The sequence below is a fragment of the Arthrobacter sp. SDTb3-6 genome (assembly GCF_013376095.1).
Lineage (GTDB): Bacteria > Actinomycetota > Actinomycetes > Actinomycetales > Micrococcaceae > Specibacter.
The window spans coordinates 57,672-105,743 of record NZ_JAAMFN010000010.1; the positions used below are offsets into that span (position 1 = coordinate 57,672).

Genomic DNA, 48,072 nt, shown 5'->3' on the forward strand with positions numbered 1-48,072 from the left:
ATTAGAACGCCGATGCTCAAGTCATCTAACTTCAGACGGCTACGCGTCATTGCGGTAATTGGGCCTAGAAAGTCGTTGCCAAAGTCGATTTCGTACTTGGTTGCATCATATTTGCCATGAACTATCGCGATGGTCCAATTGATCAATTCTGCATGATTTATGGCCATTCTTTGAATATAGTCGGCAATGGTTTGTGCGTCGAATGACGAAGCGTCTTGTGCAGAATTTAGATTTTGGAGATATCCCACGACCGTTTCCCAAGGGATTCCTTGCCAAACGGGTTGTTGACTGGTTCCGTGTCTGTAATGCGGCTCCGAAAGCGACTGGACCAAGATGCTTGTGTTATCCACATTCTGCTTTAGCCATGAATCATCTTCAAGTAGGAAGCGAACAGTCTGAAGCTGACGACCCGAGTATGTCTGTTCAACTAGTTCAGCACTGCCCATACGGTTTTTTGCCGTTGCCAACATGGCGGGATGGGTTCGAACTTTGGGAGCTACTTCTCTGGGAGTCAAATTGTTTTGTTCATACATTTTTATTTCGTCCCGAAGCTCTTCCTCTACAAGGGACAAATGCCGAAATTTGAAAACCAGTTCTTTGGTGGTCCAGAGCCTCGTGAGGTCAGCATATTTACTTCTATATCCGAACCAACGGCCCATTTGGAGCAAGGTGTCGTAATTATTAGCATCGCGACAGAAGTATGATATCGTAAGGTCCTCAATAGTCAGGCCACGGCTTAAGCGGTTGCCGCCCAAAAGGAGTACTTTTAGATTCGCATCTTTTTCGTAGTCCAAGATATCTTTGCTCGTACTGTTGAGTGCAATGAGTTCGAATGAACTTGAGTGCTCGAAGAATTTATCGATCCAAGGTTCAATTTGATCAAATGTACGAATATTAGCTATGTCATAGCTCGATACTACTGGTAGATAGTCATTGTTCCATCTGTCATTAAGTACTTCCCGAAGTGCCGAACGATCATAGAGCCATTCTTGCCGGATTTTTTTGACATGAGCGGTGAGTGCTTCAAAGAGGCTGTTCTGGAGCTGGGTCTTGTGTGATGTGTGGACCAGCATGCTGCTCATTCCACCATTCAAACGTTCGGATTTGGCCGCGGATGACAATATCCAATCTAGGAACGCTTGATGAAGTGTCGGCGTTACTACGGGCATCCAATCAGCTTCGTCTTTTTTCTTGGGAGCCAGGAGTGGTATTTCGTTGGTTGGTATATGGCGAATGACATCTAGGCCCGGAATTGGATCGTCTTGACCGTCAACAGCCAACCTGCCGAAAATCTTTTCTGCGCCCACATATGCACCTGGGCGTGGCAAGCTAATAATGAAGTTTCCGGGATAAAGATCTTGACCATGAATTTCGCTAGATGCTTCTGGGTCAATAAATATGTTTGCGAATGGTGTGGCAGTGTAGGCTACATATGTCACACGCCTAAATTTTCCAACTAGTTGTCTGATTAACCCATTAATTGTGGAAGGATCTAGTTCCTTCTCCGCAGAGAAGTCTCCCTGGTCGGCGTTGTTAAGGTCGGAGTAATCTTGACTGTCGTAGTTCGTATCGATGGACGCTTGGTCTGACTCGTCATCGATTATGAGCACCGGAAGATCTGTTAGATCGCTTTCGAGCCATTCATTCACGCGATTCAAAACTGTTGCGTTCTTCTTCACGACCATCAGCCCAGGCATTCCTCGGCGCAATGGGGTGGCATCTGTTCCAGGCTTGAAGTCTCCGGTAGGAGTGGACTGGGTAATGTTCCACATTGCGTGTTGCCTGGGCGCTTTGCCAACCCCTTTAGGGTCGTCGACCAATCCAAGCTCTAGGTCTAGGCGCCGTTGGGTTTGGTATCGCAGGGAGTTGTGGATTCCCGATAGTACGATGACCAGTTTGTATCCACGGTCAACTGCCTTCGCAATGAGAGCTGTAAAGTTAGCTGTTTTCCCGGATTGCACATACCCCAGAACAAGTCCTGCGACACGAAATTCTTCCTTGGCGTAGGGAGCGCCGTCCTTGGGGTCTTCTATGTAGGACAGGATCTTGGTGGACCAATGGTCGAGGTCGTCAATGGCCTCTGGCGTCCAGTGTTTGCGCGTACTGAGATACCTGTTTAGAGTGCTCCAAAGATACCCATTGCTGGGTTCGTAATCTTTGATCCACGGGAGAGGGCCGCCTGGAACGACGACTGCGCCTGGTTTCGCGAATGTGGTCACCTTCTGTTCTGCATCAAAATATGCCTGGATCCCGTCCTTTGATTCGGGATGAAGCAAGTCGATGCAATAGTCAATGGATTTTCCACTTGTCGTCGAATAGGCGCGAACGACGAAAGCTTTCTCACGGAATTGTTCGGAATTACCAACCAAGCTCATGTGCGACTCCTGGGTTGTCGAGGATCAGAGCCTCAATGGTCCGACGCAGAGCATCTGACTCGTTGATGCTGTCGGCAGCCTTCTCCAAGGCTTTTCTCCTGTTTTGAAGAAGGCGCTGGGGTGGTTGCACCGGTGCTGGAGGCCAAGCCACCGCTCCCGTTGATGTATTTCCAGACGGCATGGAATCCTGCTGACTAGGCATGACGTTTGACTTGGGTTGTGTGGGTGCAGGAACATCAAGTTTTTCACGTCGAGCGTCTTGCTCTGTTTGGATATCAGGAGTAATACTTGCCGCCTTTTTAGCGGCAGCTTGTCCATAGGAGTATTTGGCTTGGCCCCGTAGGGCGGCGATCTTGGGCTTTAGTAGATCCCGAAGCATGCTTGGTAGCGTGACTGTCATTTTAGATATGTTGATCCCAAAGGCGGCATCCAGCTGAGGGAAGAATTCGAGGGCAACACGGGCCTGTTTTGTATGTTCGTCAGCAGCTCCGAGACGGGACCAACCACCGGATTGGATCAGTCTGTCAGAGCGGTAGATGTAGAAACCTTGCTGTTGGTTCCACTTCGAGGGACCAGAGAGCCTGTCGAATTCCTGGGGGGAAGAAAATTCGTCCTTTCTGGGAAGGATCCAAGCGACTGCCCTGACGCTCCCTGCCACACCGTGACCCGTTATTTCGAACTGGTCATCGCTGAATTGCTTAGTGGCGGCCTCGCCGGGAGCAAAGGGGTTCCACGGCTGGATGGTGCGTCCATTGATTTTGAGGCTAATTGTATGCCCCAAGCGGCTTGTTGCCGTTCCCTCCAGAAATTTGTGGAACACCATGCCTAAGTGTTGTTCGAGGTCTTCGGCGTGATCGAAGAATCGGCCCTTCGCACGCTCGGTGTCCTGAAAATGATCGCCAAGAATTCGGTCGAGTTTGTACCAAACGACCGATGTACCAGTCTCACCACTGAGGGGTTCGGTCGCTTCATCCGGAAGCTCGGCCTCAGGAACTGACTCGATTACCCATTCATTGCGTCGGGCGATGAGCTCCTGGTCGAACCGACGAGCGTAGACTTGACCGTTTCCTTCCAAGGCGCGAGAAGAGACCAAGAATTCGGTGCATTGTGACAAGCTGGCGGTCTTGAGGCCGAACCCGAACTTCCCGAGGTCGTCGCTCTTGTAGTCTCGTTCGGAACCGAAACGTAGAGCCTCTGTGATCCGGTGGGGAGTCATGCCGTCTCCGTCGTCTGCGATGCGGATGAATGAATCTGCCCCGGCCCAGGCCATGGTTATTGACACTTCATTTGCATTGGCTGCAATGCTGTTGTCTACAAGGTCCGCGATGGCGCCCCGGAACGAATAGCCAACGTCTCTGAGACTGCTTATCATGCGTGCCGCAGAAGGCAAAACCTCGATTGACTCTCGTGTCTCCAACTAAAACTTCCCCTTGTTTGCCGTGTCCAACAGTTGGTATCAAGCCCAAAATTGAGCCCGGGTGCGACGATTACACCCATAGCAGCCCGACTGGTCCTCTTTGAAGTCTAGCTAAGGTGTGCCCTGGTGTCGGTCTCCTCTGTGCTGAGCGCAATGGCAGACGGGAATGTGACCACCGCGATGCCCTCGAAAGGAGCGCCTCGCTGATTGGTGTGATGACTGGTGGCGGGAGGTATGACTGTGGAGAGTGTTTGAGATCCACTGTCCTGGGTATCTCACGTTGGTGTGTCCACAGCCGCGACGTTTACAGAGGAGCAACATTGGGCAGGCAGGCAGGCAGGCAGACCGGACGGTTCGGTTCGGTTCTTCCATCACGTAATTGACGCCATTCGTGTGATGTGGTCAACGGTTATCAGCGGGTGAGCACCGGTGCCCAGCCATGGGAACTGGTCCGATCTGCACCCGATTTTGCCGACAATACGAGAACTCTCCGGTGTAGTCAGTCGATGATTCAACTCAACAGCGACTGGAGAATCAGGCATCACTCGATTGCAGCCGTCGTCGACGACTTGGATTGATGAGCGAACGCTGTTTACGATCGGGAAATCAGGGCGCCAGGAGTGCGAGCACTACTTTGCTGCGACGGACATTATTTGAATCAAGTGTGCCCGCACTGATTGTGCGGTTGGGCTTCACGCACTGAAAAACGGGAGCAGAAATTGAGCCTATTTCGACTCCAGCGAAGGCCAAAAACGTGACCAAGTTTTCGTTCAAAAACGTGAGTAAAACGTGACTTGGGCCGTTTTTGGCCTTAAACGCCTCTGACCTGCGGAACATAACCGCAGGTCAGAGGCGCTTTTTGGTGCCCCGGGCGGGAATTGAACCCACGACCAAGAGATTAGAAGGCTCCTGCTCTATCCGCTGAGCTACCGAGGCGTGGCCGCCACAAGCGGCCCCCACTAAATTATCAGGTTTGCGGGCGTATCTCTCCCTCCACAGGCCCACGCCGCCTTGTAGTTGTCCACAAATCAGCCAAGCCCCCTTTTGGAGCCCGTGGCGGGGGAGTTGGCTTGATCCAAGCGAACAACGCCCAAGCAAGGCATAACCGAAAGGAAATCTCATGTCGAACTACTTGACGATCCGGGGCTTTGCCTCGTCACCCGTCGAACTGCATACCAAGGACTCCGGGCTGGTCATTGGCAAGTTCAGGATGGGTTCCAATGACAGGGTCCTGGATCCCTCCACGAACGAATGGGGCGACGGTCCCACCAACTGGTACCGCGTCAACACCTTCCGGACCCTGGCCGGCAACGTCGCCGCCAGCATCAAAAAAGGTGACCGTATCATCGTGACCGGCAAGTTGAAGATCAACACCTACACCAAGCTTGACGGGACCCAGGGCATGTCAGTCGAGATCGACGCCGATTCCGTCGGCGCCGACCTGAAGTTCGGAAGCTGCGCCTACCACCGCAATTCCACCCAGCGCCCCGGCTCCCAGCCACAGCATGGTCAGCAGTCCCCGGACGACTCCGGAGCCACCTCCGAGGCGGGCTTCAACACTGCGGAGGATGGACGGACATCCACCGCGCCCGACCTGGACGCTGAAGGCGGTGAGGTGGATGAGGATGATGACGAGGCCGCAGCCGCCGCACAAAATGCTGACGGCAGCGCCGTGCCGGATGAGGACGGCCGGTATGAGGGGGCGGGAGACAATACTGACGAAGAGGCATATGTGGACAAGGAAACCGGGGAACTCGTCAAGAGCGGCCCACCGTTCTGAGCCACGCCTGCGATGGCGCCCACCCGTCAAGGCGCGTGACACAATGGCGGGGTGACTGCGATGAACCTGACACCCCGCCGGCCGTTCCTTCCTGCCAGGAACCGGCTGCGTGCCACGGCAGCGGCACTGGCGCTTGCTGCCACGCTGGCCGCCACCGGGTGTTCAACGCTCCCGGCCGGTACAAGCGCCGCGCAAAGCCCCTCGCAGGCAGCCAGCCAAGAAGCCAAGGCGAGCAGCACAGCGGGTCCTAAGGAATCAGCTAAAGCCAAGCAACCGGCGTCGGACGCGGCGGCCTTGGCGGCAAGGGTCAAGACCTCCCTGACCGCGCTGGGCAACACCACAAAGTCGCCAAATCGGGGCCAGATGATGCAGGCCATGTTGTCGGCGGGTGCGGTCAAGAACACCGTGGAGGTTTCCATCGACAAGACCCCCACGGGCCTGGCCGTGGACGCCATCCAGTCTGCAGCACGGGTGGCCAAGGAGTGTGTCATTGGCCAGGTGCGCGACGGCAAGGCTGCCGTCACAGTCCTGCCGGTGCTCGCCACCGACCTCTGCTTTGTTGGCGACCAACACTGACCTCAGCCCTGCCTTGAATGTGAGTTAACCCCCTGCACCCACTAACCTATTGGGTATGGCGGAATTTATTTACACGATGTCCAACGCCCGCAAGGCCGTTGGCGACAAACTCATTCTTGACAACGTAAGCATGTCCTTTTTCCCGGGTGCCAAGATTGGCGTCGTGGGACCCAACGGTGCCGGCAAGTCCACCATCCTGAAGATCATGGCCGGATTGGACACACCCTCCAACGGCGAGGCCCGCCTCAGCGCCGGCTACTCCGTGGGCATCCTGCTCCAGGAACCCCCGCTCAACGAGGAAAAGACCGTCCTGGGCAACGTCCAGGAAGGCGTGGGTGAAATCTACGGCAAGATCCAGCGCTACAACGAGATCTCCGAGGAAATGGCCAGCCCGGACGCGGACTTCGACTCCCTTCTTGAGGAAATGGGCAAGCTGCAGGAAGCAATCGACGCCGCCGACGCCTGGGACATTGACTCCCAGCTGGAGCAGGCCATGGACGCTCTGCAGTGCCCCCCGGGCGACGCCGACGTCACCGTCCTCTCCGGAGGTGAGCGCCGCCGAGTGGCACTGTGCAAGCTGCTCCTGCAGAAGCCGGACCTGCTGCTCCTCGACGAACCCACGAACCACCTGGATGCCGAATCCGTGCTGTGGCTCGAGCAGCACCTGAAGAGCTATGCGGGCGCCGTCCTGGCCGTCACACACGACAGGTACTTCCTGGACCACGTGGCCGAATGGATCGCCGAAGTGGACCGCGGCCACCTGTACCCCTACGAGGGCAACTACTCCACCTACCTGGAGAAGAAGCGCGCCCGACTGGAAGTCCAAGGCAAGAAGGACGCCAAACTTGCCAAGCGCCTCGCCGAGGAACTCGACTGGGTCCGCTCCAACGCCAAGGGCCGCCAGACCAAGTCCAAGGCCCGTCTGGCCCGCTACGAGGAAATGGCCGCCGAGGCCGACCGCACGCGCAAGCTCGACTTCGAGGAAATCCAGATCCCGCCGGGACCGCGCCTGGGCAGCGTGGTGCTGGAAGCTACAAACCTGCAAAAGGGCTTCGGCGACCGCATCCTCATCGACGGGCTCTCCTTCACCCTCCCGCGCAACGGCATCGTCGGCGTCATCGGACCGAACGGCGTTGGCAAGTCCACCCTGTTCAAGACCATCGTGGGCCTGGAACCGCTCGACGGCGGCACCCTCAAGGTGGGCGAGACCGTCAAGATCTCCTACGCCGACCAGAGCCGCGGCGGCATCGACCCGGACAAGACCCTGTGGGAGGTTGTCTCCGACGGCCTCGACTACATCCAGGTCGGCAACGTGGAAATGCCCTCACGCGCCTACGTTGCCGCTTTCGGCTTCAAGGGCCCGGACCAGCAAAAGAAGGCCGGAGTGCTCTCCGGTGGTGAGCGCAACCGCCTGAATCTGGCACTGACGCTCAAGCAGGGCGGCAACTTGCTCCTCCTCGATGAGCCCACCAACGACCTCGACGTGGAAACCCTCAGCAGCCTGGAAAACGCGCTGCTGGAATTCCCCGGCTGCGCCGTTGTGGTTTCCCACGACCGCTGGTTCCTGGACCGGGTGGCCACGCACATCCTGGCCTACGAAGGCACCGACGAAAATCCGGCCAACTGGCACTGGTTCGAAGGCAACTTCGACTCCTACGAGGCCGACAAGGTGGTGCGTCTCGGCGTGGACGCAGCACGTCCACACCGCGTCACGCACCGCCGCCTGACGCGCGACTGATGCGAAACTGATTGAGTGGTGGCCGGTCCTGTGGGGCCGGCCACCAGTCATTTAAGCGGTTGGTTCGGGATACGGGGTCTCGACGGGCTCGACCGCCGGGGTCTCGACGGGCTCGACCGACGGCCTGGCCACGCGGACAGGATGACTTTCAGTCCGCCACCGGTGTGCCCTCGGGCAGCCGGAGCATGCCCTCCTGCGCCACCGAGGCCACCAGTTCGCCTTCGCGGTTGTAGAAGCGGCCGCGGCTCAGGCCGCGCGCGCCGGATGCGCTGGGGGAGTCGGACACATACAGCAGCCAGTCGTCCACGCGGAGCGGACGGTGCCACCACATGGCGTGGTCCAGGCTGGCCACGCTCATGCCGGGCGTGGCCCAGCTGAGGCCGTGCCGGCGCAGCACCGGTTCAAGCAGCGTGTAGTCGCTCGCGTACGCCAGTGCGGCGCGATGCACGCTCTGCTCCTCCGGCATGGGACCCATCGACTTCATCCAGACGGACTGGTGCGCCACATGCCCGCCGGGTGCCTGGAAGTAGATGTTGGGGTCCACATGTCGGATGTCGAAGGGGCGGTCGTACGCCCAGGCCTGGGCGACCGGGTGGTCGATCGCACCCAACAGCTCGGCCGCCGTCGGCAGCGTTTCGGGGTCCGGGATCCCGGCGGGCATGGGTTCCTGGTGCTCGAGGCCGCCGTCGGGCAGCTGGAACGAGGCAATCATGGACAGGATGGGCCTGCCGCCCTGGTAGGCATGGGCGCGACGGGCGGAAAACGAGCGGCCGTCGCGCAGCCGCTCAACGCCGAAGGTGATGGGATCCGCGGCATCGCCCGGGCGCAGGAAATATCCATGCATCGAGTGCACCAGCCGGTTTCCCTCCACGGTCCGCGACGCGGCAATGAGCGACTGTGCCAGCACCTGTCCGCCAAAAAGGCGCGGGCGGACAGAGTCGGGCACGCCCGGGCCCACGAAGATGTCCTCGCCGGTCCGCGCCCCGCCGGCGTCGGAAAGGTCTAGGATGTGCAGCAGCTGGTCCATGGGGGCGGCGCGTGGCGGCAGGGCGTTCATACCGAGACTCTATGCGTCATCCGCGTACCCGCACAAATGGCCGCGCCAGCGTAAAAGCCCGCCGGACGCTGCCCGGACGCCGTGATCCATGCCACCTCCGCTTGGTGGCGCCCGGCAGCTTTGACATGATGTGAATATGGCCCAGGCAATCCAAATCCCCCTGCAGGTTCGCTTCGGCGACATCGACGCGTACAACCACGTGAACAATGTTGTCTACCTTCAGTACCTCGAGGACGCCCGGGTGAGGCTGATCCGCACCCCGTTCGCCGAAGACGTGCCGCCGGGCTCGGCCGCAAGCTTCAACGACCTCATCACCGATGACCTGTTCACGCTCGTGGGGCGCAACGAGATCGAATACCTGGCGCCCATCGCCTTCCGCACCGACCCCGTGTTAGTCAACATCTGGGTCACGAACGTCGGCGGCTCCAGCTTCGACTTCGGTTACACCATCACCGACGCCGACACCTCCGTCGTCTTCGCCCAGGCCGCCACCTCCATGGTGCTGGTCTCGCGCGCCACCGGCCGTCCCGTGCGCCTGACCGGGGCCCAGCGCGCCGCCCTCGAAACGTGGCGGGGCGGCCCCGTGCACTTCCGGCGCCGGCCCGCGGAGCTTCCCGCCGGCGTCGAACTTCCCGCAACACCTGCCACCCAAGGAGCGCGCTAAATGCCCACCGCAACCCATGTTGACCAATTCCTCCTGGCCGACGGCGGCACGGTCGCGGACCTGCGCACCTTCGTGACCCGTGCCCGCACCGCGGACGACGGCGCCATCCGCCTTCAGGGGGCCGGTTCCGTCCTCGCGGCGTACGTGTGCGTCATGCGTGCCAGGCTGCTGGGCGAGGGCACCCCGACGATCCTGGGGCTGCGCACCATGGCGCTGGACACGCCGTCGAGCCTGGACGTCACGGTGAGCCTGGCCTCGGTAGCCGACCGCCTGGCGCGCATGGACGCCGACGAGACCGCCCTGCCCGTGCCGCCCATGGCCGTCAACGAGTCGTGGGCCGCGGTCAGTGCACCGCGCGGCGCGTGGGAGGAGGTGGCCGCCGTTGACGCGGAGACGCTGATCAAGGTGGCGAAGGACGGGGTGCAGGAGATCGGGCAGATCATTCCCGTCAATCCCGGTGCGCTCATTGTGAACAACGCACGTGCCGCCGTGTGGGGCCGCCCCATTGCCGGGTTCGACGGCGAATTGCCCGGCGGTGCCGCGTTTGCCGCCTACGCCCTGGGCTTCGTGGCGCCGGGGGAGACCGGTGCCGTGTTCCGGTCCAACCGCTGGCTGCGCCTGAGCACCAGCCGCGGCCACATCCTGGTCCGGCCGAAGGCGGTCCTGTAGCCTTCGGCGGTGCAGCCCAGGCGGGTTGTCGCGTGGGTGCGGATTCGGCGGTGCAGCTCAGGCGGGCTGGCGGGTGGCTGGGTCGCTTTTGCTGCACCGCCGATCGGGCCGGCGCCGGCATTCTGCCAATAAGGTCCGCCAGGTCGCCACAGCTGTACTTTCGGCCGCCCTGGCCGGCCGCAACGACCTCCGGGCCGGCGTAGCCAGCAGTGGCGCTATGCGCGGTCGTCCGGGTTGGACGCGGCATTGACCAGCGACGCCGCGGCCCGTTCGAGATAGTCCCAGAGCGTGGCCTCGTGCAGCGGGGAGAGCTCGACGGCGTCCACGCCCTTGCGCATGGCCGCGAGCCACCGGTCGCGGGCCTCGGGCGTGACCGCGAACGGCACGTGGCGCATGCGCAGGCGCGGGTGGCCGCGTTCCTCCAGGTACGTGCGCGGGCCGCCCCAGTACTGTTCCATGAACATCAGCATGCGGCGCTCGGCCGGTGCCAGGTCCTCCTCGTGGTACATGGCCCGCAGCAGCGGATCCGCGGCAATGCCCTGGTAAAAGACGTGGATCATCTTTTCAAAGGTGGCGTGCCCGCCGATCTGGCCGTAGAACGTGTCGGCATAGGCGGATTCGTCGGCGTACGGGTCCGTGGCTGCTGCCGTCCCCTCGTTGCCTGACGCATCTGCCGGGGGCACGGCCGCGGCTGTTTCCGACGGTGATACGCCGGGTGCAGCTGCCGTAGTCGGGGCGGGCCAGGCGCTGGGTGCGTTGACGGAGGGCAGCGGCCGGCCGACTCCCGTGGGAATGGGCAGGAGGGTGGACAACGACTCGCCAAAGCGCGACGGCACGGGGATCCCGGCTCCCAGCTTCGGGCCAGCGGCAACTCCGGGCTTCGCTGCAAGCCCGGGCTTCGCCGGAACTCCGGGCATGGCCGCTCCGCCGGACGTGGGCGCAGCATGGCGGGCAGCTGAATCGGCACCGCCCTCGGCGGCGTCGTTGGCCCGCGGGCCGTCGGCGAAGGGGGACAGCTGGTTGTGTTCGGCGGTCATGGCTGTGTCTTGCTCTCTACTCTGCGGATTCGTGTGGCTCGGTGGTGCGGGGCGTGGCAGGTCCGGACGATGCCGGCGTCCGCGGGCGCTGGCCGGCCTGCGGGTCCGTGTTCACGGAGGCTGGGCCCGCGGCAGGTGCGGCGTGCGAAGTGGCAGGCGGAGTGTCCGCTGGACCACCCGGTGCACCGGCGGCCGCCGGAGGGCCACCCGGCGCGCCGGCAGCCGCACCACCCGAAGTGGCGGCCGGAACTGCGGGCGCCGTGCCCTGCGCCGTGTCCGGGTCCTCGGACGGGACGTAGCTGCCCTTGGTGCGGTTGCCCAGCCGGAGGATTTCGCCGTTGCGCAGGTACCAGAGCGTGCCGTCCTCGCCCAGCACCCTGGTGATGCGCAGGCCCACGTACTGGACTTCGCCGATGACCTCGCTGGTCTGGATGACGTCGCCGATCCCGTACTGGTCCTCAAGGGTGATGAAGATGCCGGCGAGGAAGTCGCGGATCAGCTGCTGGCTGCCAAAGCCGATGGCGATGCCCACCACGCCGACGCTGGCCAGCAGCGGCCCGATGTCCACATGGAAGGCCAGCAGCACGTAGAACACGGCAATGACCACCACAATGACCGTCAGGAGCGAGTTAAGCAGCGTGCCGATGGTGCTGGCACGCTGGATGCGCCGTTCGTTGTCCAGGGCGCGGAGCACGGGGTCCAGGTTGCGGAAGACGGGCTTCACCCAGCCGAAGCTGCGTTGGTGGAGCGTGCCCTTCCTGACGTGAGTGACGACGGACTTGATCAAGTAGTGCAGCACCAGCCACGCGACCAGTGCTATGGCAACGGCGATGCCTGCGTGGATCAGGTTTTCCAGGAAGGAGTTGCCGGCAGCTTCAAGGGTGTTCAGGGGCAAGGGGTAATCACCTGGCATCTTCGGGGGTGGGAATCGGGCTCGCTTCCAGTCTAGCGCCGAAGGCTGGCAGTTTCCTCCCCGCAGGGTCAGTCCTGCGTGGGTGCGGCCAGGGCGGGCTCGTGGTGGACGGGGAAGTTCACGCTGCGGGCAATGAAGCACTTCCGGTTTGCCTCGGCATGCAGGGAAAGCGCCAGTTCCGCCGTGGCCGGGTCGGCCACGGCAATCCTTGGATGCAGCGTCACGGAGGAGAACTGGCCGCTGCCGTCCGGGTTCAGCACCATGGTGCCGGTGGCGGTGTCCTCGTACTTGGTGATGACCACCCCGTTCAGGACGGCCACGTGCAGGTAGGAGAGCATGTGGCACTGGGACAGGGCGGTGACCAGCAGCAGCTCCGGGTTCCATCGTTCCCGGTCACCGTGGAAGGTCCTGTCCGCGGAGCCGAGAAGGGTGGGCAGGCCTACGGCCGTGACACTGTGGTCACGGCCGTAGCTCCTGTAGCCGGACGTCCCGGCTCCCCGGTTGCCCGTCCAAAAAACATTGATTTCGTAGTGATGCTCGTTTAGCGCCATACCTCAGCATAGAGCGGCGGGTTCAGTTGCACGCCCTGCAGCGCTGCTGCGTAGCCGGATGCGTAGCCTTCCGCGGTGGGGTGGAACGCCAGGGGCAGCGACACAAACGGCGAAACCAGCCAGCTGTCCGGGCTGGGGAAGCCGTGGCCGTCAAAAAGCCCGGCCACCGGCACGAAGCCTGCCCCGCTGCGCTGGACCGACTGTGCCAGCACGGCGTTGAGCTGGTCCACGGCCGCATTGACGGCAACCGCAGCGGCAACCTCCGCAGGCGGGTAGCCCAGTGCAGCCATGTTGGCCGGCTCCAGCAGGTGCGGATAGCCCATGAAAAGCACCTGGGCCTGCGGCACCTGCGCACGGATGGTCTGCGTCAGTGCCGACACCTGCCCCGGCAGCAGGGCGAGTTTGGCCTGCGCCCCGGCGATGGCCCCCTGGCATGTCTCGGGGGTTCCGAGCAGGCAGGCCGCGGCGACCTGGCCGGCCCCTACGTCATTGGCACCGACGGTCAGCGTGACCAGCCGGGTGGTCGGCGGGACCAGCGGCACCTGCAGGGCGGACACCTGGCTGATCGTGGCGCCGTAGCAGGCCAGGTTTGTCATGGACAGGCCGTTGGCGGCGGCAAAGTCGCTGCCATAGCCGTTGGGGCTTTGCAGGCAGGGACCGGCTTCCATGCCGCCGCCCGAGCCGGCCGAGTAGGAATCGCCGAGCACCGTGTACGTGCCGCCGGGCGGCGTTGCCGCCAACGCAGGAATGCCGGCGAACCCCAGGATGAGTCCGCCGGCAACCATTGCCGCTGCGGCTGTGCGCGCGGCCATTCTCTTCAGTGGGTGAGCTCTCATGACCCGACGCTATCCCCACAGCGCGCCGGGGCATAGAGTGGCGGGTACTTGTCTTTGCGGCGCCGGGCACCCTGCCGGCGCCGCAAGGACGACGACGGGCTACTGGTCCGCGGCCTGCGCCTTCAGCGCCCGCACCACGCCGTCGCGGCTTTCCACCACAAGGCGCCGCAGGGCCGGTGCCTCGGAGCCCAGTTCGGCCAGGAAGGCGTCCGTGGCGTCCACCGTGGACTGTGCCACGAGCTGCGAGGGATACAGCCCCGTGATGATCGTCGAGGCGGTCTCATACGACTTCTCCGCCCACACGCCCCGGATCGCGGCAAAGTACTTCGCCACGTACGGCTCCAGAAGTGCGGTGTCCCACACGCGCCCGAAGCCCGTGATGGCCGCGCGCTGCACGGCGTTGGCCCCTTCCCCACGCACGACGACGGCCTCCCACGTCCCGGCCTTGCCTTCCGGCGTCGGGATGGCCGCATGGGCCGTGGCCGCAGCTAGCTGGCCGTTTTGGGTGTTGTCGCGTTCCAGCTCGGCATCGATGTTGCCCTGCGCGGCCCGCGCGCCAGCCACCAGGGACGTCAGCAGCTCCCAGCGCAGGTCCGTGTCAATCGCCAGCCCGTCCAGCGTTTCGGTCCCCTCAAGCAGTTCCTGCACGTTGTCCAGCTGCACGTCGCTTTGTGCGTGCAGCGCGAACGCCTTCACGAACTGCAGCTGGGCGTCGGAACCGGCCGCGGCGCCGCGGGCCAGCTCCCACAGCGCGTCGGCGGCATCAAGGGCCGTTTCCCGCTGGTGGTCCGGCGCCACGTAAAAGTGCAGGGCGGTGGCCAGCTGGCGCAGCAGCACCGTGATGACGGTGGAGTCGGTCTCGTGGCCGATGTTGGCCAGCACCAGCTGGACATACTCGCGGGCGGGGGTTTCGCCGTCGCGGGCGGCATCCCAGGCGGAGGCGGAGACCAGGGTGCGCGGCAGCGAGGCCTTGAAGTCCTTTAGGTGCGCCTTGGCCGTGGCCAGCGAAACGTCGTCGAGGCGGATCTTGGCGTAGGCGAGGTCGTCGTCGTTGAGCAGCACCAGGTCGGGGCGCTGCAGCCCCACCACCTGCGGAACGGCGGTGGACGCGCCGTCCACATCCAGCTCCACGCGCTGCGTGCGCACCAGCTTGCCGGCGTCCTCCCCGGCGGTGGCCAGGTTGTAAAAGCCCACGGCCGCGCGGTGGGGGCGCAGCACGGGGTGCCCGGCCACGGCGGACTGGAGGATCGCGAACGAGGTGATGGCGCCGTCGTCGTCCACCTCAATCGCGGGCTTGAAGGTGTTCACGCCGGCCGTTTCCAGCCATTTTTCCGTCCAGGCCGAGAGGTCGCGGCCGCTGGCGGCCTCCAGTTCAACCATGAGGTCCGGCAGCTCCGTGTTGGACCAGGCGTGCTTGCCGAAGTAGGCGCGCACGCCGGCCATGAACTGCTCCTGGCCCACCCAGGCCACGAGCTGGCGCAGCACCGACGCGCCCTTGGCGTAGGTGATGCCGTCAAAGTTGACCAGCACGTCCTCAAGGTCCTTGATCTCGGCCTTGATGGGGTGCGTGGACGGCAGTTGGTCCTGGCGGTAGGCCCAGCTCTTTTCCAGCGAGGAGAACGTGGTCCAGGAATCCACGTACCGGGTGTTTTCCGCCGCGGCCAGGGTGGACATGAACTCGGCAAAGGACTCGTTGAGCCACAGGTCGTTCCACCAGCGCATGGTCACGAGGTCGCCGAACCACATGTGCGCGAGCTCGTGCAGGATGGTGATGGCGCGGCGCTCCACCATGGCGTCGGTGACCTTGGAGCGGAACACGTAGCTTTCCAGGAACGTCACGGCGCCGGCGTTTTCCATGGCGCCGGCGTTGAATTCGGGGACGAACAGCTGGTCGTACTTGGGGAACGGGTACGGGGTGCCGAACTGCTTTTCAAAGAACTCAAAGCCCTGGCGGGTCAGTTCAAACACGGCGTCCGCGTCAAGGAACTCCATGAGGGACTTCCGCGCAAACACGCCCAGCGGGATCACGCGGCCGTCGGAGCTGGTCAGCTCGCTGCGCACGGATTTATACGGGCCGGCGATCAGCGCCGTGATGTAGCTGGACATCCTCAGCGTGGGCGCAAAGTGCCACACGGCCTTGCCCTCGCCCGCGGATTCCGGCACCGGGGTGGGGGAGTTGGAGATGACGTCCCAGTGGGCCGGGGCGGTGATGTGGAAGGTGAACTGCGCCTTCTGGTCGGGCTGTTCAAACACGGCAAACATGCGCCGGCTGTCCGGGACCTCGAACTGCGTGTACAGGTACACCTCGTTGTCCACCGGGTCCACAAAGCGGTGCAGCCCTTCGCCGGTGTTCATGAACAGCGCGTCCGCCTCGACGGTGAGCACGTTCTCCGCAGCGAGGCGGGGCAGCTGGATGCGCACGCCGTCGGACACATCCGCCGGGTCCAGGTCGACGCCGTTCAGGGTCACCTTGTGCACCGTCTCAGTCACCGCGTCAATGAACGACGACGAACCCTCCTTCGCGCTGAACCTCACCGTGGTGGTGGACGGGAAGGTGGTGGCGGACTGTGTCAGGTCAAGGGTGACGTCATAGTCCTTGACCGTCAGTGTTGCGGTGCGCTCGATCGCTTCGGCGCGGGTCAGGTTCAAGCCAGGCAAGGTAATGCCTTTCGTTCGGTGTCGGGTGGACGGTGGTGCACGCCCGCCGCTGGTCTCCAGCGGGGGCGTGCGGGTCATGCGGCGGGGCCGGCCGGCTCAATGCCCCGGCGGGTTCAGCCCAGTCTTTCACTTAAGTCCGCCGGGTGTGAGCGGCGGCACGCCCCAGCCCCTCCAAATTGCCCCCGCCCCGGCCTGCTCCGTGACGGTGCCGCGGCGGTACGCTGAAAATAATTGATTCACGTCAGACACAAGGAAGTGTTGACCATGGCCATCGCGCATGAAGAAGAGCGTGGAACATTCGAATCGGCGGACGGCGGCCTCAAGCGGAGCCTGTCCCTGACACAGTTGCTGTTGCTGGGCGTGAGCGCCCAAATCGGATCCGGCTGGCTGTTCGGCGTGCTGGCGGCGGCCGGGGTGGCGGGCCCCGCGGCCATCCTGTCCTGGATCATCGCCTCAGTCCTGGTCTTCCTGATCGCCCTGACGTACCTGGAGCTGGGGGCCATGCTGCCGAGGTCCGGGGCCATTGTCCGTTACACCTTCCTCAGCCATGGCGCCTTTTCCGGGTGAATCATCGGCTGGGCCTACTGGCTCTCGGTGGTGTCCATCCCGCCCATCGAGGCCGAGGCCACCCTGACGTATCTGGGCGGGCGCTTTCCCGAAACGCACTTTTTGACCACCGTCGGCGGTGTGAAGCTGCTGAGCTGGCCCACGGGGATTGTCAGCGGCTTCATCCTGATGCTCCTCTTTTTTATCCTGAATTTTTTTGGCGCCCGCTTCCTGGCCGAATCCAACCGCTGGGTCACCCTGTGGAAGATCGCGCTGCCGACCCTGACGTTCATCTTCCTGTTCTTCATCCTCAACGGCAGCAATTTCACCTCCTACGGCGGATTCGCACCCCAGGGCGTGCCGCCGATCTTCCATGCCATTGCCACAACCGGCATCATCTTCTCCCTCCTGGGTTTCCGGCAGGCATTGGACTACGGCGGGGAATCGCGCAACCCGCAACGGGACGTGCCGCTGGCCACCATCGGGTCCATTGTGATCCCGGCCGTCATCTACACCTTGTTGCAGGTGGCCTTCATTGGCGCCATCAACTGGCAGGACATGGGCCTGAAGGGCGGCCAGTGGGACAAGCTCGTCAGCGGCGGCTGGGCCGACGGCCCGTTGTTCCACGCACTGGACTCCGCCAACATTGCCGCCCTGGCGGCGCTGGGCACCTTCCTGCTCATTGACGCAGCGATCTCGCCCCTCGCCACCGGGTGGGTTTACCTGGGCACGGGGGCCCGCACCGGCTACGGACTGGGCGTGCACCGGAACGTGCCGCGCACCTTCACCGCCAGCAACCGCTACGGCATACCGTGGCTGGCCCTGGTGGTCTCGGCCGTGGTGGGCTGCGTGTTCTTCGTCCCCGCCCCGAGCTGGTACCAACTGGTCGGATTCATCAGCAGCGCCGCCGTGCTGACCTACATCATGGGCGGCGTGGGCCTGCCCGTGCTGCGCAAAACGGCCGGTGCCCTGGAGCGGCCGTTCCGGCTTCGGGGATTCAGGTTTTGGTCCCCGGTCTCCTTCCTGGCTGCCGTGTTGATCCTGTACTGGAGCGGGTTTGCGACGCTGACGAATGTCTTCACCGCCACCTTCATCGGCCTGCCCTTCTTCACGGCCTACTACGCCTGGAAGGCCGGCTGGATGCACGCGGTGGCCAGCACCGTTGTCAGCGTCGTGTTCTTTGTCCTGTGGATCTGGACGGCAGCCGCCAGCGGCTGGGTCCTGACGGGGAGCGGCGGGGCCCGCCCCGGCGCCTGGCCCTTCGTCACCTACTACGTGGTGTTCTGCGTCCTGGTGGTCGCCTTTTGCACCGCCGTATGGGTCTTCAGCAATGCGGAGGGCCGCCAGCACGTCAACGCCACGTGGTGGCTGGTCTGGCTGCTGCTGGCCTCCCTGCTGGTCGGCTACCTTGGCGTGTACGGACCCCTGCCCACCCCGGTGCTCCAGTTCCCCTGGGGCATGGCCACCGAACTTCTTGTCGGCATCGTGACCTACCTCTGGGCCGTCCGCTCAGGAATTGAAACGGCTGAAATCAAGGACATCGTGGCCGGCGCCGCGGGCCGTGGCCCGCGGTCCGGCACCGCCGCCGGAGCGGGGGCCTGAAACCGCCGGGCCGGCGCGGGGGCCTGAAACCGCCGGGCCGGCCGGCCCGCCACCGACGTAAAGACCAACGTGTGAATAAAGTAGGGACCATGGACGCCCCCGCATCGGAGAACAGCAACGACCGGCACATTGACGCCCGGGCGCTGCGCTTCGCCATGATCTTCCCGGTGCTGCTGTGCCTGGGCCTGGTGGGCGGCGGCCTGCTGGTGGCCGGCAGGCTTCCCGCAGGGGCGGTGCTGCCCACCGGCGGCGGTGTCCTGCCGCTGCCCGCATTCCTGGCCGTGGCCGTGGCCGTGACGCTGGGCCTGGGCGCAGGCATCGGCTTTTTCGGTGCGCGGACCACGCTGCCGCGCAACCTGCGCCGGATCCTATTGGGCACCGCCATGGCACTGCAGCTGGCCTCCACCACCGTTTTTTCCGCCGCGCTCCTGGGCCAGTCCGGGCTGGGCGGTGCGGCCCCCGTGCGGTTGGACGGCTATGTGGTCATGATGGGCTGCGGGCTCGCCGCCGCCATGGGGGTGGTCCTGGCCCTGACGTTCAAGCCCGACGAACAGTGGACCGGGGCCGACGACGAGGCGCTCGCGGAACTGCTGGAAATCGAGGCGGACCCCACGGTGGCCAACGACCGCCTGGTCTACGCCATCCACCCGCGCAGCTCCGTGGTCATCATGATCCTGCTGGCCGGGATCCTGCCCGGGGGCGTCCTGACGGTGGTCAGTCCCTGGCTCCTGCTGGCCCTGGCCCTGGCCGCAGGGCTGGTCGTGGCCCTGCTCAGCGCCACCGTCCATGTGGACAGGCAGCGGCTCGTGGTCAAGCTCGCCGGGGTGGTGCCGGTCATCGCCATGGCCTGCACCGACGTCGAAGCGGCCGTGTCCCTGGACATCAAGGCGCGGGACTACGGCGGCTGGGGCCTGCGCAAGCACAGCGGCAGTGAAAGCTTCCTGGCGTTCTCGGGGGCCGCCGTCGTCCTGCGCGACGTCAGGGGCAGGGTGGTCCTCGGCGCCCCCAACCTGGACACGGCCGACGACCTTGCCGCGATCCTCAACCGGCGTGCGGGCAAGCGGCCCGGTCAACACTGAGGCGGCGGTTTCGGTAGGCTGGAGGCAACTGCACCCCTCAAGCCTGAAGGACCACCCATGCGCGTTCACATCGCAACCGACCACGCCGGCATGGAGCTCAGCTCCCACCTCATCACCGCACTGGCCGCCAAGGGCTACGAGATGGTGGACCACGGCCCCGCAGCCTACGACCCCGAGGACGACTACCCTTCGTTCTGCATCAACGCCGCGCTCGCGGTCGTGGCCGACCAGGCGGCCGGCGTGGACGCGCTGGGGATTGTGCTCGGCGGCTCCGGCAACGGCGAGCAGATCGCCGCGAACAAGGTCAAGGGCGTGCGCGCAGCACTCGTCTGGAACCTGGACACCGCCAAGCTGGCCCGCGAACACAACGACGCCAACGTGGTGGCCGTGGGCGGGCGCCAGCACAGCGTTGAGGAGGCCACCGGGCTGATCGAGGCGTTCCTGGCCGAACCGTTCAGCAACGCCGAACGCCACGTGCGCCGCATCGGCAAAATCGCCGCGTACGAGGCCACCGGCGAAGTTTCCGCCTGACCCTGCCCGTACTGTTACGCCTGATTTGAAGGGAGCCCGGTGTGGGCAGGCCGCTGAAGCCGGGGAACCGGCAGCCGGTGTTTGACCGCCGCACACCGGTCCCGGGCGGGGCGCCGGAGCACGGAGGCCCCCGTGCCTGAGGGGCATTCTGTCCACCGGCTGGCCCGGCAGTTCAACGACGTCTTTGGCGGCGCCCTGCTGGCCGTCTCCAGCCCGCAGGGGAAGTTCACCGCGGGCGCCGCGCGCGTGGACGGGCAGGTGTTGGAACTGGCCGAGGCCCATGGCAAGCAGTTGTTCATGTTCTTCCGGCACGAGCTCGTCATGCGCGTCCACCTGGGCCTCTACGGCGCCTGGGACTTTGGCGGCGATGCAACGTTTGCCGGTGCGTCCAGCATTGGCGCACCGCGGCGGATTGGCGAGCAGGAGCTTGCCCCGGACGACGGCGGCACGCCCTACAGCGGGCCGCCGGAACCCAAGGGCGCCGTCCGGGCGCGGCTGGTGTCGGCCCACGGCTGGGCGGATCTCCGCGGCCCGGCAGCCTGCGAGGTGCTGACTGTGGCCGGTGCCGCCACGGTGCGCGCCAAGCTGGGGCCGGACCCGCTGCTCAACCGGCCCGGCGACCGTGCGGAGTTCGTGCGGCGCCTGTGCAAGAGTGCCACCCCCATTGCCCTGCAGCTGATGAAGCAGGAGGTGCTGGCCGGCGTGGGAAACGTCTACCGGGCCGAGGTCCTGTTCCGGCGCGGCCTGGACCCCCGGCTGCCAGGCACCTCGCTGGGTGCCGGTGAGGCCGGGGAGCTGTGGGACGACATTGCGCTGGTGATGGCCGACGGCGTCAGCGACGGCCGCATCATCACCACAGAACTGGCCGACCGGCCCTCGGGACGTGGCGCCGGGGCGGGCCACGCACTGGGTGGGGGAGACGGGCAGGGTGACGTCCCGGCGTCGACCATCAACAAGGACGTGCCGGTGGCCGACGCCCACTACGTCTACAAGCGCAACGGGCTGCCGTGCCGGCACTGCGGCACCGCGGTGGCCATGGCGGAGCTGGGCGGGCGCAAGCTGTACTGGTGCCCGGGGTGCCAAGGGGGTTAAAAGCGTAAACCCCGGATCTCGACTGGCTCGATCAGCGGGGCGTCTGGATCAGGGGTTTGGCGGAGGGGGCGACGGGAATCGAACCCGCGTAATCAGTTTGGAAGACTGAGGCTTTACCATTAAGCTACGCCCCCGAAAAGTTCGCCTTTCGGCTGAACAACTCCTCGATACTAGCAATGCACCCGGCGGGCCGCAAATCCGTCACGGCCAGCCGGGCGTGGCGGCGGGGCCGGGCAGATTGTGCATCCGTCAAGGTTTGCCCGTAGACTGTTGCGGGCACTACGGGGCGTAGCGTAGTGGCTAGCGCGCCTGCTTTGGGAGCAGGAGACCGCAGGTTCGAGTCCTGTCGCCCCGACTCAGCATTATCCGGTTCACGTTTGGTCAGTGACTGCCCATGTGCTGGTGCCTAACATCCACCAACAGACCATCAGGAGTACCACGCTGTGAAGAGCGCTGTCGAAAACCTCACGCCCACCAGGGTAAAGCTCAATGTCGAGGTTTCCTTTGAGGAATTGAAGCCGAACATTGCCGAGGCTTATAAGACGATTGCCACACAGGTCCAGGTGCCTGGCTTCCGCAAGGGCAAGGTCCCCAACAAGCTGATCGACCAGCGCGTGGGCCGCGGCTACGTCCTGGAAACCGCCATCAACGAGGGCCTCAACGGCTGGTACCAGAACGCGGTCATCGAAACCGGCATCAGCCCGCTCAGCCGCCCCGAGGTTGAGATCACCGAGGTCCCGGACCCCACCGCCACCGACGGTGAACTGAAGTTCCACGTCGAGATCGACATCCGTCCCGAGATCGAGCTGCCCGACTACGAGGGCATCGAGGTTGAGGTTGAGGCGCTCGAGGCCACCGACGAGGACACCGATAAGGCCTTGGACGACCTCCGCGGCCGCTTCGGCACGCTCAAGGCTGCCGACCGCCCCGCCGCCGACGGCGACTTCGTCACCATCAACATCGCCGCCAAGATCGACGGCAAGGAGGTCGACTCCGCAGCCGACCTGTCCTACCAGATCGGTGCCGGCAACATGCTTGAGGGCCTGGACGAGGCCGCGACCGGCCTCTCCGCCGGCGAGGAAGCCATCTTCGAGACCAAGCTGGCCGGCGGCGAGCACGCCGGCGAAGACGCCCAGGTCACCGTGAAGGTCACAGCCGTCAAGGTCCGCGAACTGCCCGAAGCCAATGACGACTTTGCCCAGCTGGCCTCCGAGTTCGACACCATTGCCGAACTGCGCGAGGACCTGGCCAAGCAGGCCGCCGACGCCAAGACGGTTGAGCAGGGCGTCGAGGCCCGCGACAAGGTCCTGGACAAGCTCGTCGAGCTCATCGAGGTCCCCGTCCCCGAGTCCGTCGTGGCAGAGCAGCTCGAGCAGCACTTCAAGCCGGAGAACTCACACGGTGAAGACCACGACTCCGAGGAACACCGCGCCGAGGTCAAGGAAAACACCGAGCGTGCGTTCCGCAACGAGATCATCCTCGACGCTGTCGCGGAGAAGGAAGAAATCGGTGTCAGCCAGGCCGAGCTGATCGACTACATCGTCTCCTCCGCCAGCCAGTACGGCATGGACCCGAACCAGTTCGCGCAGATGCTCGACTCCTCCGGCCAGGTCAACATGATCGTCGGCGAAGTCCGCCGCCGCAAGGCCCTCGCCGCGGTGCTGGCCAAGGCCTCCGTGAAGGACACCAAGGGCGACGCCGTGGACCTCACCGACTTTGTCTCCGTCTCCTCCGACGAGGACGAGACCGCCGGGGACGCCTCCGACGAGGTCATCGAGCCGACCGCCGTGACCGACCCGGGCGAAGTCCGCATCTAATTGCCCTACGCCTTGGGCGTGGAGCCCTACGCCTTAGGCGTGGCCAGGCCGTTGCCGGTTCCCTTCACGGGAACCGGCAACGGTTTTTTCATGCCCCGCGCCGGGGGTGCGCCGCGATTTTCGCCGGCAGCCCGCAAACCGTGCGCCGTCAGCGAACAGCACGCTTTTGCGAAACAAAACACGGCCGAAAAAGGCTACTGTCCAAGTAGTGAAGATTAGTGATGGCCCGCGTTGGGCCGGTCGTGGCGGTACCTGCCGGCACGGTCACGGACCAGCGGACCGCACGAAGGAGAGGTAAGTCCACGATGGCACAGCAAACCACACCGACCATGGCCGGCCCGGATTCGTCAGGCCCGGACCAGTACATCTACAACCGCCTGCTCAAGGAACGCATCATCTGGCTCGGCTCGGAAGTGCGCGACGACAACGCCAACCTGATCTGCTCACAGCTCCTGCTGCTCTCCGCCGAGGACCCGGAAAAGGACATCTTCCTGTACATCAACTCGCCCGGCGGCTCCGTCACGGCAGGCATGGCCATCTACGACACCATGGAGTTCATCCCGAACGACGTCGTGACCGTCGCCACCGGGCTGGCCGCCTCGATGGGCCAGTTCCTCCTCTCTTCCGGCACCAAGGGCAAGCGCTATGCAACGCCCAACGCACGCATCCTCATGCACCAGCCCTCCGGCGGCATCGGGGGAACGGCGTCGGACATCAAGATCCAGGCCGAACTGATCCTGCACATGAAAAAGGTCATGGCTGAACTGACCGCCGAACAGACCGGGCAGACCGTGGAGAAGATCCTTACGGACAACGACCGCGACAAGTGGTTCACGGCCGAGGAAGCGCTTGAATACGGCTTCTTTGACAAGATCAGCCGGCACGCGGGCACGGTGTCCGGCGGCGGCGGAACCAGCGCGAACTAACCGGCCAAAGAACAATTTCCAGGAGCACAGCAGACATGACTTACAACTTTGGCGGTTCGGCCTTTGGCAGCACTGCCGGCAATCTTCCCACCAGCCGCTACGTCCTCCCGCAGTTCGAGGAGCGGACGCCCTACGGCTTCAAGCGCCAGGACCCGTACACCAAGCTGTTTGAGGACCGCATCATCTTCCTGGGCGTCCAGGTCGACGACGCCTCCGCCGACGACGTCATGGCGCAGCTGCTGGTGCTCGAGGCCGACGACACCGACCGCGACATCACGCTGTACATCAACTCGCCCGGCGGATCGTTCACGGCCATGACGGCCATCTACGACACCATGCAGTTCATCCGCCCCGAAATCCAGACCGTCTGCCTGGGCCAGGCCGCCTCCGCAGCGGCCGTGCTGCTGGCAGCAGGCACCCCCGGAAAGCGCCTGGCACTGCCCAACGCGCGCGTGCTGATCCACCAGCCGGCCCTGTCCGGCGGCCAGGGCGGCCAGGCCTCGGACCTGGAAATCCAGGCCAACGAGGTCATGCGCATGCGCGAATGGCTGGAAAACACGCTGTCGGCACACTCAGGCCGCACGCCCGCTCAGGTCAGCAACGACATTGAGCGCGACAACATCCTCACCGCCGCCGAGGCCAAGGACTACGGCCTGATCGACGAAGTGCTTGAACCCCGCAAGATCAAGCCGGCGGCCATCGCCCGCTGATCCGCCACGCGCGGGCGGGGCAAAAACCGCCCCGTCCCGCGCGTACCTTCCACCCTTTGTCGGAGCCTTGCCCTAGAGTGGAACCATACGCAAGGCAGGGCGGCCCAGGCTGCCGGAATCGCAACAACCAATGGCAGCGGCGCACGCCGGCTGCCATTCGCGGAAGGACGCACACATGGCCAGGATGGGCGAAAGCACTGATCTGCTGAAGTGTTCCTTCTGCGGCAAAAGCCAAAAGCAGGTCCGCAAGCTCATTGCGGGCCCGGGCGTGTACATTTGTGACGAATGCATCGAGCTGTGCAACGAGATCATTGACGAGGAACTGGCCGAGGTGGCCGAACTCGACGCGTTCGAGCTGCCCAAGCCGCGGGAGATCTTTGACTTCCTGCAGGAGTACGTCATTGGCCAGGAACCGGCCAAGCGCTCCCTGTCCGTGGCCGTGTACAACCACTACAAGCGCATCCAGTCCGGCCATGCGGTCAAGTCCAACACGCTGGCCGGCACCGTCCACGACGAAGTGGAAATTGCCAAGTCCAACATCCTGTTGGTGGGACCCACCGGCTGCGGCAAGACCTACCTGGCCCAGACCCTGGCCCGCCGTCTCAACGTCCCCTTCGCCGTGGCGGATGCCACGGCCCTGACCGAGGCAGGCTACGTCGGTGAGGATGTGGAAAACATCCTCCTCAAGCTCATCCAGGCCGCCGACTTCGACGTCAAGAAGGCCGAACAGGGCATCATCTACATTGACGAGATCGACAAGATCTCGCGCAAGTCCGAGAACCCCTCCATCACCCGTGACGTCTCCGGCGAGGGTGTGCAGCAGGCGCTGCTGAAAATCCTGGAGGGCACCGTGGCCTCCGTGCCGCCGCAGGGCGGACGCAAGCACCCGCACCAGGAATTCATCCAGATCGACACCACCAACGTGCTGTTCATTGTCGCCGGCGCCTTTGCCGGGCTCGAGGACATCATCGGTGCGCGCGCCGGCAAGAAGGGCATCGGCTTTGGCGCCCCGCTCAGCGCCCTCAAGCAGTCCGAGGCCAGCTACGCCGACGTCATGCCCGAGGACCTGCTCAAGTTCGGGCTCATCCCCGAATTCATCGGCCGGCTGCCCGTCATCACCACCGTGACCCAGCTGGACCGCAGCGCGCTGATCCAGATCCTCACCGAGCCCAAGAACGCCCTCATCAAGCAGTACCAAAAGATGTTCACGCTCGACGGCGTTGACCTCGAGTTTGAGGACGACGCCCTCGCCGCCATTGCCGACCAGGCCCTGGCCCGGGGGACCGGTGCCCGCGGGCTGCGCGCCATCCTCGAGGAAGTGCTGCAGCCGGTCATGTTCGACCTCCCCAGCCGCGAGGACATCTCCACCGCCGTCATTACCGCCGACGTGGTCAACAAACTGGCGGAGCCGAACCTGATCCCGCACGATGTTGTTGCCAAGCGCAGGAACAAGTCCGCCTGATCGGCTGTTATGCCTTACAGGCGTGTAAGCCGCCCACCTTTGTGAGCCGATCTGAGGAGACCACCTTGTCTGAAACTGCCGCTGCCGAAAAGGCCGATTTTTGGTTTGACCCCGCCTGCCCCTATGCCTGGGCCACGTCCAGGTGGATCGGCGAGGTGGAGAAGGTCCGCAATATCACCGTTGACTGGCATGTCATGAGCCTGGCGGTCCTCAACGAAGGCCGCGACGAACTGCCCGCCGACTACCGGGCGTTCCTGGCGACGGCCTGGGGCCCCGTCCGGGTCATCATCGCCGCCGCACAGCAGCACGGCAGCGAAGTCATCAAGCCGCTCTATGACGCCATGGGAACCCACATCCACCACAACGGCGACAAGGACATTGACAATGTCATCGCCAAGTCCCTCGCCGAGGTCGGGCTGCCGGCGGGGCTGGCCGCCGCCGCCACCTCCACCGAATACGACGACGCCCTGCGCGCCAGCCACGAGGAAGGCATCAGCCAGGTGGGACAGGAGGTGGGCACGCCCATCGTCGCATTCAACGGGACGGCGTTCTTTGGCCCGGTCATCACCCGCATTCCGCGCGGCGAAGAGGCCGGGAAGCTGTGGGATGCCACCACCACCCTGGCCGGCTTCCCGTACTTCTTCGAGATCAAGCGCACCCGCACGGAAAGCCCGCAGTTCGGGTAGTTTCCCGGGGCACGGGGCGGGGCGGCAGCAATTAAAATTGCTGCCGCCCCGCCCTTGTTTTTGCCAGCGGAGGGGCGCATACTTTTCTTACCCAATCCTTCGGGAGAGGGGATGGACGCCAGAAATTCAACGACAGAACCGAAAAGAAAATTGAGCACCACCTCACGGCGGAGGCTCGTTAATTGAAGGAACTGGAAGCCGGTGACGCGGCTAAAGGCGTTGAATGTCAACGGAGTCCAACAGACCGCCGAACGTCACACGGTGGCCGAAAGCCGAAGCCCCACCGACGGCAAAATGCCGATGGGGCTTCCCCTTTGCCCACCGTCCGCAACTGGGTCGCAGTTGTTGCGGAAAATACGCGATTTCCGGCCAATTTCCTGCAACAACTGCGACCCACCTGCCCCGGCGGCAGAGGGTGGGCCGGACCGGCGTTAACCCACTCTTCACCGGGACGTTCCCCGAGTTCCGGACACCGGCCATGTCTGCCCGACACGCTGGGGGCGTGAAGGTTGCCATAGTTGCTGAATCGTTCCTGCCGGACATGAACGGGGTCACCCATTCCCTGTTGAAAATCCTCCAACACCTTAAGCAGCGCGGCGACGAGGTCCTGGTCATTGCCCCGTCCACCACCGCCGACGCGCCACGCCGGGTGGAGGGCGCCACCGTATGGCGCCTGCCTGCCATGCCTGTGGCAGGCTACCGCAACGTGCGGGTGGCCGTGGGCGGGGTGGCCCGTGTCCGGGCGATGCTCGCCGCCTTCAACCCGGACATTGTCCACCTCGCGTCCCCGTTCGTACTGGGCTGGCGCGGGGTGCGCGCCGCCCAACAGCTGGGCCTGCCCACCGTGGCCGTGTACCAGACCGACGTCCCCGGCTATGCCGCAAAGTACGGCATGCCGTTTCTGGAGAACTGGGCGTGGGCACGGGTGGAGCGGATCCACATGGCCGCCACGCGGACGCTTGCCCCGTCCACGGATGCCATCAACCAGCTGCGCGGGCACGGGGTCCCGCGCGTCGAGCTGTGGCGCCGCGGCGTGGACACCGGCCGGTTCCACCCGTCCAAGCGAAGCGAGGCATTCCGGCGCCTCGTGGCGCCCCGGGGCGAAACGGTCATTGGCTATGTGGGCCGGCTCGCCCTGGAAAAGCAGGTGGCAGACCTTGCCGTCCTGGCCGGCATCCCCGGCACGCGACTGGTGGTGGTGGGTGACGGCCCCCAGCGCCAGGCACTCCAGGAGGCCCTGCCCCATGCCCACTTCACGGGCTTCCTGGCGGGGGAGAAGCTGGCCGCCGCCATGGCCTCACTGGACCTTTTTGTCCACCCGGGCGAGCTGGAAACGTTCTGCCAGACCATCCAGGAAGCCATGGCGTCCGGCGTGCCGGTGGTGGCCACGGGCCGCGGCGGCCCCCTTGACCTGGTGGACTCCTCGCGCACCGGCTGGCTCTACCAGCCCGGCGAGCTGGGCGAACTGCGCGGCTATGTGGAGGACCTGGTGGGCGACGGTGCCAAGCGTGCCGCGTTCGGATCGGCGGCCCGCGCCGCGGTCGAGGGCCGCACCTGGGCCGTGGTGTGCGGGCAGCTCATGGAGCTGTACAGCGAGACCATCGACCGGCACGCCCGCCAGGGCGCCGGACTGGGAGGAATCAAATGAAAGTTTCCGTCATTGGCTGCGGCTACCTGGGTGCTGTCCATGCCGCAGCCCTCGCCTCCCTGGGGCACCACGTCACGGGCCTGGACACCGACTCCGCCAAGGTCTCCCAGCTGGCGCGGGCTGGGGCACCCTTCCACGAACCAGGACTGGCCGCCCTGCTGCAGGACGGAAGCGCGTCCGGCAGGCTCACGTTCACCACCGACCCCGTCCGGCTCGCCGGAGCCCGCGTCCACTTCATCTGCGTCGGCACGCCCCAGGCGAAAACCGGCAACGGGGCAGACCTGGGACAGCTGCGTGGGGCCGTCGAAGCGCTCCGCCCGTGCCTGGCCCCGGGGGACCTCGTGGTGGGCAAGTCCACGGTCCCTGTCGGCACGTCCGCGGGCGTGGCAGCCCTTCTCGCCGGAACCGGTGCCATGCTGGCCTGGAATCCGGAGTTCCTGCGCCAGGGGACGGCCGTGACGGATTCCCTGATGCCGGACCGCATGGTCTACGGGCTGCCCGAAGGGGAAGACCGCCGGGCGGCCCGTGACATGCTCGACGCCGTTTACGCGCCCTTCCTGGAGCGCGGCACCCCGTGCGTTGCCACCGATTATGCAACGGCAGAACTTATCAAGGTGGCCGCCAACGCGTTCCTGGCCCTCAAGCTTTCCTATATCAACGCCGTCGGCGAGCTGTGCGGGCAGGTGGGGGCCGACGTCGTCGACCTGGCCGGGGCCCTGGGGCACGACGCCCGCATCGGCGCCGGCTACCTCCGGGCCGGCGTCGGGTTTGGCGGCGGCTGCCTGCCCAAGGACCTGCGCTCGTTCCGGGTACAGGCGCAGGAGCACGGCGTGGAATCGCTCGACGAACTGCTCTCCCTTGTGGACGGCATCAATGCCGACGCCCGCTACCGTGCCGCCGAGGCCGCGGTGGCCATGTGCGACGGGCAGGTGGCCGGGCGCCGGATCACCGTCCTGGGCGCGGCGTTCAAGCCCCACACCGACGACACCCGGGACTCGCCCGCCCTGGACATCGCCCTGCAGCTGGCCGCCCAGGGTGCCCAAGTCACCGTCAGCGACCCGCAGGCCGCAGGCCACGCCTGGCTGGCGCACCCGCAGCTGGAGTTCGAGCCGGAGGCGCTGGAGGCCCTGCGCGGCGCCGAGCTGACGATGCTGCTCACCGAGTGGGCGGAGTTCACCGCCCTGGACCCGGCGGAGGTGGCCGCCGTCGTGGACCGGCCTGCCATGGTCGATGGCCGCAACGCCTTGGACGCCGGTGCCTGGCGCGCCGCGGGCTGGGAATACCGCGGGATCGGGAAGGGGACCGGGCCGCACGTGGGGGCTGCCCGGACGGCCGTCTGAGACGTGGGGCAAGGGTGAGGTACGTTGCGTTGGGGGACTCGTTCACCGAGGGGGTGGGCGACCCCAACAAGCACCTGCCCAACGGCGTGCGCGGCTGGGCCGACCGCGTTGCCGAGGGACTGGCCCGGCACGAACCCGGTTGGGAGTACGCCAACCTGGCCATCCGCAGCAAGCGCCTGCGCCACATCCTGGCCGAACAGCTCGGACCCGCCGTCGCCATGGAGCCGAGCCTCGTCACGCTGTACGCGGGCGGCAACGACGTGATGGACATCGGCACGCGCGTCGCGGACATCCTGGCCCAGTATGAGGCGCTCGTCGCCGGACTGGCAGCCACGGGAGCGCAGCTGCTGCTGTTCACGGGCTACGACATCGAAGTTTCCGCAGTGCTTGCCCCGCTGCGGCGCAAGAACCACCTGTACAACGACGGCGTCCGGCGCATCGCCGGGCGCCACGGCGCCGTGGTGGTCGACTTTGCCACCTTCGAGGCCTACCGGAACCCCCACTTTTGGTGTCCGGACCGCCTGCACATGTCCAAGGCAGGCCACAAGTACATGGCCGGACAGGTCATGGACCTGCTCGGCGTGCCCCACGGCATTGGTCCCAAACACAAAAAGCAAGGTCCCGCCCCCACCTGGAGACAGTGGGGACGGGACCAGTACCGGTGGACCACAGAGTGGGTGCTGCCCATGTTCGCCCGCAAGCTGCGCGGGGTGACTCTCGGTGACACGCTCACACCGCGCTGGCCCGAGCCGGTGCGCGTGCCACGGCGGAAAGGCCTGCGGAAGCTGGCGCCGGGCCCACGCGCCCGAGGGGCCCCGGCCGAGGAACGAAACCGGGGAGGGCGTGGAGATTAGGCCTGGACGGGTTCCTCAGCCGGCGCCAGCACGACGTCGGACACCGTGAGTCCGCCGGTGTCCTCGGCCACCGTGAGGTCCAGGGCGTTCGCGGCGGCCTTGAGGTCGCCGAGCCCGGCGCGCAGCTGCGCGGCCTGGGCCGCATCCGCGGTGACGGTGGCCGAAAGCACCTGGGTGCGCTGCTTGACCTTGGCCTCGGACTTGGCCTTGCGGATGCCGCCCAGCGCGGCGCCGACGGTGGCCAGCATGGTGGTGTCGCCGTCGTTCACCTCCACTGCCGCGGGCCAGGACGCGCGGTGGACGGAGCCGGTGCGCCACCAGCTCCAGACCTCCTCCGTGGCGAACGGCAGGAACGGTGCGAACAGGCGCAGCAGTGAATCCAGCGTGGTGGCCAGTGCCGCCAGCACGGACGCCTGCTCGGCATCGCCGGCCGCACCATAGGCACGGTCCTTGATCAGCTCCACATAGTCATCCGTGAAGTGCCAGAAGAAGCTCTCGGTGATCTGCAGGGCCTTGGCGTAGTCATACTTTTCAAACGCCGAGGTTGACTGGCGAACGACGTCGGCCAGCTGGGCCAGCACGGCGCGGTCCAACGGGTTGGTGGCCACGTCCGTGGCGCCTGTGATGACGTCGGCATCCGTGGCGCCCAGGTTCAGCACGAACTTGGAGGCGTTGAGCAGCTTGATGGCCAGGCGGCGGCCGATCTTCATCTGCGCAATCTCATAGGCGGTGTCGGCACCAAGCTTGGCCGAGGCGGCCCAGTAGCGGACGGCGTCGGCACCGTAGGCGTCGAGCACGTCGTTGGGGACCACCACGTTGCCCTTGGACTTGGACATCTTCTTGCGGTCCGGGTCCAGGATCCAGCCCGAAATGGCGGCGTGCTTCCACGGCGCGCTCTCCTGGAGCGCATCGGCACGCACGGCCGAGGAGAACAGCCAGGTGCGGATGATGTCGTGGCCCTGCGGGCGCAGGTCGAACGGGTAGACCTTGGCGAACAGGTCCTCGTCCTGGCCCCAGCCGCCCACAATCTGCGGGGTCAGCGACGACGTGGCCCAGGTGTCCAGGACATCCGCGTCGCCAATGAAGCCGCCGGGCGCATTGCGCCGGTCCTCGGGGAAGCCGGGGGCCGCGTCCGCCGCCGGGTCCACCGGGAGCATGTCCGCCGTGGGCAGGATGGGGTGGTCGTAGTCCGGGTTCGCGTCCGCATCCAGCGGGTACCAGACCGGGACCGGCACGCCAAAGAAACGCTGGCGGGAAACGAGCCAGTCGCCGTTCAGCCCGGAAATCCAGTTGTCGTAGCGAGAGCGCATGAAGGCGGGGTGGAATTCGATCTCCTTGCCGCGGCTGATGAGGCGTTCGCGGCGGTCCTCATCGCGGCCGCCGTTGCGGATGTACCACTGGCGGGAGGTGACAACTTCCAGGGGTTTGTCCCCCTTTTCAAAGAAGTTCACGGGGTGCATGATCTTCTTCGGCTCGCCGTCGAGCAGCCCGATTTCGGCGAGCATCGCCACCACGCCTTCCTTGGCGCTGAAGACGGTCTTCCCGGCAATTTTGGTGTAGCTTTCGCGGCCCTCCTCCGTGGTGATCCATTCGGGGGTGTCGCCGAGGATCCGGCCGTCGCGGCCCACGATGGCCCGCGTGGGCAGCTGCAGTTCGCGCCACCAGGTGACGTCGGTCAGGTCGCCGAAGGTGCAGACCATGGCGATGCCGGAGCCCTTGTCCGCCTTGGCCAGCGGATGGGCGCGGACCTCAACCTCGACGCCGAACAGCGGCGAGGTGACCTTCTTGCCGAACAGCGGCTGGTAGCGTTCGTCGTCCGGGTTGGCAACGAGCGCCGCGCAGGCGGCCAGCAGTTCGGGGCGAGTGGTCTCGATGAAGACCTTCGTGCCGTCCTCGGCGAAGAAGGGGTAGCGGTAGTAGGCGCCGGCCACGTCGCGGTCCTCGAGCTCGGCCTGGGCCACGGCGGTGCGGAACGTGACGTCCCAAAGCGTGGGGGCCTCGGCCATGTAGGCATCGCCGGCGGCCAGGTTGTCCAGGAAGGCGCGTTGGGACACCGCGCGCGAGTGGTTGTCGATGGTGCGGTAGCTCAGGTTCCAATCGACGGAAAGGCCCAGGGTCTGGAACAGGTTTTCAAAGACCTTCTCATCCTCGACGGCCAGCTCTTCGCAGAGCTCGATGAAGTTCCGGCGCGAGACGACGTCGAAATCACGCTGGTTCTTGGCGGGGGACGCGGGAGGGCGGTAGCCGGCGTCGTACGGGGTCTTCGGATCGCAGCGGACGCCGAAGTAGTTTTGGACGCGGCGCTCGGTGGGCAGGCCGTTGTCGTCCCAGCCCATCGGGTAGAACACGTTCTTGCCGTTCATGCGCTGGAAGCGGGCCAGGACGTCGGTCTGGGTGTAGGAAAACATGTGCCCCACGTGCAGTGAACCGGAGGCGGTGGGCGGGGGGGTGTCGATGGAGTACACCTGCTCCCGCGTGGTCTCACGGTTGAACCGGTACGTTCCCTCCTCGAGCCAACGCCGGGTCAGCGCCGCTTCCAGCCCTTCCAGTGCGGGCTTGTCGGGAACGTTGCTTGCGGGGGTTGCGGGCGTGTCTGTGCCCGGAGTGTTTTCAGCCATGGGCCAATTCTTTCATGAGTTCGTGCCGGAACAGGATTTCCGCGTGCGAAGCTGCCGGTGGACGGGGACGCGGCGCCGCTTCGGAGCCGGCCACGTTCCCTATGCGCCGAACCCGCCGTGGGTTTGGCGCCAGTGGACAAGATGCGCCGAAGCGGGTGCGGGTCCGGCGCATAAGCGACGCAGGGGTGCCCGGAACCCGGCATCAGGGCCCCGGGGCTATGGTGCGGTCGGGGCTATGATGCGGTCATGGGCACAATGCGGACTTTGCGGGTGTATGAGGACCCTGAACCGGACGAGTTCCGGATCCTGGTGGACCGGTTGTGGCCGCGCGGGATCAAGAAGGACCGCGTGGACGTTTGGCTGAAGGAGGCCGGACCCAGCACCGGGGTCCGCAACGCCTTCAACCACCAGCCGGAGAACTTTGCCACCTTCGTTAAGGACTACCGGGCGGAACTGGCCACAAACCCGGCCGTGGACCAGATCCGGGCGCTCGCGCAGGAACACCCGAAGGTGGTGCTGCTCTTCAGTGCCAAGGACCACCACGAAAACCAGGCCACGGTGCTGCTGGACTTCCTCAACGGCGTGGACACAAAACTGGGCTGACCGCGCGATAGATTGGTGGCATGAGAGAAAACGCACCCATCAAACATGCAGTGGTCACCGGCGCCAGCACCGGCATCGGCGAGGCCACCGTCCGCGCCCTGCGTGCCGCCGGCTGGCAGGTGGTGGCCGTGGCCCGCCGCGCCGACCGGCTCGAGAAGCTCGCCGCGGAAACCGGCGCCCTGGCCTATGCCGCCGACGTCTCCAAGGACGACGACGTCGCCGCCCTGGTTGCGTTCGTCGACGAAAACGGCGGGCTGGACACGCTCATCAACGTTGCCGGCGGCGCCCGCGGAGCGGACAGCATAGGAGCGGCGCAGAACGAGGACTGGGAATGGATGTTCCAAGCCAACGTCATGGGCACCATGAAGATGGTCCGGGCGTTCCTGCCGGCCCTGCGCGAACACCGTGCCGGAACCGTGCTGAACCTGACCTCCACCGCCGGGCTCGCCGCCTACGAGGGCGGCGCCGGCTACAACGCGGCCAAGTTTGCCCAGCACGCCCTCACGAACGCGCTGCGGCTGGAAGAAGTGGAACACAACCTGCGGGTGATCGAGGTGGCGCCGGGCCTGGTCCACACCGAGGAGTTCGCGCTCAACCGCCTCGGCGACCAGGCCGCGGCGGACAAGGTGTACCAGGGCGTGTCCAAGCCCCTCACGGCGGACGACGTGGCGGAGGTGGTGGCGTACGCCGTCGGGCTTCCGCACCACATCAACCTGGACCAGATCGTCATCCGCCCCGTGGCCCAGGCCGCCAACCACAAGCTCGTCCGGCAGTAACAGCCCTGTTGGGCGCGGCGGCCCCTCCGGCCGCTGCGCACAACAGTGCCCGCTCCGGCCGCCGCGCACCACGGGACGGGAAAATGTCCCGTATCATGGACAACAAAGCTTCGACCCGGCCATCACCGGTGAGCTTCCGGAAGAACGCCCCGAACAGTGGCCGGTAGAACCGGACGGGTAAGCCCGTCACAGCAGTCAACAAGCGGCCGCATCCGGTGAAAACCTGGCGCGGCAAGCGAGGTGGTACCGCGGCGCAAGCCGTCCTTGCATCCTGAAATGAACGCCCACGACCAGGATGATGTGATGACCCACTTCCCGAAGGCAACAGCCGCCGCCGGCCTCCACGCCGACTCCAACCACGTCCCCGCCTCCGTGCGTTTCCCGGAAGTGGAGGAACTGGTGCTCAAGTACTGGGCCGAGGACGGCACCTTCCAGGCCAGCATTGACCAGCGGGAAGCCGGGCAGGACGGGTCAAACGAGTTCGTCTTCTATGACGGGCCGCCCTTTGCCAACGGCCTGCCCCACTACGGGCACCTGCTCACGGGCTACGTCAAGGACCTCGTGGCCCGCTACCAGACCCAGCGCGGCCGCCGCGTGGAGCGCCGCTTCGGCTGGGACACCCACGGGCTGCCCGCGGAGCTGGAAGCCATGAAGCAGCTGGGCATGACGGACAAGAAGCAGATCGAGGCCATGGGCATCGACAAGTTCAACGACGCCTGCCGCGAATCCGTCATGAAGTATGCCGGCGAATGGCAGGCGTACGTCACCCGCCAGGCCCGCTGGGTGGACTTTGACAACGATTACAAGACGCTGAACGTCGACTACATGGAATCCGTGCTCTGGGCGTTCAAGCAGCTCCACGAAAAGGGCCTGACCTACAACGGCTACCGCGTGCTGCCCTACTGCTGGAAGGACGAGACGCCGCTCTCCAACCACGAGCTGCGCATGGACGACGACGTCTACAAGGACCGCCAGGACCAGACCGTCACCGTCACCTTCCCGATCCTGCCCGGCAACTCGGCGATCTCCCGGGAGCTGGCCGGCGTTGCCGCGATCGCCTGGACCACGACGCCCTGGACCCTGCCCACCAACCAGGCCCTCGCCGTCGGGCCCGCGGTGACCTATGCCGTCGTGCCCGCCGGGCCGAACGGCGCCAGCGCCACCGCCGGGCGTTTCCTGCTGGCCGCCGACCTGGTGGGTTCCTACGCCAAGGACCTGGGGTACGACGACGCCGCTGCTGCGACGGCCGCCGTCACCGCCAGCTACGCGGGCGCCGACCTTGAGGGGCTGAAGTACGAGCCCCTGTGGAACTACTTTGCCGACGATGAAAAGTACGGCACGGCCAAGTCCTGGCAGTTCCTGGTGGCGGACTACGTCACCACCACCGACGGCACCGGCATTGTCCACCAGGCACCCGCCTACGGCGAGGAGGACCAGAAGGCCTGTGAGGCGAACGGCATCCCCGTGGTGCTCTCCGTGGACGAGGGCGCCAAGTTCCTGCCCCTGTTCGAGGGCGGGCCGCTGCACGACATCGCCGGCGTGCAGGTCTTTGATGCGAACAAGACCATCACCCGCGTGGTCCGCGATGCCGGGCGGCTGCTGCGCCAGGCCAGTTACGTGCACAGCTACCCGCACTGCTGGCGCTGCCGAACACCCCTGATCTACCGCGCCATCTCCTCCTGGTACGTGGAGGTGACGAAGTTCAAGGACCGCATGACCGAACTGAACCAGGAGATCAACTGGATCCCCGGCAACGTCAAGGACGGCCAGTTCGGCAAGTGGCTGGCCAACGCCCGCGACTGGTCCATCAGCCGCAACCGTTACTGGGGCAGCCCCATCCCGGTGTGGCAGTCCGACGACCCCGAGTACCCGCGCACCGACGTGTACGGCTCGCTGGCCGGCATGCAGGCCGACTTCGGCCGCCTGCCGCTGAACAAGGCGGGCGAGGTGGACCTGCACCGCCCGTTCATCGACGAGCTCACCCGGCCCAACCCTGACGACCCCCGCACCCCCGAACAGGGCCAGTCGACCATGCGCCGCGTCGAGGACGTGCTGGACGTCTGGTTCGACTCCGGCTCCATGCCCTACGGCCAGGTGCACTACCCGTTCGAGAACGAAGACTGGTTCAACACGCACAACCCGGCGGACTTCATCGTCGAGTACATCGGGCAGACGCGCGGCTGGTTCTACATGTTGCACGTCCTCTCCACCGCACTCTTTGACCGGCCCGCATTCCGCAACGTCATCAGCCACGGCATCGTGCTCGGCTCGGACGGACAGAAGATGTCCAAGTCGCTGCGCAACTACCCGGACGTCTCCGAGGTGCTGGACCGCGACGGCTCCGACGCGATGCGCTGGTTCCTGATGGCCAGCCCCATCCTGCGCGGCGGCAACTTGATCGTGACGGAGCAGGGCATCCGCGACGGCGTCCGCCAGGTCATCCTGCCGCTGTGGAACGTCTATAGCTTCTTCACCCTGTACGCCAACACGGCCAACGGCGGCAAGGGCCACGACGCGCAGCTGCGCTTTGACGGCTACCCCGACCCCATGGACCAGTACCTGTTGGCCAACACCGGCGACCTGGTGCACAGCATGGGCGCCAAACTCGACTCCTACGACGTCTCCGGCGCCTGCGACGAGCTGCGCAGCTACCTGGACATGCTCACCAACTGGTACGTACGCCGCAGCCGGAACCGCTTCTTCGACGAGAACACGGACGCATTCGACGCGCTGTACACCGCCCTGGAAACCGTCTGCCGCACCGCCGCCCCGCTGCTGCCGCTGGTGACCGAGGAGATCTGGCGCGGCCTCACGGGTGGACGCTCGGTGCACCTGACCGACTGGCCCAACGCCGACCTCTTCCTGCCCAACCCGGCCCTGGTGGAGCAGATGGACCGCGTCCAGCAGATCTGCTCCACCGGTTCCAGCCTGCGCAAGGCCGCCAAGCTGCGCGTGCGCCTGCCCCTGGCCGGCCTCACCGTGGTGGCCCCCAATGCGGCGGCCCTCGACGGCGGCGCCGGCACGGTGGCCGACGAACTGAACATCCGCGAGGTGCGCTTCGTGGACTCGGCCGACGCGTCCCCGGAAGAGTTTGGCATCTCCCAAAAGCTGGTGGTCAACGCCCGCGCTGCCGGCCCCCGCCTCGGCAAGGACGTCCAAAAGGCCATCAAGGGCGCCAAGTCCGGCGACTGGTCGGTCACGGACGGCACCGTCACCGCCGGCGGGCTGGTCCTGGAACCGTCCGAATACACGCTGGAGACAGTGGTCTCCGAGGCGCACGACGGCGGCTCCACCGCGGTTGCCATGCTGCCCGGCGGCGGATTCGTGGTGCTGGACACCGCCCTCACCCCCGAGCTGGAGGCCGAGGGCACCGCCCGGGACATGGTCCGCGCCATCCAGCAGGCCCGCAAGGACGCCGAACTAAACGTCAGCGACCGCATCCGCACCATCGTCCAGGCCCCGCAGGACGTCGTGGACGCCCTCCACGCCAATGCCGGCCTGGTGAAAAAGGAAACGCTCACCCTCGAACTGGAACTGGTTCCCGGCGACGTTGACACCACCATCACTGTTGAACGGACTGTTGCCCCATGAGCCACGAACACGACGAATTCTCCGTGGAGAGCGTTTACGCCGAGCTGCTGGGCCGCGCCCCGGAAAACAAGATGGAGCCGCGCCTGGCCCCGCTGTTCCGGGCCATGGACATCCTGGGGGAGCCGAACAAGGCGTTCCCGATCATCCACATCACCGGCACCAACGGCAAAACGTCCACGGCCCGCATGATCGAGTCGGGGCTGCTGGCCCACGGACTGCGCACCGGCCGGTACACCAGCCCGCACCTGACCCGGGTCACCGAGCGCATCAGCATCGACGGCGCCCCGGTTGCCGACGCCACGTTCGTGCGGATCTGGGACGAAATCCGCCCGTACCTGCAGATGGTCGACGGCGAGCTGGAGTCCGCCGGCGAGCAGCGCCTGACGTACTTTGAGTGCCTGACCATCCTGGCCTACGCCGTTTTTGCGGACGAGCCCGTGGACGTGGCCGTGCTGGAAGTGGGCCTGGGCGGCATCACCGACGCCACCAACGTCGGCGACGGCCAGGTTGCCGTCATCACCCCCATCTCCCTGGACCACATGGAACTGCTGGGGGACACCACCGGCGAAATTGCCGTGGAAAAGGCCGGAATCATCAAGGAAGGCGCCATCGTCATCAGCGCCGTCCAGCCCGTCGATGCGGCGCAGGTGATCCTGGACAAAGCCCGGGAAATGCACGCCACCTTCAAGTTTGAAGGCGTGGAGTTCGGCGTGGAGTCCCGCACCATCGCTGTGGGCGGGCAAATGGTCACCCTGCAGGGGCTGGCCGGCCGCTACCCGGACATCCTGCTGCCGCTGCACGGCGCGCACCAAGCCGGGAACGCCGCCGTCGCACTCGCCGCCCTGGAGGCGTTCCTCGGCGGGGGAGGGAAGGAACTGAACCTGGACCTGGTCCAGGAGGGCTTCGCCAACGCCACCTCGCCCGGCCGCCTGGAGGTGCTGCGCACCTCGCCCACCATCGTCGTGGACGCCGCGCACAACCCCGCCGGCATCGCCGTCAGCGCCGCAGCCCTGCAGGAGGCCTTCGCCTTCAGCAAGCTGGTGGTGGTGCTGGGCGTGCTGGCTGAAAAGGACGCCGAGGAGATCCTGCGGACCCTGAAGGAGTCCTACGGGGACGAGGCCGGGGAACTGTGCCTCACCCAGTCCAGTTCGCCCCGCGCCATCCCCGCCGCCGAACTGGCCGAAATGGCCGTGGACCTGGGCTGGAACGAGGAGGACGTGCACATTGCCGAGAATCTCGACGACGCCATCGAGTGGGCCGTGGAACGCGCCGAATCCAACAACGACCTGGCCGGCGGCGTGCTGGTCACCGGTTCCATCACCGTGGTGGGCGAGGCCCGCATCCTGCTGGGCCGCCCCGGCGAAAAGGAAGGTGCCTAAGGCATGGCAAGACTGACCAAGGCGCAGCGTGAATGGCGCCCCGGGATGCCCAAAAAGCTGCGCTCCACCAAGGCCATGTTTGCCTCCACCGTCCTGGTGCTGGAGGCGTTCGTGGCACTGTTCCTGGGCCTGGGCCTGTTCGGGGTGCATGGCAAGAACCCGGTCTACCTCCTGGTCGCGGGCGTGCTGGCCGTGCTGATGGTGGCCACCTGCGCGGTCATCGGCAGGAAGTGGGGGCCGGCCGACGGCTGGATCCTGCAGCTGCTGCTGATTGCCGGCGGTTTCTGGGAGACGTCCATGTTCGTGGTGGGCGTCCTGTTCGCCATCGCCTGGTGGTACGCCCTGCACATGGGCGGGCGCATCGACCGGGAGAACCGGGCACGGGCCCGCCAGCAGGCCGAATGGGAAGCCGCCCACCCCGAGGAAGGCTAGCCCTTTTTCGTTTCGGCAGCTGCGGGATGGCCCGTAGACTTGCCTGTGAAACCCCTCATTACCGAAAGTGGAACAACTGTGAGCATTGAGCGCACCCTCGTCCTGGTCAAGCCCGACGGCGTGGCCCGCAACCTCTCCGGTGCCGTCCTGGCCCGGATCGAAGCCAAGGGCTACACGCTGGCCGAACTGAAGAAGGTCACCGCCACCCGCGAACAGCTCGAGCAGCACTACGCAGAGCACGCCGGCAAGCCGTTCTACGAGCCCCTGGTCGAATTCATGCTGTCCGGCCCCGTCGTGGCCGCCATCTTTGAAGGCGAGCGGGTCATCGAAGGCTTCCGCGCCCTCGCCGGCACCACCGACCCGACCACGGCCGCACCCGGCACCATCCGCGGCGACTTCGGCCGCGACTGGGGCCTGAAGGTCCAGCAGAACCTGGTCCACGGCTCGGACTCGGTGGAGTCCGCCGAACGTGAGATCGGCATCTGGTTCGCCTAAAAGACCGGCCACACACGAAAGGGCACCTCCCGGCGGGAGGTGCCCTTTCGTCGTCGTACGCGCCTTTCCGGCAGGAAGGTTTTCGCCGGGGCGGTTCAGGCGTTCGACGGGATGATCACGTGCATGAACTTGAAGAAGATCGCCGCGATGATGCCCAGGTAGGCCAGGGCGGTGATGACCCAGGCCCAGTCGGCGGCAAACCTGGCTACGGCGGGAGCTGCGGGGATCACGCCATGCCTGAGGTTGCGGACGGTGACCCACACGAACACCGGGATCACCATGGCCCACACCACCATGCAGTAAGGGCACAGAAGGGCCAGCACATACACGGCCTGCGTGAAGAACCAGCAGACCAGCACCAGCCCGAGTGCGACGCCCACATTGAAGCAGATCCAATACCAGCGCGCGAGCCTGGCGCCGGCGAGCAGCACCATGCCCGTGGTGATGACCACCGCGAAGGCCACGATCCCGATGAACGGGTTGGGGAAGCCGAAGATGGCCGCCTGGGGCGTCTTCATGACGTCGCCGCAGGAGATCCAGGAGTTCACGTCGCAGTTCAGGACCGCGTGGGGATTGGCGTACAGCTTGAGGCGGTCCAGCACGAGGGCGGCGGAGGCCAGCCAGGCGACGGCCCCGGCAATGACCAGGAACCAGCCAAAGGGCCGGGCCCCCACGAGGGCGGCATCGGCTGGGCGCGCGGAAACACTGGGGCTCGGCATCTTGGCCTTTTCTCCTCGGGGCAGCATTGTTGTCCTGATTGTAGCGTGGCAAACTTGGCGCGCCGTGCCTGCCAAGGCCCTGCCGGCGGCTGCGTATGAGACAATAAGGGTGGCTGATCGGCGATCCACATGCGCCCTTTGGTCCAATGGCAGGCCCTCGGGATTGCCGGTGACGACGCTCCATTCCATGGCAGCCATCCACCGGGCAGCCCCACGCAGAGCAACTGCGGCAGCGGCACGCCATTGGCTTCCTGCGAGCTTGCGCACCCGTATAAAGGTGGTGCCGCCCGCGAAGCAATTAGACGACTTCCGCCGGCGCCCGCGGGTGCCGGCACATCAGCCGTTCGCGGCACCCGATGTGGGGGTGTGGCAGCGGCGCGAAAGTAACGCCACAAATGGATAATGAACAGCCCGCAACAGAATCAAGCACAGCAGCTGCAGGCAGTGCTGCAGCCGGCAACGCCGCAGTGGGCGGTCCCGCCGACGGTGCGGCACCGGCCAAGGCGCGCCGCCCGCGCCGCGCCACGGCAACGGTGACCGACACCTCGGCCGTTTCCCGGGGTGCCGCCCGTGCCGGTGCCGACGCCGGAACTGCGGCCGACGTGCCTGCCTCCGAGGGCGGAAATGCCGCCCCGGCCAAGAAGGCGCCGGTGCGCCGCAGCCGGGCCAAGAAGGCCGTGGCCGAAACGCCGGACCTGCTCGACGGCCTGGCCACCGCCGACCAGGCTCCCACCGCCCCAACCTCCACCGCACCGGCTGCTGACGCCGGCACTGCCGGTGCCGGGGCTGCCGCCCCCGAGGCTGCTGCCGCGGCGCCTGCCGAAGCGAGGAAGGCCCCCGCCAAGCGGGCCACCCGCCGCCGGGCCACCTCACCGGTCACCGCCCCGGCTGCCACGGCCGTCCAGGGCGAACTGTCCCTGGGCCAGACAGGCGACGGCGTGGCGGCTGCTGCTGCCCCCGCCGAAGCGCCGGCAGCGGTGGAAGCACCTGCCAAGAAGGCCCCCGCGCGCCGCAGCCGCGCCAAGGCGTCCGCCCCCGCCGTAGCAGCGCCCGCCGAAACGACCGCTGCCGTTGAGGCCGCCGAAGCGCCCGCCGCCGAAGCAGCCACGACGGAAGAGGCGCCAGCCAGGGCCACCCGCAGCCGCCGCAAGCCGGCTGCCGCGAAATCCACCGTGAAGCCCGTGCAGGAACCCGCCGCGGGCGACACCGCAGATGCCGACACCGGGGAACCGACGGCAGCCGCCGACGCCACCCAGGCGGGCGCAGGCACGTCCGCTGAAGCAAGCGGCACCGCAGCCGACGCTGCCGGGACCGCCGCGGACGCCGGGCAGGCCACGGCTCCCGCGTCCTCCGCCACTGATGCCGCCCCGGCCGTGGATTCCCTGTTCATGGCCCCGGGAGCCGGAATTTCCGGCCTGTTCCTGGCCCCCGACCTCAGCCTGGCCGTCCCCGCGCCCACCACCGCGGCTGTCGGGGAAGACCACGACGCCGAGGACGAAGACTCCGCCGACCACCGCCGCGGCCGCGGGCGCAACCGCAACCGCCGCAACAAGTCCTCCGACCACGGCGGACCCGCCGACGTCGAACAGGACAACGACGCGGACGGCGGCACCGGCCATGCCGCAGAGGCCGCCGAGGACTCCGACGGCGTCACGTCCCGCCGCCGGCGGCGCCGCCGCCGCGGGGACGCGGACCTGGAACTGACCGGCGGCACCGACGAGGACCCGCCCAACACCGTCACCAAGGTGCGGGCACCGCGCCCCGCCGTCGAATCCTCCCAGAGTGCCTCCAACCGGGTGACGAGCCTGCGCGGTTCAACGCGCCTGGAAGCGAAGAAGCAGCGCCGCCGCGACTCCCGCGACTCAGGCCGCCGCCGCACCGTGATCACGGAAGCGGAGTTTCTGGCGCGCCGCGAATCCGTGGACCGTGTCATGGTGGTTCGCCAAAACGATGACCGGATCCAGATCGGCGTCCTGGAGGACGGTATCCTCGCCGAGCACTTCGTGTCCAAGACGCAGCAGGATTCACTCATCGGCAACGTTTACCTGGGCAGGGTCCAGAATGTGCTCCCGAGCATGGAAGCCGCCTTCGTGGACATCGGCCGCGGCCGCAATGCCGTCCTGTACGCGGGCGAGGTGGACTGGGATGCCGCCAAGCTCAACGGCCAGCCGCGCCGCATCGAGAACGCGCTGAAGTCCGGGGACTCCGTCCTGGTCCAGGTTTCCAAGGACCCGGTCGGTCACAAGGGTGCGCGCCTGACCAGCCAGGTCTCCCTCCCGGGCCGCTACCTGGTGTACGTGCCGGGCGGGTCCATGACCGGCATTTCCCGCAAGCTGCCCGACGTCGAACGCAACCGGCTCAAGCGCGTCCTGAAGGACCACCTGCCCGAAAATGCGGGCGTCATTGTGCGCACCGCGGCAGAGGGTGCCAGCGAGGAAGAGCTCACCAACGACATCAACCGGCTGCGCGCCCAGTGGGAGGGCATCAGCACCCGTGCCGCATCGTCCAAGACGCTCGCCCCCGAAATGCTCTACGCCGAGCCGGACCTCACCATCAAGGTGGTCCGCGACGTCTTCAACGAGGACTTCACGAAGTTGATCGTCTCCGGTGAGGAAGCCTGGGACACCATTGAGGCGTATGTGACGTACGTGGCCCCCGACCTGCTGGACCGCCTGGAAAAATGGACCAAGTCCGAGGACATCTTCGGTGCCCACCGCATCGACGAGCAAATCTCCAAGGCCCTTGAGCGCAAGGTGTTCCTGCCCTCCGGCGGCTCGCTGGTCATTGACCGCACCGAGGCCATGACCGTGGTGGACGTCAACACCGGAAAGTTCACCGGCTCCGGCGGCAACCTCGAGGAAACCGTCACCAAGAACAACCTTGAGGCGGCCGAGGAAGTGGTGCGCCAGCTGCGCCTGCGTGACATCGGCGGCATCATCGTCATCGACTTCATCGACATGGTGCTCGAATCCAACCGGGACCTGGTGCTCCGCCGCCTGGTCGAGTGCCTGGGACGCGACCGGACCAAGCACCAGGTGGCCGAGGTCACCAGCCTGGGACTGGTGCAGATGACGCGCAAGCGCATGGGCACCGGGCTGCTGGAAGTGTTCGGGGAGCTGTGCGAGGCCTGCGCCGGACGGGGCATGGTCACCCACGAGATCCCCGTGGAGCACCGCCGCGTCCACACGGTGGCTGCCGAGCAGCACCACCCGCAGCCGGGCCGGAGCGAGCACCGCGACGTCGAACGCACTGCCAACCGCTCCACGCGCAGCGAACGCAAGCGCAACCGCAACCGTTCCCAGCAGCACGAGGGTGACGGGCAGGAGGCGCACGAGCACCTTGAGGCCGCCGTCGTGGACCCGGCAGCCGAGGCCGAGCGGCAGCAAAAGGCCACCCAGGCACGTGCCGCGCTGGCCAGCATTGCCGCTGCGGCGGCCGCCGCGCACCACGAGCCCGCGCAGGACGGCCATGCCGGGAACGGCAACGGCGCGCCCGCCCGCACCGAGCCGGGCCGTGCGGACGACGACGTCGCCGCCGTCGAGGTCGAAACGCTGCCCACCAGCCTGGCGGAGACCGCGACGGTGACGCTCGGCGGTGAGGCCGTGGCGCTGCCCCGCGGCCACCACCCCGCCGGCGACGACCACCGTGCCGAGCAGGCGGCGGCGCTGGCCGGCCTGGCCCAGGCACTGGACCAGCTCGCCGGCCCGAAGGCCACGGATGGCGTTGCAGCGGCGCCCGCGGCCGCTCCCACCGCCGCAGGGCCGGGCACCGGCCGGGCCGCCGGCGACGCCGCGTCCGAGGGCCGGGACGGATCCCCGGAACGCTCGCGCTCCCGCCGTCCGCGCCGCAACCGCAGCGCCCGCAGCGCACAGGGCGGTGCGGACATGAGCGTTGAGACCTCGGCCGTCCCGGCCGGGCAGGGCGGCACGCCTCACACGAGCGGCCCGGCCCAGCCGGCCGCGCACACCGGGTCGGAGCGGACGGGTTCGGCGCAGGCTGAGACGGCGCAGGCCGGACCGGCGGCAGCGAAGGAAGCGGCCCCGATCATCATGCTCGGCGTCGGCGTGCCCGCTTCCGAGCTGTAGCGTCCCCGCCCAACTGGGTGTCAATAGTTACGGTTTTGTCAACCTTTTCCGGTTGCGATGCGGTAACTACTGGCACCCAGTTTTCGCTTAAGCGGAAGCAGGGGCGCTAATGTGGTGAGCGACACGGGGTGCCAGGCCACGAGGGCCGGCTGAGAACAAACCCGTTGAACCTGACCGGCCAGCACCGGCGAAGGGATGTCCGCTTGACCCACAACACCACGCCCCGGACCACCACGAACCCGCAGCCCGCCCCGAACCAGCCGGCCGCCGGTCCCGCACCGCGGCCGCCGCACGTGCTCAGCATCGCCGGCTCCGACCCCTCGGGCGGCGCCGGCATCCAGGCGGACATCAAGTCCATCTCGGCCCACGGCGGCTACGCCATGGCTGCCATTACGGCCCTGACGGCCCAGAACACGCAGGGTGTCCAGGGCGTCCACGTCCCGGCTGCGGATTTTCTCCGGCAGCAGCTGGACAGCCTCTCCGCGGACATCACCATTGACGCGGTCAAGATCGGCATGCTGGCCAACGCCGAGGTGATGGACACGGTGGGGGAGTGGCTGGCGGAAACCCGGCCGCCCGTCGTCGTGCTTGACCCGGTGATGGTGGCGACCAGCGGGGATGCGCTGGTGGACGGGGACGCGCGCAAGTCCCTGCTCCGGTTGTTGCACCAGGCCCACCTGGCCACGCCCAACCTGGCCGAACTGGCAGTCCTGTGCGGGGAGCCCGAGGCTGCCAGCTGGGACGCGGCGCTGCAGCAGGGCAAGGCCCTGGCCGCGGTCCACGGGACAGCCGTGCTGGTCAAGGGCGGTCACCTGGAGGGTGACCAGTGCCCCGATGCGCTGGTGGGACCGGACGGCTCGGTGGAAATCTTTGCCGGCCCGCGCGTGGACACCGACAACACGCATGGCACCGGCTGCTCGCTGTCCGCGGCGCTGGCCACCCTGCAGGTGCAGACCGGCAGCTGGGCCGAAAGCATGCGCCGCGCCAAGGACTGGCTGACCGGCTGCCTGCAGGCGTCCGGGGTCCTCGACATCGGGCACGGGCACGGACCGCTCAACCACTTCCACGAACTGTGGGCCCTGCAGGCTCCGGCCGCCGGCGAATTCACCCGGTCGCTGTGGGCGCAGATCGCACCGGAGCGCGAGGCCATCTTTGCGTTGGACTTCATCCGCGAGCTGGCCTCGGGCGGGCTCGACGAGCGGCACTTTGCCTATTACCTGGCCCAGGACGCGCAGTACCTCAACGCCTACTCGCGCGTGCTGTCCCGCGCCAGCGCCCTCGCCCCCACTGAGGACGAGCAGCGTTTTTGGGCCGCCGGCGCGCAGAACTGCCTGGTCGTGGAACTGGCGCTGCACCGGGAATGGCTCAGCCGCCACCCCGTGGAGGTGGCCCGGGGCCCCGTAACCAAGCACTATGTGGACCACCTGTCGGCCGTGGCGTTCTCGGGCAGCTACGCCGAGCTGGCCGCCGCCGTGCTGCCCTGCTACTGGCTGTATGCGGAAGTGGGCCGCGTGCTCCACGCCGGCTACCTGCGGGACCGCACGCTGGCGGACGACGCCGGCACGGGCGCAGGTGCCCACCCCTACGGTGAGTGGCTGGAGACCTACGCGGATGAGGCCTTCGCGGAGGCCACGGCGCGGGCCGTCGCCATCGTCGACGCGGCCGCCGTGCGCGGATCTGCCCTGGAGCGGGAGCGCATGCGCGAGGCCTTCGTGCATTCGGCACGGTACGAGGTTGACTTTTTTGACGCACCCCGCCGCCATGCCTGAACGGGCCCGCCGCCAGGCGTGCGGCAGGGGCCCCGCCGAGGTGGGCGTGATGAACGCCACGGGGCCGCCGCGGATTAAAGCGGCGCGCCACGCCCGCCAAGACGCCGTTCCACGCCGCCCGTCCGCTAAGGTGGTGGTGCACGGTTCCGTTGAACGGACGGGGCGGACGGGCAGCAGCCCGGCTGCCTGCGCGCCGGTATGCGGAACCAGTCTCATTTGCGGCCGGGCCAGGAATTAGCGTATTCTTGTTCTTCGGTGCTTACGCCAACACTTAGGGCAACCACTCCATGGTCGAACTCCATTGAGGTCCACGGCGTTGAGGCACATTAATTCTTTGTAATAAACGTCGAGAGAAGTGAGTTCCCCAGTGGTGTACGCGATTGTCCGCGCAGGCGGCCGTCAAGAAAAGGTTTCCGTCGGAGACTACGTGACCATGAACCGCGTCCCCGGTGGAGTCGGCAGCACGCTTGAGCTGCCCGCTTTGCTTCTGGTTGATGGTGAGAAGCTCACCACCGCCGCAAAGGACCTGGCAAATGTGAAGGTTACGGCTGAGAAGCTGGAGGATCTTCGCGGACCGAAGATCGTCATCCAGAAGTACAAGAACAAGACCGGCTACAAGAAGCGCCAGGGCCACCGTCAGGAACTGTCCAAGGTCAAGATCACCTCGATCGCGTAATTACCCTACGCAAGCGAAACAGATCCTCTTCAGCAGTCTTTTAGTCAAAAGGTAGGCATTTCAAATGGCACATAAAAAGGGCGCGAGCTCCACTCGCAACGGTCGTGATTCCAACGCTCAGTTCCTCGGCGTGAAGCGCTTCGGCGGCCAGGTCGTCAAGGCCGGCGAGATCATCGTCCGCCAGCGCGGCACCCACTTCCACCCCGGCGCGGGCGTGGGCATCGGCAAGGACGACACCCTGTTCGCCCTGGACGCCGGCGCAGTCGAGTTCGGCCAGCGCCGCGGCCGCCGCGTCGTGAACATCGTCGCAGCCACGGCCTAACACCAAGGCATTTACCAGTGGAGCGGGCCTGCAGGCCCGCTCC

General features: G+C 66.0%; 36 protein-coding genes, 3 tRNA genes, 1 pseudogene and 1 riboswitch (1 of these 41 cut by a window edge). Of the genes and pseudogenes, 28 read left to right on the top strand and 12 right to left on the bottom strand.

Annotated features, from left to right (window positions below; translation table 11 throughout):
- From G6035_RS07110 to G6035_RS07120, 3 genes are all read right to left on the bottom strand, one after another.
- Positions 1-2,375: the 5' portion of a Z1 domain-containing protein gene (locus G6035_RS07110; RefSeq protein WP_176616386.1), read on the bottom strand. It extends 376 nt beyond the left edge of the window; only the first 2,375 of its 2,751 coding nucleotides appear in the window; its start codon is at positions 2,373-2,375; its stop codon lies off the left edge, out of view.
- Positions 2,359-3,792, bottom strand: a complete 1,434-nt coding sequence (locus G6035_RS07115; protein WP_176616387.1) for an ATP-binding protein — start codon at positions 3,790-3,792, stop codon at positions 2,359-2,361. Before G6035_RS07115 ends, G6035_RS07110 begins: the two co-directional genes overlap by 17 nt.
- A gap of 860 nt (positions 3,793-4,652) precedes the next feature.
- Positions 4,653-4,728, bottom strand: a tRNA-Arg gene (locus G6035_RS07120).
- A gap of 184 nt (positions 4,729-4,912) precedes the next feature.
- On the opposite strand from G6035_RS07120, the gene G6035_RS07125 reads away from it, so the two are divergent.
- From G6035_RS07125 to ettA, 3 genes are read left to right on the top strand one after another with little or no spacing between them, the layout of a single operon-like run.
- Positions 4,913-5,572, top strand: coding sequence for a single-stranded DNA-binding protein (locus G6035_RS07125; protein ID WP_176616388.1), 660 nt, complete (start codon positions 4,913-4,915; stop codon positions 5,570-5,572).
- A gap of 60 nt (positions 5,573-5,632) precedes the next feature.
- Positions 5,633-6,148, top strand: a complete 516-nt coding sequence (locus G6035_RS20025) for a hypothetical protein (RefSeq protein ID WP_256127813.1) — start codon at positions 5,633-5,635, stop codon at positions 6,146-6,148.
- A 55-nt stretch (positions 6,149-6,203) separates the two neighbouring features.
- Positions 6,204-7,886 (top strand): energy-dependent translational throttle protein EttA, encoded by a 1,683-nt coding sequence (gene ettA / locus G6035_RS07135; protein ID WP_176616389.1) that lies wholly within the window; start codon positions 6,204-6,206, stop codon positions 7,884-7,886.
- A 148-nt stretch (positions 7,887-8,034) separates the two neighbouring features.
- Here ettA and G6035_RS07140 read toward each other — a convergent pair whose 3' ends face one another.
- Entirely contained in the window at positions 8,035-8,943 is a 909-nt protein-coding gene (locus G6035_RS07140; RefSeq protein ID WP_176616390.1) for an acyl-CoA thioesterase II, read from the bottom strand.
- A gap of 136 nt (positions 8,944-9,079) precedes the next feature.
- On the opposite strand from G6035_RS07140, the gene G6035_RS07145 reads away from it, so the two are divergent.
- Together G6035_RS07145 and G6035_RS07150 are read left to right on the top strand one after the other, a co-directional pair.
- A complete protein-coding gene (locus tag G6035_RS07145; protein ID WP_176616391.1) occupies positions 9,080-9,607 on the top strand; it encodes a thioesterase family protein in 528 nt (175 codons plus the stop codon).
- Positions 9,608-10,276: a hypothetical protein gene (locus G6035_RS07150; RefSeq protein WP_176616392.1), complete on the top strand. Its 669-nt coding sequence runs from the start codon at positions 9,608-9,610 to the stop codon at positions 10,274-10,276.
- A gap of 215 nt (positions 10,277-10,491) precedes the next feature.
- Here the strand turns inward: G6035_RS07150 and G6035_RS20030 are convergent, their stop codons facing one another.
- The 5 genes from G6035_RS20030 to pepN form a co-directional block, all read right to left on the bottom strand.
- Complete coding sequence (locus tag G6035_RS20030; RefSeq protein ID WP_256883166.1) at positions 10,492-10,959, bottom strand: globin; 468 nt, start codon at positions 10,957-10,959, stop codon at positions 10,492-10,494.
- Between the two features lie 370 nt (positions 10,960-11,329).
- Positions 11,330-12,208 (bottom strand): mechanosensitive ion channel family protein, encoded by an 879-nt coding sequence (locus G6035_RS07160; protein ID WP_371130900.1) that lies wholly within the window; start codon positions 12,206-12,208, stop codon positions 11,330-11,332.
- An 86-nt stretch (positions 12,209-12,294) separates the two neighbouring features.
- Positions 12,295-12,777, bottom strand: a complete 483-nt coding sequence (locus G6035_RS07165) for an OsmC family protein (RefSeq protein WP_176616394.1) — start codon at positions 12,775-12,777, stop codon at positions 12,295-12,297.
- Positions 12,768-13,613, bottom strand: a complete 846-nt coding sequence (locus G6035_RS07170) for an SGNH/GDSL hydrolase family protein (protein ID WP_176616395.1) — start codon at positions 13,611-13,613, stop codon at positions 12,768-12,770. The genes G6035_RS07165 and G6035_RS07170 overlap by 10 nt, the downstream gene beginning before the upstream one ends.
- Before the next feature lie 99 nt (positions 13,614-13,712).
- Positions 13,713-16,262 carry an aminopeptidase N gene (pepN, locus tag G6035_RS07175; RefSeq protein ID WP_256127814.1) on the bottom strand — a complete coding sequence of 850 codons (2,550 nt, stop codon included), beginning with the start codon at positions 16,260-16,262 and terminating at the stop codon, positions 13,713-13,715.
- A gap of 273 nt (positions 16,263-16,535) precedes the next feature.
- On the opposite strand from pepN, the pseudogene G6035_RS07185 reads away from it, so the two are divergent.
- The 4 genes and pseudogenes from G6035_RS07185 (at position 16,536) to G6035_RS07200 (ending at position 21,121) form a co-directional block, all read left to right on the top strand.
- Positions 16,536-18,419: pseudogene (locus G6035_RS07185) on the top strand (APC family permease).
- A gap of 89 nt (positions 18,420-18,508) precedes the next feature.
- Positions 18,509-19,498, top strand: a complete 990-nt coding sequence (locus G6035_RS07190; RefSeq protein ID WP_176616399.1) for a hypothetical protein — start codon at positions 18,509-18,511, stop codon at positions 19,496-19,498.
- Between the two features lie 57 nt (positions 19,499-19,555).
- Entirely contained in the window at positions 19,556-20,029 is a 474-nt protein-coding gene (locus G6035_RS07195; RefSeq protein ID WP_176616400.1) for a ribose-5-phosphate isomerase, read from the top strand.
- Positions 20,030-20,161: 132 nt separating this feature from the next.
- The gene (locus G6035_RS07200; protein ID WP_176616401.1) at positions 20,162-21,121 is read left to right on the top strand and encodes a DNA glycosylase; all 960 of its coding nucleotides are present in this window, start codon (positions 20,162-20,164) and stop codon (positions 21,119-21,121) included.
- A 63-nt stretch (positions 21,122-21,184) separates the two neighbouring features.
- On the opposite strand, the gene G6035_RS07205 is transcribed toward G6035_RS07200, so the two are convergent.
- Positions 21,185-21,255, bottom strand: a tRNA-Gly gene (locus G6035_RS07205).
- Positions 21,256-21,403: 148 nt separating this feature from the next.
- On the opposite strand from G6035_RS07205, the gene G6035_RS07210 reads away from it, so the two are divergent.
- The 9 genes from G6035_RS07210 (at position 21,404) to G6035_RS07250 (ending at position 30,564) form a co-directional block, all read left to right on the top strand.
- Positions 21,404-21,476 (top strand) — tRNA-Pro (locus tag G6035_RS07210).
- A gap of 88 nt (positions 21,477-21,564) precedes the next feature.
- Positions 21,565-22,938: a trigger factor gene (gene tig, locus G6035_RS07215; RefSeq protein ID WP_176616402.1), complete on the top strand. Its 1,374-nt coding sequence runs from the start codon at positions 21,565-21,567 to the stop codon at positions 22,936-22,938.
- 305 nt (positions 22,939-23,243) lie between these two features.
- Positions 23,244-23,864: an ATP-dependent Clp protease proteolytic subunit gene (locus G6035_RS07220; RefSeq protein ID WP_176616403.1), complete on the top strand. Its 621-nt coding sequence runs from the start codon at positions 23,244-23,246 to the stop codon at positions 23,862-23,864.
- A gap of 35 nt (positions 23,865-23,899) precedes the next feature.
- The gene (locus G6035_RS07225; RefSeq protein ID WP_176616404.1) at positions 23,900-24,574 is read left to right on the top strand and encodes an ATP-dependent Clp protease proteolytic subunit; all 675 of its coding nucleotides are present in this window, start codon (positions 23,900-23,902) and stop codon (positions 24,572-24,574) included.
- A 175-nt stretch (positions 24,575-24,749) separates the two neighbouring features.
- A complete protein-coding gene (clpX, locus tag G6035_RS07230; RefSeq protein ID WP_176616405.1) occupies positions 24,750-26,036 on the top strand; it encodes an ATP-dependent Clp protease ATP-binding subunit ClpX in 1,287 nt (428 codons plus the stop codon).
- Positions 26,037-26,101: 65 nt separating this feature from the next.
- Positions 26,102-26,722 carry a DsbA family protein gene (locus G6035_RS07235; RefSeq protein WP_176616406.1) on the top strand — a complete coding sequence of 207 codons (621 nt, stop codon included), beginning with the start codon at positions 26,102-26,104 and terminating at the stop codon, positions 26,720-26,722.
- Between the two features lie 502 nt (positions 26,723-27,224).
- Positions 27,225-28,370, top strand: a complete 1,146-nt coding sequence (locus G6035_RS07240; RefSeq protein WP_371130901.1) for a glycosyltransferase family 4 protein — start codon at positions 27,225-27,227, stop codon at positions 28,368-28,370.
- Complete coding sequence (locus G6035_RS07245) at positions 28,367-29,710, top strand: UDP-glucose/GDP-mannose dehydrogenase family protein (protein WP_176616407.1); 1,344 nt, start codon at positions 28,367-28,369, stop codon at positions 29,708-29,710. The genes G6035_RS07240 and G6035_RS07245 overlap by 4 nt, the downstream gene beginning before the upstream one ends.
- A 14-nt stretch (positions 29,711-29,724) precedes the next feature.
- Complete coding sequence (locus G6035_RS07250) at positions 29,725-30,564, top strand: SGNH/GDSL hydrolase family protein (protein ID WP_371130902.1); 840 nt, start codon at positions 29,725-29,727, stop codon at positions 30,562-30,564.
- On the opposite strand, the gene valS is transcribed toward G6035_RS07250, so the two are convergent.
- Complete coding sequence (gene valS / locus G6035_RS07255) at positions 30,561-33,182, bottom strand: valine--tRNA ligase (protein ID WP_176616408.1); 2,622 nt, start codon at positions 33,180-33,182, stop codon at positions 30,561-30,563. The genes G6035_RS07250 and valS overlap by 4 nt on opposite strands.
- A 246-nt stretch (positions 33,183-33,428) precedes the next feature.
- Here valS and G6035_RS07260 point away from each other — a divergent pair, with 246 nt between their 5' ends.
- The 6 genes from G6035_RS07260 (at position 33,429) to ndk (ending at position 40,458) form a co-directional block, all read left to right on the top strand.
- A complete protein-coding gene (locus G6035_RS07260) occupies positions 33,429-33,785 on the top strand; it encodes a DUF488 domain-containing protein (RefSeq protein WP_176616409.1) in 357 nt (118 codons plus the stop codon).
- Between the two features lie 20 nt (positions 33,786-33,805).
- Positions 33,806-34,561, top strand: a complete 756-nt coding sequence (locus tag G6035_RS07265) for an SDR family oxidoreductase (protein ID WP_176616410.1) — start codon at positions 33,806-33,808, stop codon at positions 34,559-34,561.
- Between the two features lie 303 nt (positions 34,562-34,864).
- Positions 34,865-38,152 carry an isoleucine--tRNA ligase gene (gene ileS / locus G6035_RS07270; protein ID WP_176616426.1) on the top strand — a complete coding sequence of 1,096 codons (3,288 nt, stop codon included), beginning with the start codon at positions 34,865-34,867 and terminating at the stop codon, positions 38,150-38,152.
- Positions 38,149-39,531 carry a folylpolyglutamate synthase/dihydrofolate synthase family protein gene (locus tag G6035_RS07275; RefSeq protein ID WP_176616411.1) on the top strand — a complete coding sequence of 461 codons (1,383 nt, stop codon included), beginning with the start codon at positions 38,149-38,151 and terminating at the stop codon, positions 39,529-39,531. Before ileS ends, G6035_RS07275 begins: the two co-directional genes overlap by 4 nt.
- 3 nt (positions 39,532-39,534) lie before the next feature.
- Entirely contained in the window at positions 39,535-39,963 is a 429-nt protein-coding gene (locus G6035_RS07280) for a DUF4233 domain-containing protein (RefSeq protein WP_176616412.1), read from the top strand.
- 78 nt (positions 39,964-40,041) lie between these two features.
- On the top strand, positions 40,042-40,458 hold the full coding sequence (ndk, locus tag G6035_RS07285; RefSeq protein ID WP_176616413.1) for a nucleoside-diphosphate kinase: 417 nt from the start codon (positions 40,042-40,044) through the stop codon (positions 40,456-40,458).
- A 95-nt stretch (positions 40,459-40,553) separates the two neighbouring features.
- Here ndk and G6035_RS07290 read toward each other — a convergent pair whose 3' ends face one another.
- Positions 40,554-41,177: a vitamin K epoxide reductase family protein gene (locus G6035_RS07290; protein WP_176616414.1), complete on the bottom strand. Its 624-nt coding sequence runs from the start codon at positions 41,175-41,177 to the stop codon at positions 40,554-40,556.
- Positions 41,178-41,572: 395 nt separating this feature from the next.
- Between G6035_RS07290 and G6035_RS07295 the strand changes: the two genes are divergently transcribed.
- From G6035_RS07295 to rpmA, 4 genes are all read left to right on the top strand, one after another.
- Positions 41,573-45,262 (top strand): Rne/Rng family ribonuclease, encoded by a 3,690-nt coding sequence (locus tag G6035_RS07295; protein WP_176616415.1) that lies wholly within the window; start codon positions 41,573-41,575, stop codon positions 45,260-45,262.
- Between the two features lie 114 nt (positions 45,263-45,376).
- Positions 45,377-45,475: riboswitch (TPP riboswitch) on the top strand.
- Positions 45,466-47,031: a bifunctional hydroxymethylpyrimidine kinase/phosphomethylpyrimidine kinase gene (locus tag G6035_RS07300; protein WP_176616416.1), complete on the top strand. Its 1,566-nt coding sequence runs from the start codon at positions 45,466-45,468 to the stop codon at positions 47,029-47,031. (Overlaps the previous riboswitch by 10 nt.)
- 367 nt (positions 47,032-47,398) lie before the next feature.
- Positions 47,399-47,707, top strand: coding sequence for a 50S ribosomal protein L21 (gene rplU / locus G6035_RS07305; RefSeq protein WP_176616427.1), 309 nt, complete (start codon positions 47,399-47,401; stop codon positions 47,705-47,707).
- 64 nt (positions 47,708-47,771) lie between these two features.
- Entirely contained in the window at positions 47,772-48,029 is a 258-nt protein-coding gene (gene rpmA / locus G6035_RS07310; RefSeq protein WP_176616417.1) for a 50S ribosomal protein L27, read from the top strand.
- The last annotated feature ends 43 nt before the right edge of the window (positions 48,030-48,072 follow it).

Coding starts and splice junctions, on each gene's coding strand:
- G6035_RS07225 (WP_176616404.1), top strand. CDS start 23,900: ATGACTTACAACTTTGGCGGTTCGGCCTTTGGCAGCACTGCCGGCAAT.
- G6035_RS07290 (WP_176616414.1), bottom strand. CDS start 41,177: ATGCCGAGCCCCAGTGTTTCCGCGCGCCCAGCCGATGCCGCCCTCGTG.
- G6035_RS20025 (WP_256127813.1), top strand. CDS start 5,633: ATGAACCTGACACCCCGCCGGCCGTTCCTTCCTGCCAGGAACCGGCTG.
- G6035_RS07220 (WP_176616403.1), top strand. CDS start 23,244: ATGGCACAGCAAACCACACCGACCATGGCCGGCCCGGATTCGTCAGGC.
- rpmA (WP_176616417.1), top strand. CDS start 47,772: ATGGCACATAAAAAGGGCGCGAGCTCCACTCGCAACGGTCGTGATTCC.
- G6035_RS07145 (WP_176616391.1), top strand. CDS start 9,080: ATGGCCCAGGCAATCCAAATCCCCCTGCAGGTTCGCTTCGGCGACATC.
- G6035_RS07275 (WP_176616411.1), top strand. CDS start 38,149: ATGAGCCACGAACACGACGAATTCTCCGTGGAGAGCGTTTACGCCGAG.
- G6035_RS07265 (WP_176616410.1), top strand. CDS start 33,806: ATGAGAGAAAACGCACCCATCAAACATGCAGTGGTCACCGGCGCCAGC.
- ileS (WP_176616426.1), top strand. CDS start 34,865: ATGACCCACTTCCCGAAGGCAACAGCCGCCGCCGGCCTCCACGCCGAC.
- G6035_RS07170 (WP_176616395.1), bottom strand. CDS start 13,613: ATGAGAGCTCACCCACTGAAGAGAATGGCCGCGCGCACAGCCGCAGCG.
- G6035_RS07295 (WP_176616415.1), top strand. CDS start 41,573: ATGGATAATGAACAGCCCGCAACAGAATCAAGCACAGCAGCTGCAGGC.
- clpX (WP_176616405.1), top strand. CDS start 24,750: ATGGCCAGGATGGGCGAAAGCACTGATCTGCTGAAGTGTTCCTTCTGC.
- valS (WP_176616408.1), bottom strand. CDS start 33,182: ATGGCTGAAAACACTCCGGGCACAGACACGCCCGCAACCCCCGCAAGC.
- G6035_RS07245 (WP_176616407.1), top strand. CDS start 28,367: ATGAAAGTTTCCGTCATTGGCTGCGGCTACCTGGGTGCTGTCCATGCC.
- G6035_RS07165 (WP_176616394.1), bottom strand. CDS start 12,777: ATGGCGCTAAACGAGCATCACTACGAAATCAATGTTTTTTGGACGGGC.
- G6035_RS07125 (WP_176616388.1), top strand. CDS start 4,913: ATGTCGAACTACTTGACGATCCGGGGCTTTGCCTCGTCACCCGTCGAA.
- G6035_RS07150 (WP_176616392.1), top strand. CDS start 9,608: ATGCCCACCGCAACCCATGTTGACCAATTCCTCCTGGCCGACGGCGGC.
- ettA (WP_176616389.1), top strand. CDS start 6,204: ATGGCGGAATTTATTTACACGATGTCCAACGCCCGCAAGGCCGTTGGC.
- G6035_RS07280 (WP_176616412.1), top strand. CDS start 39,535: ATGGCAAGACTGACCAAGGCGCAGCGTGAATGGCGCCCCGGGATGCCC.
- G6035_RS07140 (WP_176616390.1), bottom strand. CDS start 8,943: ATGAACGCCCTGCCGCCACGCGCCGCCCCCATGGACCAGCTGCTGCAC.
- G6035_RS07195 (WP_176616400.1), top strand. CDS start 19,556: ATGCGCGTTCACATCGCAACCGACCACGCCGGCATGGAGCTCAGCTCC.
- G6035_RS07260 (WP_176616409.1), top strand. CDS start 33,429: ATGGGCACAATGCGGACTTTGCGGGTGTATGAGGACCCTGAACCGGAC.
- G6035_RS07190 (WP_176616399.1), top strand. CDS start 18,509: ATGGACGCCCCCGCATCGGAGAACAGCAACGACCGGCACATTGACGCC.